General features: G+C 72.2%; 53 protein-coding genes and 1 pseudogene (1 of these 54 only partly in view). 25 read left to right on the top strand and 29 right to left on the bottom strand.

Annotated elements, in window-relative coordinates; genetic code table 11:
• Positions 1–666 (top strand): annotated as a pseudogene (locus NRP21_RS24160) (MmgE/PrpD family protein); the annotation flags it as partial.
• Positions 667–733: 67 nt separating this feature from the next.
• On the opposite strand, the gene NRP21_RS24165 reads toward NRP21_RS24160, so the two are convergent.
• The 4 genes from NRP21_RS24165 to NRP21_RS24180 form a co-directional block, all read right to left on the bottom strand.
• On the bottom strand, positions 734–1,840 hold the full coding sequence (locus tag NRP21_RS24165) for an Ldh family oxidoreductase (RefSeq protein WP_257718804.1): 1,107 nt from the start codon (positions 1,838–1,840) through the stop codon (positions 734–736).
• 107 nt (positions 1,841–1,947) lie between these two features.
• A complete protein-coding gene (locus NRP21_RS24170) occupies positions 1,948–2,370 on the bottom strand; it encodes a cupin domain-containing protein (protein WP_257718805.1) in 423 nt (140 codons plus the stop codon).
• A gap of 61 nt (positions 2,371–2,431) precedes the next feature.
• Positions 2,432–3,412, bottom strand: a complete 981-nt coding sequence (locus tag NRP21_RS24175) for a Bug family tripartite tricarboxylate transporter substrate binding protein (RefSeq protein ID WP_257718806.1) — start codon at positions 3,410–3,412, stop codon at positions 2,432–2,434.
• A 63-nt stretch (positions 3,413–3,475) separates the two neighbouring features.
• Entirely contained in the window at positions 3,476–4,450 is a 975-nt protein-coding gene (locus NRP21_RS24180) for a Bug family tripartite tricarboxylate transporter substrate binding protein (protein WP_257718807.1), read from the bottom strand.
• A gap of 94 nt (positions 4,451–4,544) precedes the next feature.
• Between NRP21_RS24180 and NRP21_RS24185 the strand changes: the two genes are divergently transcribed.
• From NRP21_RS24185 to NRP21_RS24195, 3 genes are all read left to right on the top strand, one after another.
• On the top strand, positions 4,545–5,336 hold the full coding sequence (locus NRP21_RS24185) for a GntR family transcriptional regulator (protein WP_257718808.1): 792 nt from the start codon (positions 4,545–4,547) through the stop codon (positions 5,334–5,336).
• 67 nt (positions 5,337–5,403) lie between these two features.
• A complete protein-coding gene (locus NRP21_RS24190) occupies positions 5,404–6,399 on the top strand; it encodes an amidohydrolase family protein (RefSeq protein ID WP_257718809.1) in 996 nt (331 codons plus the stop codon).
• A 3-nt stretch (positions 6,400–6,402) separates the two neighbouring features.
• Complete coding sequence (locus NRP21_RS24195; RefSeq protein WP_257718810.1) at positions 6,403–7,479, top strand: Ldh family oxidoreductase; 1,077 nt, start codon at positions 6,403–6,405, stop codon at positions 7,477–7,479.
• Between the two features lie 43 nt (positions 7,480–7,522).
• On the opposite strand, the gene NRP21_RS24200 is transcribed toward NRP21_RS24195, so the two are convergent.
• Complete coding sequence (locus NRP21_RS24200; RefSeq protein WP_257718811.1) at positions 7,523–8,497, bottom strand: Bug family tripartite tricarboxylate transporter substrate binding protein; 975 nt, start codon at positions 8,495–8,497, stop codon at positions 7,523–7,525.
• 46 nt (positions 8,498–8,543) lie between these two features.
• Positions 8,544–9,758: an FAD-dependent monooxygenase gene (locus NRP21_RS24205; RefSeq protein ID WP_257718812.1), complete on the bottom strand. Its 1,215-nt coding sequence runs from the start codon at positions 9,756–9,758 to the stop codon at positions 8,544–8,546.
• Between the two features lie 212 nt (positions 9,759–9,970).
• Between NRP21_RS24205 and NRP21_RS24210 the strand changes: the two genes are divergently transcribed.
• From NRP21_RS24210 to NRP21_RS24220, 3 genes are all read left to right on the top strand, one after another.
• On the top strand, positions 9,971–10,879 hold the full coding sequence (locus NRP21_RS24210) for a LysR family transcriptional regulator (RefSeq protein WP_257718813.1): 909 nt from the start codon (positions 9,971–9,973) through the stop codon (positions 10,877–10,879).
• Between the two features lie 170 nt (positions 10,880–11,049).
• Entirely contained in the window at positions 11,050–12,273 is a 1,224-nt protein-coding gene (locus tag NRP21_RS24215) for a PQQ-dependent sugar dehydrogenase (protein WP_257718814.1), read from the top strand.
• Positions 12,274–12,278: 5 nt separating this feature from the next.
• A complete protein-coding gene (locus tag NRP21_RS24220) occupies positions 12,279–12,866 on the top strand; it encodes a c-type cytochrome (RefSeq protein ID WP_257718815.1) in 588 nt (195 codons plus the stop codon).
• A 1-nt stretch (position 12,867) separates the two neighbouring features.
• Here NRP21_RS24220 and pqqE read toward each other — a convergent pair whose 3' ends face one another.
• The 8 genes from pqqE to NRP21_RS24260 form a co-directional block, all read right to left on the bottom strand.
• Positions 12,868–13,968 carry a pyrroloquinoline quinone biosynthesis protein PqqE gene (gene pqqE / locus NRP21_RS24225; RefSeq protein WP_257718816.1) on the bottom strand — a complete coding sequence of 367 codons (1,101 nt, stop codon included), beginning with the start codon at positions 13,966–13,968 and terminating at the stop codon, positions 12,868–12,870.
• Positions 13,965–14,240 (bottom strand): pyrroloquinoline quinone biosynthesis peptide chaperone PqqD, encoded by a 276-nt coding sequence (gene pqqD / locus NRP21_RS24230; RefSeq protein ID WP_257718817.1) that lies wholly within the window; start codon positions 14,238–14,240, stop codon positions 13,965–13,967. Before pqqD ends, pqqE begins: the two co-directional genes overlap by 4 nt.
• A complete protein-coding gene (gene pqqC / locus NRP21_RS24235; protein WP_257718866.1) occupies positions 14,237–14,986 on the bottom strand; it encodes a pyrroloquinoline-quinone synthase PqqC in 750 nt (249 codons plus the stop codon). The genes pqqD and pqqC overlap by 4 nt, the downstream gene beginning before the upstream one ends.
• Before the next feature lie 5 nt (positions 14,987–14,991).
• Positions 14,992–15,924 carry a pyrroloquinoline quinone biosynthesis protein PqqB gene (pqqB, locus tag NRP21_RS24240; RefSeq protein ID WP_257718818.1) on the bottom strand — a complete coding sequence of 311 codons (933 nt, stop codon included), beginning with the start codon at positions 15,922–15,924 and terminating at the stop codon, positions 14,992–14,994.
• Positions 15,925–15,962: 38 nt separating this feature from the next.
• On the bottom strand, positions 15,963–16,124 hold the full coding sequence (gene pqqA / locus NRP21_RS24245; protein ID WP_257718819.1) for a pyrroloquinoline quinone precursor peptide PqqA: 162 nt from the start codon (positions 16,122–16,124) through the stop codon (positions 15,963–15,965).
• 17 nt (positions 16,125–16,141) lie between these two features.
• Positions 16,142–17,383: an MFS transporter gene (locus tag NRP21_RS24250; protein WP_257718820.1), complete on the bottom strand. Its 1,242-nt coding sequence runs from the start codon at positions 17,381–17,383 to the stop codon at positions 16,142–16,144.
• A 22-nt stretch (positions 17,384–17,405) separates the two neighbouring features.
• On the bottom strand, positions 17,406–18,377 hold the full coding sequence (locus tag NRP21_RS24255) for a Bug family tripartite tricarboxylate transporter substrate binding protein (protein ID WP_257718821.1): 972 nt from the start codon (positions 18,375–18,377) through the stop codon (positions 17,406–17,408).
• Positions 18,378–18,467: 90 nt separating this feature from the next.
• Entirely contained in the window at positions 18,468–19,235 is a 768-nt protein-coding gene (locus NRP21_RS24260; RefSeq protein WP_257718822.1) for an SDR family NAD(P)-dependent oxidoreductase, read from the bottom strand.
• Positions 19,236–19,376: 141 nt separating this feature from the next.
• On the opposite strand from NRP21_RS24260, the gene NRP21_RS24265 reads away from it, so the two are divergent.
• Positions 19,377–20,369 (top strand): alpha/beta hydrolase, encoded by a 993-nt coding sequence (locus NRP21_RS24265; protein ID WP_257718823.1) that lies wholly within the window; start codon positions 19,377–19,379, stop codon positions 20,367–20,369.
• On the opposite strand, the gene NRP21_RS24270 is transcribed toward NRP21_RS24265, so the two are convergent.
• Positions 20,366–21,154, bottom strand: a complete 789-nt coding sequence (locus NRP21_RS24270; RefSeq protein WP_257718824.1) for an IclR family transcriptional regulator — start codon at positions 21,152–21,154, stop codon at positions 20,366–20,368. The genes NRP21_RS24265 and NRP21_RS24270 overlap by 4 nt on opposite strands.
• A gap of 83 nt (positions 21,155–21,237) precedes the next feature.
• Here NRP21_RS24270 and NRP21_RS24275 point away from each other — a divergent pair, with 83 nt between their 5' ends.
• From NRP21_RS24275 to NRP21_RS24290, 4 genes are all read left to right on the top strand, one after another.
• Positions 21,238–21,777, top strand: coding sequence for a cupin domain-containing protein (locus NRP21_RS24275; protein ID WP_257718825.1), 540 nt, complete (start codon positions 21,238–21,240; stop codon positions 21,775–21,777).
• 37 nt (positions 21,778–21,814) lie between these two features.
• Positions 21,815–22,363: a cupin domain-containing protein gene (locus tag NRP21_RS24280; RefSeq protein ID WP_257718826.1), complete on the top strand. Its 549-nt coding sequence runs from the start codon at positions 21,815–21,817 to the stop codon at positions 22,361–22,363.
• Positions 22,364–22,450: 87 nt separating this feature from the next.
• Positions 22,451–23,446, top strand: a complete 996-nt coding sequence (locus NRP21_RS24285; RefSeq protein WP_257718827.1) for a Bug family tripartite tricarboxylate transporter substrate binding protein — start codon at positions 22,451–22,453, stop codon at positions 23,444–23,446.
• A 151-nt stretch (positions 23,447–23,597) separates the two neighbouring features.
• Positions 23,598–24,203 carry a 2-hydroxychromene-2-carboxylate isomerase gene (locus tag NRP21_RS24290; RefSeq protein ID WP_257718828.1) on the top strand — a complete coding sequence of 202 codons (606 nt, stop codon included), beginning with the start codon at positions 23,598–23,600 and terminating at the stop codon, positions 24,201–24,203.
• Between the two features lie 121 nt (positions 24,204–24,324).
• Here NRP21_RS24290 and NRP21_RS24295 read toward each other — a convergent pair whose 3' ends face one another.
• The 3 genes from NRP21_RS24295 to NRP21_RS24305 all read right to left on the bottom strand — a co-directional run bounded on the left by NRP21_RS24295 (position 24,325) and on the right by NRP21_RS24305 (position 26,876).
• On the bottom strand, positions 24,325–25,152 hold the full coding sequence (locus NRP21_RS24295) for a DUF2243 domain-containing protein (RefSeq protein WP_257718829.1): 828 nt from the start codon (positions 25,150–25,152) through the stop codon (positions 24,325–24,327).
• A 189-nt stretch (positions 25,153–25,341) separates the two neighbouring features.
• Positions 25,342–25,557, bottom strand: a complete 216-nt coding sequence (locus tag NRP21_RS24300; protein WP_257718830.1) for a hypothetical protein — start codon at positions 25,555–25,557, stop codon at positions 25,342–25,344.
• Between the two features lie 158 nt (positions 25,558–25,715).
• A complete protein-coding gene (locus NRP21_RS24305) occupies positions 25,716–26,876 on the bottom strand; it encodes a glycosyltransferase (protein WP_257718831.1) in 1,161 nt (386 codons plus the stop codon).
• A 350-nt stretch (positions 26,877–27,226) separates the two neighbouring features.
• Here NRP21_RS24305 and NRP21_RS24310 point away from each other — a divergent pair, with 350 nt between their 5' ends.
• The 4 genes from NRP21_RS24310 to NRP21_RS24325 are packed head-to-tail and all read left to right on the top strand — an operon-like array spanning position 27,227 to position 31,755.
• Complete coding sequence (locus NRP21_RS24310; RefSeq protein ID WP_257718832.1) at positions 27,227–29,512, top strand: TonB-dependent siderophore receptor; 2,286 nt, start codon at positions 27,227–27,229, stop codon at positions 29,510–29,512.
• 1 nt (position 29,513) lies between these two features.
• Positions 29,514–29,858, top strand: coding sequence for a DUF3649 domain-containing protein (locus tag NRP21_RS24315; RefSeq protein ID WP_257718833.1), 345 nt, complete (start codon positions 29,514–29,516; stop codon positions 29,856–29,858).
• Positions 29,855–31,435, top strand: a complete 1,581-nt coding sequence (locus tag NRP21_RS24320; RefSeq protein WP_257718834.1) for a PepSY-associated TM helix domain-containing protein — start codon at positions 29,855–29,857, stop codon at positions 31,433–31,435. Before NRP21_RS24315 ends, NRP21_RS24320 begins: the two co-directional genes overlap by 4 nt.
• Positions 31,432–31,755, top strand: a complete 324-nt coding sequence (locus tag NRP21_RS24325; protein ID WP_257718835.1) for a DUF3325 domain-containing protein — start codon at positions 31,432–31,434, stop codon at positions 31,753–31,755. The genes NRP21_RS24320 and NRP21_RS24325 overlap by 4 nt, the downstream gene beginning before the upstream one ends.
• Position 31,756: 1 nt before the next feature.
• On the opposite strand, the gene NRP21_RS24330 is transcribed toward NRP21_RS24325, so the two are convergent.
• Both NRP21_RS24330 and NRP21_RS24335 read right to left on the bottom strand, forming a co-directional pair.
• Positions 31,757–32,908 carry an AAA family ATPase gene (locus NRP21_RS24330; RefSeq protein ID WP_257718836.1) on the bottom strand — a complete coding sequence of 384 codons (1,152 nt, stop codon included), beginning with the start codon at positions 32,906–32,908 and terminating at the stop codon, positions 31,757–31,759.
• A 66-nt stretch (positions 32,909–32,974) separates the two neighbouring features.
• A complete protein-coding gene (locus NRP21_RS24335; RefSeq protein WP_257718837.1) occupies positions 32,975–33,229 on the bottom strand; it encodes a hypothetical protein in 255 nt (84 codons plus the stop codon).
• 431 nt (positions 33,230–33,660) lie between these two features.
• Between NRP21_RS24335 and NRP21_RS24340 the strand changes: the two genes are divergently transcribed.
• Positions 33,661–33,930: a hypothetical protein gene (locus NRP21_RS24340; protein ID WP_257718838.1), complete on the top strand. Its 270-nt coding sequence runs from the start codon at positions 33,661–33,663 to the stop codon at positions 33,928–33,930.
• Between the two features lie 157 nt (positions 33,931–34,087).
• Here NRP21_RS24340 and NRP21_RS24345 read toward each other — a convergent pair whose 3' ends face one another.
• The 3 genes from NRP21_RS24345 to NRP21_RS24355 all read right to left on the bottom strand — a co-directional run bounded on the left by NRP21_RS24345 (position 34,088) and on the right by NRP21_RS24355 (position 37,811).
• Positions 34,088–34,225, bottom strand: coding sequence for a hypothetical protein (locus NRP21_RS24345; RefSeq protein WP_257718839.1), 138 nt, complete (start codon positions 34,223–34,225; stop codon positions 34,088–34,090).
• Between the two features lie 185 nt (positions 34,226–34,410).
• Positions 34,411–35,115 carry a response regulator gene (locus NRP21_RS24350; protein WP_257718840.1) on the bottom strand — a complete coding sequence of 235 codons (705 nt, stop codon included), beginning with the start codon at positions 35,113–35,115 and terminating at the stop codon, positions 34,411–34,413.
• Positions 35,112–37,811: a sensor histidine kinase gene (locus NRP21_RS24355; protein ID WP_257718841.1), complete on the bottom strand. Its 2,700-nt coding sequence runs from the start codon at positions 37,809–37,811 to the stop codon at positions 35,112–35,114. Before NRP21_RS24355 ends, NRP21_RS24350 begins: the two co-directional genes overlap by 4 nt.
• Positions 37,812–38,449: 638 nt before the next feature.
• Between NRP21_RS24355 and kdpF the strand changes: the two genes are divergently transcribed.
• From kdpF to kdpC, 4 genes are read left to right on the top strand one after another with little or no spacing between them, the layout of a single operon-like run.
• Complete coding sequence (kdpF, locus tag NRP21_RS28110; protein ID WP_408639660.1) at positions 38,450–38,536, top strand: K(+)-transporting ATPase subunit F; 87 nt, start codon at positions 38,450–38,452, stop codon at positions 38,534–38,536.
• A gap of 16 nt (positions 38,537–38,552) precedes the next feature.
• Positions 38,553–40,250, top strand: a complete 1,698-nt coding sequence (gene kdpA, locus NRP21_RS24360) for a potassium-transporting ATPase subunit KdpA (protein ID WP_257718842.1) — start codon at positions 38,553–38,555, stop codon at positions 40,248–40,250.
• An 11-nt stretch (positions 40,251–40,261) separates the two neighbouring features.
• On the top strand, positions 40,262–42,322 hold the full coding sequence (gene kdpB / locus NRP21_RS24365) for a potassium-transporting ATPase subunit KdpB (RefSeq protein WP_408639659.1): 2,061 nt from the start codon (positions 40,262–40,264) through the stop codon (positions 42,320–42,322).
• A 3-nt stretch (positions 42,323–42,325) separates the two neighbouring features.
• Positions 42,326–42,910 carry a potassium-transporting ATPase subunit KdpC gene (gene kdpC / locus NRP21_RS24370; RefSeq protein ID WP_257718843.1) on the top strand — a complete coding sequence of 195 codons (585 nt, stop codon included), beginning with the start codon at positions 42,326–42,328 and terminating at the stop codon, positions 42,908–42,910.
• Positions 42,911–42,991: 81 nt separating this feature from the next.
• On the opposite strand, the gene NRP21_RS27960 is transcribed toward kdpC, so the two are convergent.
• The 6 genes from NRP21_RS27960 to NRP21_RS24410 all read right to left on the bottom strand — a co-directional run bounded on the left by NRP21_RS27960 (position 42,992) and on the right by NRP21_RS24410 (position 53,255).
• On the bottom strand, positions 42,992–45,664 hold the full coding sequence (locus tag NRP21_RS27960; RefSeq protein ID WP_308219932.1) for a sialate O-acetylesterase: 2,673 nt from the start codon (positions 45,662–45,664) through the stop codon (positions 42,992–42,994).
• A gap of 637 nt (positions 45,665–46,301) precedes the next feature.
• Positions 46,302–46,832, bottom strand: a complete 531-nt coding sequence (locus NRP21_RS24390; RefSeq protein ID WP_257718844.1) for a gamma carbonic anhydrase family protein — start codon at positions 46,830–46,832, stop codon at positions 46,302–46,304.
• A gap of 99 nt (positions 46,833–46,931) precedes the next feature.
• Positions 46,932–47,915, bottom strand: coding sequence for a Bug family tripartite tricarboxylate transporter substrate binding protein (locus NRP21_RS24395; RefSeq protein ID WP_257718845.1), 984 nt, complete (start codon positions 47,913–47,915; stop codon positions 46,932–46,934).
• Between the two features lie 66 nt (positions 47,916–47,981).
• The gene (locus NRP21_RS24400) at positions 47,982–50,180 is read right to left on the bottom strand and encodes a hydroxymethylglutaryl-CoA lyase (RefSeq protein WP_257718846.1); all 2,199 of its coding nucleotides are present in this window, start codon (positions 50,178–50,180) and stop codon (positions 47,982–47,984) included.
• Between the two features lie 62 nt (positions 50,181–50,242).
• The gene (locus tag NRP21_RS24405; protein ID WP_257718847.1) at positions 50,243–51,169 is read right to left on the bottom strand and encodes a LysR family transcriptional regulator; all 927 of its coding nucleotides are present in this window, start codon (positions 51,167–51,169) and stop codon (positions 50,243–50,245) included.
• Positions 51,170–51,254: 85 nt separating this feature from the next.
• Complete coding sequence (locus NRP21_RS24410) at positions 51,255–53,255, bottom strand: transketolase family protein (RefSeq protein ID WP_308219933.1); 2,001 nt, start codon at positions 53,253–53,255, stop codon at positions 51,255–51,257.
• Between the two features lie 113 nt (positions 53,256–53,368).
• Here NRP21_RS24410 and NRP21_RS24415 point away from each other — a divergent pair, with 113 nt between their 5' ends.
• The 4 genes from NRP21_RS24415 to NRP21_RS24430 all read left to right on the top strand — a co-directional run.
• Complete coding sequence (locus NRP21_RS24415; RefSeq protein WP_257718848.1) at positions 53,369–54,346, top strand: LysR family transcriptional regulator; 978 nt, start codon at positions 53,369–53,371, stop codon at positions 54,344–54,346.
• 90 nt (positions 54,347–54,436) lie between these two features.
• Positions 54,437–55,186, top strand: coding sequence for an SDR family NAD(P)-dependent oxidoreductase (locus NRP21_RS24420; protein WP_257718849.1), 750 nt, complete (start codon positions 54,437–54,439; stop codon positions 55,184–55,186).
• Between the two features lie 61 nt (positions 55,187–55,247).
• Entirely contained in the window at positions 55,248–56,099 is an 852-nt protein-coding gene (locus NRP21_RS24425; protein WP_257718850.1) for a transketolase, read from the top strand.
• On the top strand, positions 56,096–56,535 hold the 5' end (the start) of the coding sequence (locus tag NRP21_RS24430; protein WP_257718851.1) for a transketolase family protein. 616 nt of this gene lie beyond the right edge of the window; only the first 440 of its 1,056 coding nucleotides appear in the window; it begins with the start codon at positions 56,096–56,098; the stop codon falls past the right edge of the window. Before NRP21_RS24425 ends, NRP21_RS24430 begins: the two co-directional genes overlap by 4 nt.

Raw genomic sequence — 56,535 nt, forward strand, 5'->3', positions numbered from 1 at the left:
GCCGGCTTCGCCGCCGCCACCAGCGAGGACACGGGCAAGTGGGGCCCTGCGCTGGAGGGGCTGGGCGAGCGCCACGCCATCGCCGCGATGACCTTTAAGAACTACGGCTGCTGCGGCCACATCTTCCCCGGGCTGGACGGGATCGCGGCCCTGCGCGACGCCCGAGGCTTCGGTGCGGCGGACGTGGCCGCCATCCATGTCGGCGGCTACGGCCCGACGAAGACGGTGTGCGACCGCCCGGAGGCCCGCACGGAGCAGGACTGCCGCTTCTCCATGCAGTACTGCGCCGCCGCCCTGCTCCACCTCGGCGGCGTGCGTCTGGCCGCCTTCGAGCCGGAGAGCCTGGCGGATCCCGCCATCCGCGCGACCATGGCGAAGGTCACCGTCTCCCTTGCGCCCGACCTGGCGGATGCTTACCCCGCCCGGCGCGCCGCGCGCGTCTCCGTCACGCTGCGCGACGGCACGGTGCTGGAGCACCTCCAGCCCACGCGGAAGGGCGACCCGGACATGCCGCTGAGCGACGCCGAGCTCTCGGCCAAGTTCCACGAGCTGGCAGGGCCCGCCATCGGCGCCGAGGCGGCCGCGCGGCTGGAAGGGGCCCTGCTGCACGGCGACGCGCTGCCCGGCCCCGTGCCGCTTCTGGCGCCGGCACGGGAGGCGGCCTAGGGCCTGCGCCGCCCACCCGCCTTCGGGCCGGAGAGGGTGCGGCGGCAGGTCCTCCTGCGGGGCGGCATCAGTCCAGGAGGAGGAAGGGCGCGCCGCAGCTCTGGCAGACGCCGCGCAGCTTTTCGATCAGCGCGTCCGGCAGCGGGATTCCGTCGCGCCGGCGCTCCGCCCGCGTCGCCGCTTCCGGGTCGCCGGGCACCAGGACCGGGCGCTCCGGATCGGCCGGCTGCGCGGCGTGGAGCACGTCGATGGCATCGTCCAGATCCGCCTCGAACCCGCCGTCGTCGCGGAAGGCGTCGGGGTCCATGGCCAGGAAGAAGTGGCCGAGATTGTCGGGCTGCTCCGGCCGCTGCGTCCGGTTGCGGATCGGCGAGAAGGAGGCGCCGGACAGCGTGCCGCCGAGGATGTGGACCATCATCGCCAGGCCGTAGCCCTTGTAGCTCGCCATAGCCTCCACCCCGCCCAGCGGCGTCAGGCCGCCGGTGTCGCGGTGGTAGAGGATGTCGAAGCCCTCCGCCGCGTCCACAACGGGCTCCCCCTTCTCGTCCAGGACCCAGCCCGGCGGCAGCGGCTTTCCCTGCAGGTCGTGGACCTTCACCTTGTTCGAAGCGACGGTTGAGGTCGCCATGTCCAGCAGGAAGGGATTGTTGCGCCCGGCTGGGGCAGCGAAGGCCAGCGGGTTGGTGCCGAGGAGCGGCACGGCCGCGCGTGTCGGCACCACGGCGATGTTGCGCGTGGCGCTCGTCACCAGGCCGATCATGCCCTGCCGCACCGCAAGCCCCGCGTAGTAGCCGGCAGCGCCGAAATGGTGCGAGTTGTTCACGCACACGGCCGCCAGCCCGGACAGCCGCGCCTTCTTGAGCGCGAGCTCCATGCCCATGACGGCGGCCGGGTGCCCCATCCCGGCATCCGCGTCCACCAACGCCGTCACCGGGGTTTCGCGCACCACCCGCGGCCGTGCCGCCACGTTCAGCTTGCCGAGCTTGCGCGCGCGCTCGTACTCCATGAGCATCGAGATGCCGTGGGAATCCACGCCGGAGAGATCGGTGGCCAGCATCGCGTCTGCGGTGACGCGGATCGCCTCCTTCGGCATGGTCCAGGCGGTCAGGACCGCGACGATCTGGGCGTGCACCCGCTCGGCGGGGATCCGCCGCGCGCTCCCGGCATCCGTCATGGTTCGTCCCTTCCCCTCGTCCGGCGGCGATCTTGGGCGGGCGCGACCATCCGTTCAATGTGGCGGCCGGTGCGCCCCGGCTGCCCGGGGCGTGGACCTGGCCTGCTTCAGGCGGCAGGCTTGGTATGCTCGGCGAGGACGGGGCGCGTGTCGCCAGTCTCGATGAGGGTGCGGGTGGCGTCGATCCGGGCATAGGTCCAGAGGATCTTCATGCCCTCGGTCCCGGACGCGTTGATGAAGCGGTGCGGCACGCCCTCGGGGATCCAGGAGATGTCGCCGGCCTTGACCTCGTGCTGCACGCCGTCGATCTCTGCGATGGCGTTACCCTCCAGCAGCAGAACGCTCTCCTCGCAGTTGTGGGAGTGCAGCGGGATGGAGGCGCCGGGCGCGAAGATCGTCATGCCGTTGAGGAAGCTCTTGGCGCCGATATGCGGCGTGACGAGCGGGATGGTCTTGGCCCCGCCGCCGCGCTCATAGGCGGGCATCTCGTCCGGGTACATCACCACGCCCTTGGTGCTGTCGCTCGTCATTCTCCGGTCCTTCTCTCAGTCCAGGGATCTGGCCGCTGCGCGGCCGCATTCTGCCGGCGTGTCAGTTGAGCTGGATGTTGAACTCGCGGGTCAGCGCGCTCCAGCGTGCCACGTCCTCCGCCAGATAGGCGGCGAAGGCGGCCGGGCTGTCGCTCGGCGTCGCGCGCACGGCTTGGCGCTCCAGCGCGGCCAGCACCTCCGGGTCGCGCAGGATGGACACGACGTGGCGGTGCAGCGCGGCAATGAGGGCATCCGGTGTACCGGCCGGCGCGAAGAGCCCGTTCCACAGGGTGGTGACGAGGTCCGGGAAGCCGGCCTCCACCGTGGTCGGCGTGTCCGGATAGGCTGCAAGACGCTGGCGCGCGACGATGGCCAGGGGCCGCATGCGGCCGGCCTCGATATGCGGCGCCGCCGCCGACACGTTGAACTCGGTGATCTGCGCGTCTCCGCGCAGCAGGACCGGCACGATCTCCCCCGCGCCGCGGAGCGGCAGGTGGACGAGGTTGATGCCCGCGCGCCTGGCGAAGGTCTCGAGGTCGATGTGCTGGTAAGACCCCACCCCGGCGGAGGCGTAGACGAGCGGCTTCGGGCTGGCCTTGGCCCGCGCGACGAAGTCCGCGAGGGAGGTGGCCGGGAAGTCCGCGGGAGCGAGGAAGAACTGCGGCGCCTCGATGAGGTTGGTGATGGGGACCAGCCCGCGGGAGGGCACGAGGCCTCGCTCCGGCCCGGCCATGGCCGAGTTGATCGCGTGGGTGGAGACGTTGTTGACGATCAGCGTGTGCCCGTCCGGTCGCTCCCGCATGACGTAATCGTTGGCGATCCAGCCATTGGCGCCCGGCCGGTTCTCCACGACCACGTTGCCGCCGATGAGCTTCGAGAGGGGATCGGCGATCACCCGCGCGATCAGGTCGGTGGTGCCGCCGGGGACGAGCGGGACGATCAGCCGCACCGGGCGCGACGGCCAAGCCTGGGCACGGGCCGCGCGCGGCAGCCCTGCCAGTGCGGCGCTGCCGAGCAGGAGACGGCGAGTGGTGTTGGGCATGTGTGGTTCCTCCCGACGGTCCCCGGCTTTCCGGCCGTTGCCCGGCCGTGATGGGGCGACGCGCTATTCCATGCGGATGCCGGCGGTGCGGACGATCTCGCCCATTCTCGCGTAGTCCTGGGCCAGCGCCGCGCCGAAGGCCTCCGGCGTGTTGCCGACCACCTCGTATCCCAGCCCCTCCAGCCGGCTCCGCACCGCGGGCACGGCCAGCGTGTCGCGCAGCGCCGCGTTCAGCCGCGCGACGACCGCGGGCGGCGTGCCGGCGGGCGCGAGAAAGGCGCCCCAGGTGAAGAAGCTGAAGCCGGGCAGGGTCTCCGCGACGGTTGGCGTATCAGGGAAGGAATCGATCCGCGCGGGACCGGCGGTGGCGAGCATGCGGAGCTGGCCGTCGCGCACATAGGCGTTGGGCGTGGGCAGCCCGAAGAAGCCGTAGGGCACCTCCCCCGCCGTGACGGCGAGAAGGGCGGGCGTCGCGCCGCGGTAGGAGATGTGGTTCATCCGCACGCCCGCCGCCCGCAGCAGCATCTCCATGGCGATGTGCTGCGGGCTGCCGGCGCCGCCGGAGGCAAAGTCGATCCCGCCCGGCCGGGCGCGGGCCTCGGCGATCATGCCCGCCACGTCCCGCGCGGGCGCGGAGGGGTGCGCGACCAGACCCCAGCGGATCCGCACGATCTGGCCGATCGGCACGAGGTCCTTCAGTGGGTCGTAGCCGGCCGCGGGGTGAATGTTGGGCAGCGCGGTGACGACGGCGTCGTTGACGGCGAGCAGCGTGTAGCCGTCCGGCGCGGCCCGGGCGCCGGCACGCATGCCGGCGAGGCCGGAGGCGCCGGTCTGGTTCTCGATCACCAGGCGCTGGCCCAGCAGGTCGCCCATGCCCTCCGCCACGATGCGGACCACCACATCCACGGCGCTGCCAGCGGCAAGCGGCTCGATCACGCGGATCGGGCGATCGGGATAGGCGGGCTGGGCCGCCGCGCCGCCCGCGGAGAACGCCGCCATCGCGGCGGCCAGAACCCACCGGCGCATCCTGCCCGCCATCCCGTTTCCTCCGGCCGCGTGATCCGCGCCCCTTTGCGTTATAACGATACATGACCTATTCATGGCTGCGCTTGTCAAGCGCGGATGCGGGTGGATGAAGGGAGCGAAGGGGTTGGCGGGCGACGGCCCGCCCGTGCTGAGGCCCTTGCGCGGCGGCCCGGCCGTTCCGCGCTGGCTGCAGCTGAAGCACGCGCTGCGCGACCTGATTACCTTCGATCTCGGCCCCGGGGACCGCATTCCGACCGAGGCGGAACTGGGGGAGCATTATGGGCTGTCCCGGATCACGGTGCGGCAGGCCGTCACCTCCCTTGTCGATGAGGGGCTGCTGCACCGCCAGCAGGGCCGCGGCACCTTCGTCCGGCTGGCCCGGCGCGAGGCGCCGCTGCAGAAGCCCGGGCACTTCCTGGCCAGCGCCTTCGACGAGGCGTCGCCCGGCCGGATGCGGATCCACGCCGCCGAGACGGTTCCTGCGCCGAGCTGGGTGGCGTCCCGCCTGGGGATCGCGGCCGATGCGCCGGCGCACAAGGTCCGCCGGCTGCTCGAGCGCGACGGCGGGCCGGTGGCGATCCGCACCAGCTTCGTGCCGGCGGCGCTGGCGCCGGATCTGCTGAGTGCCGACCTCTCGCCGCCGCTGCACCTCGTGCTGGAGGAGGTCTTCGGCCTCGTCGCGCTGGAGGCGCAGGAGCGGATCGAGGTGATCCGGGCCGATTCCTTCCGCGCGCGCCTCCTGGCGATCGCCGAGCACGAGCCGCTGGTGATGACCGAGCGCGTGGCCGCGGACGCCGTCGGCCAGGCGATCGAGTGCGCGCGGACCTATTACCGCGCCGACAGCTTCTCCTTCACGCGCACCCTGCGCCGGGGAGAGGTGCGCCCTGTCCGGCCTTGACCGGACCGGAAGAATTCATCCTATAACGTCATAGGACGGCGGCGACAGACCGCGACGGGGGATCGCCATGGCAGTGATCGACGCTCACACGCATATCCTCACGGAGGGCATGATCGCGGCCATCGCCGGCGCCGTTCCCGGCCTGGCGCCGCGGCTGACGCGGCTGGACGACGAGGCCGGGATCCTCGAGATCCTGGATATCCGGCAGAACCCCTTCCCCCGCGCGGCCTGGGACCTGGAGCGGCGCTTCGCTGACATGAGGGGGCAGCGCGTGGACATGCACGTGATCTGCAACATCCCCCACACCTTCCTCTACGAGGCGGAGGCGGGCGCGGCGGACACGGTGTCCGAGATCCAGAACGAGTCCATCGGCGCGCTCTGCCGCGAGCACCCCGGCCGCTTCATCGGCCTCGCCACCGCCCCGATGCAGGATCCCGCGCGCGCGGCCGCCACGCTGGAGCGGGCCGTGACGGTGCACGGGCTGCGCGGGCTGCATCTCGGCTCCAACATCGCCGGGCGGAACCTGGACGATCCCGCGCTGGACGCGGTGTGGGAGGTGGCGGACCGCCACGCGCTGCTCGTGCTCGTGCACCCGCACAAGGTCGTCGCGGCCGAGCGGATGCGGAGCTACTACCTCACCAACCTCATCGGGAATCCGCTGGAGACGACGATCGCCGCGGCCTCGCTTGTCTTCGGCGGGGTGATCGAGCGGCACCCGCGCATCCGCTTCCTCCTCTCCCATGCCGGTGGCTTCGTGCCCTTCCAGGCCGGCCGCTTCCGCCACGGCTGGCGCGTGCGGCCGGAGCCGAAGGCGCGGCTGAAGGGCGACCCGACCGAGAGCCTGGACCGGCTGCTCTACGACAGCATCACCCACGCACCCGGCGCCCTGCGCTTCCTGCTGGAGGAGGTCGGCCCGGAGCGTATCGTCTTCGGCACCGACTACCCCTTCGACATGGGCACGACGCGGGGCGTGGAGGAGGTGGAGGAGGCGATCGCCGACCCGGCGGCGCGGGACGCCATCCTCTCCGGCAATGCCCGGCGCCTCCTCGGGCTGGAGGGCTGATCCGTGGCGGAGGAGGAGGCCGGGGCGCCCCGGCACGGCGCGGCGGCGCTGACCGGCTTCGCGGCCGACGTGCTGGCCGCGCAGGGCATGCGGGCGGAGGAGGCGCGGCGGGTTGCCGAGCTGATGGTGGAGGCGGACCTGACCGGCGCCGATTCCCACGGCATCTTCCGCCTGCCGCAATACGTGCGCCGGATGCGCGCGGGCGGCATGAACCCTCGGCCGGAGATCACCGTGCGGCGCCTGGCGCCGGCGGTGGCGATGGTGGAGGGCGACAACGGCCCCGGCCACCTCGTCATGTCGAAGGCCGGCGAGACGGCGATCGGGATCGCGCGGGAGAGCGGCATCGCCTGGGTCGGCGCCCGCCGGTCCAACCACGCGGGATCCGGCGCGGTGCACGCCTGCCTGCCGCTCGCGGCGGGGATGGTCGGCATCTATACGGTGGTGGCCAGCGCGAACCACATGGCGCCCTGGGGCGGCACGGAATCCCTGCTGGGCACGAACCCGCTGGCGATCGCCATCCCCATGGGGGAGAGCGATCCCGTCGTGCTGGACATGGCGACAACGGTCGTCTCCTACGGCACGGTGAAGGGCCATGCGCTGCGTGGCAAGCCGATGCCGGAGGGCTGGATGATCGATGCCCGCACCGGCGAGCCGCTGACCGACCCGAAGCGCAGCCACGAGGGCATCCTGCTCCCCGTCGGCGGCTACAAGGGCAGCGGGCTGGCGCTGGTGCTCGGCCTGCTGGCGGGCCCGCTGAACCGCGCCGCCTTCGGGCGCGACGTGGTGGACTTCAACGCCGACGACCGCACGGTGACGGAGACGGGCCACGTGCTCATCGCGCTCGACGTCTCGCGCTTTCTGGACCCGGCTGCGTTCCAGGCGGAGGTGCGGCGCCACCTGGAGGACCTGCGGAACTCCGCGCGCCTGCCCGGGGTGGACCGCATCCGCACCCCCGGCGAGCTGCGGGGCGAGCGGCGGCGGGAGCGCGCCGCGCGGGGTGTCGCCCTGCCCACGGCCCTGGTGGCGCAGCTCGATCGGCTGGCCGCCGCGGCTGGCGTTGCGTCGCTGGCGGAGCGCTGACCGCGCCCTGATCCTGCGCGCCGCGTCCTGCCGGCGGCCGCGCTCAGAGCCGGAGCCCGGTCCGCCGCACGGCCTCGCCCCAGAGGCGTGATTCGGCCGCGATGAAGGCGGCGGCCTCCTGCGGCGAGTTCGCGACGGGCTGCACCGCCTGATCGAGAAGCCGCTGCCGCACCTCGGGCTGGCGAATCACCGAGACCGCGTCCCGGTTCACCTTCTCGACGATGGCGTCCGGCGTGCCGGGCGGCGCCATGATCGCGTACCAGGCGATGGCGGAGAAGCCGGGCAGGGCGGTCTCCGCCACCGTCGGCACGTCCGGGATCTGCGGCGCGCGCTCGGCCTGGCACACCGCCAGAATCCGCGTGGCGCCGGACTGGTGGAAGGAGAGGGAGGAGGACAGGTTGTCGAAGAACAGGTCCACATGCCCCGCCACGAGGTCGTTCAGCGCGGGCGCGGTGCCGTTGTAGGGCACGTGGTTGAACTGCACGCCCGCCGCCGCCTCGAACATCGCGGCGGTGAGGTGGGAGGTGCTGCCCATGCCCTGGTTAGCAGCGTTGATGCCGCCCGGCTTCTCCTTCGCCCGCTCGATCAGCGCCTTCAGGCTCCGTACTTCAAGCTTGTTCGACACCTCGACGATGTTGGGGGAGGTGCCCATGACGATGACCGGGCGGAGCCGCGCCGGGTCGAAGTTCAGCCGCGCGTAGAGGTGCTGGTTGATGGCGAGGGAGGGCGGCGGCGCGGCCAGCAGCGTGTAGCCGTCCGGCTCCGCGTTCGCGACATGCGCCGTGCCGATGTTGCCCGCGGCGCCCGGCCGGTTGTCGATGATGACGGGCTGCTGCCAGATGGAGCGCAGCCCCTCCACCACGATGCGCGGGACGGAATCGGCGGTGCCGCCGGCTGGAAAGGGAACGACCACCCGCACCGCCTGGCCCGGCCAATTCGCCTGAGCGCGGCCACTCCGCGGGAGCACTGCCGAAAGCCCCGCGGCCACGAGGCCCGCGCCGAGTGCACGCCGTTCCATCGCCTCTCTCCCTTCTCCCGCACTTCCCGCGGGCGCCTCTCCGGCTTCAGCCCGATACGGGCTCCAGTTCCGCCGGAACCTCCCTGCCGTCCCGGAAGGCGGCCGCGGCCGCCGCCACGGCGGCGTCATAGAGGCGGCGGCGGCACCGGCCCGCCGCGGCGAGCGCCCGGGCCCGCTGCTCCAGGCTGCCCGTGCGGGAATCGTAGCGCAGCCCGTTCCGCCGCGCCTCGGCCTGGATGACGTCGGTGCGCGCGCGGCGCAGCGCCTCGTAGCCCCGGAGGATCTCCGGCACCTCCGCCGCGTCCCGCCCCTCCAGCAGCACGGCCAGGGCCACGCCGTCCTCGACCGCCTGGTTCGCGCCCTGGCCGAGATGGGGGAGCATGGGATGGGCGGCGTCGCCGAGGAGGGCGAGGCGGCCATTCGTCCAGCTCTCCAGCGGGCGGCGGTCGTAGAGACCCCACCAGAAGCAGCTCTCCACCTTCGACAGCAACTCGGTCACCGGCGCGTCCCAGCCGGCGAAGGAGGCGGCCAGCTCGTCCCGGTCGCCGACGGCGGACCAGGACTCCACGGTCTGGCTGCTGGTGGGGACGAAGCCGACATAGTTGAGGAGCTGCCCGCCGCGGACGGGGAAGACCATGAAGTGCTTCCCATCGCCCATCCAGACCTGGTGCGCCTCGTCCAGCCAGCCCGGCAGCCTCTCTCGCGCGATCAGGCCGCGATAGGCGCGGGAGCCCGAGTATTCCGGCGGCATGGGGCCGACCACGTGCTTCTGCAGGGCCGAGTGGATGCCGTCCGCCGCGATGACGACATCCGTCTCCGCGGTGCTCCCGTTCGCGAATTCCAGCCGGGCGGTGCGCCCATCCTGCTGCAGGCCCGTGCAGCGGTGCCCGGTATGCACCACGCCGGCCGGGAGCGCGGCGGCCAGCGCCTCCAGCAGGTCGGCCCGGTGCATGCCGTAGAAGCCGTTCCAGCCGCTGGAGTCCGCCATGACGATCGGGCCGACGACGCTGCCATCCATGCGGTAGTAGCGGGAGGCGGGGCCGACCCTGGCGCCCACCGCCGCCAGCGCCGGGCCCAGCCCCATGCGCTCCAGCTGGCGCAGGCTGTTCGGGTAGATGAAGACGCCAGCCCCGACCTCGCCCAGCACGGGCGCCTGCTCATAGACCGAGACCTGGAGGCCGCGGCGCAGCAGGGCGAGGGCGGCGGAGAGCCCCCCGATGCCGCCCCCCACGATCGCGGCGCGCAATGGTTGTGCCGGCATGGCGTGTGTCCTTCGTGCTGCCGTGTTCAGGGCCGCAGGGCCTTCGGCGGAACTGGCAGGGCGGCCCGGCACCGCCGAATGCGGCGCACCATGCCCAGGCCTGTCCGGCCCCCATTGCCTTCGCCAAGAATGAGGAGGCGGAATTCATTCGACAACACGGGGTTACACTCTTAGTTCATGGCGAACGACTATAGATCCCCGGGGTGGGGCCGGTGAGCATCAACCTTCGTCAGCTCCGCGCCTTCATCGCCGTGGCGGAAGCCGGCAACTTCACCCGTGCCGCAGGGGCGCTGCACACCGCGCAGCCCATGGTGTCCTCCCTGGTCCGGGAACTGGAAGAGGAGCTCGGCTTCCGCCTCTTCGACCGCACGACCCGCCGCGTGGAACTGACCGAGGCCGCGGCGGAATTCCTTGAGGATGCCCGGCGCCTGACCGGGGAGCTGGACAGGGCCGTGCTGCGGGCGCGCGGCATCGGCGCGCGGCGGCGCGGCCATCTCAGCATCGGCGCACCGCCGCTGCTCGCCGCCGCGCTGCTGCCCGGCGTGATCCGCGATTTCGCGAGAGCGGCGCCCGGCGTCACGGTGACGCTGCTGGACCGCCCCATCGCCACGATCAGCGCGCTGGTACGGGACGGCGAGGTGCAGCTCGGCATGGGGACCTTCCGGCGGGAGGAAGGGCTGGCGCGGGTGCCGCTGGTCGCCGACCAGCTGTCCCTCCTTTGCAGGGCGGACCACCCGCTCGCCCTGCGGGCGGAGCCGGGCTGGGCCGATCTGGCCGGCCTGCCGCTGATCGCGCTGCGCCCGGGCAACGGCATCCGGGACCAGGTGGAGCGCGGCTACGAGGCCGCGGGGCTGCGCGCGGAGCCGGCCTTCGAGCTGGACCAGATCGGCACCGTCGTGGCCATGGTGGAGGCAGGCCTCGGCATCACGGTGCTGCCGCCCTATGCGCTGGGCCCTCTCTCCACCGGGTCGCTCGTCGTGCGCCCGCTGGGCCGCCCCTCCATCATGCGGGAGATCGAGATCGTCCATAGGGAGGGACGCTCGCTCCCGCCGGCCGCGGCGGGGTTCGTGCGGCTCCTGCGGGCCGGTGCGGCGCGCCTGCAATCGCGCCCGGCGGGCTAGATCCGCCCGCCCATCCTGGCGAGCCGCTGCCGGTGCGCGTGAGCGGGGCCGGAATGGCGGGGCGCGGCGGCAGCCGCCGGCCAGGGAACCATCCGCGGCATTGTCTTACGTTACCGTCATCATCTAGCCTCGCCGGGGATGGCGCAGAAAGCGCCACCGAGGAGGAACTCATGACGTCCCATCCCGCGTGGCGACCGGCCCTAGCCGGCGTGCTCTCCCTTGCGATCGCCGTCCCGGCCCTGGCCCAGCAGCCCGCTGCACCGGCAGCGCCGCCGTCCTGGGCGCAGGGGCGCACGGCGGAGCAGGCCAACAGCCCCCTGGCCCCCCACGCGCCGCGGCTGACGGCGACGCCCGCCGACCGCATCCCGCTGGACTCCATCCGCCTGCCCGAGGGCTTCAAGGCGGAGGTCTGGGCCTCCGGCATGCCGGGCGCGCGGATGATGACGCGCGGCGAGGACGGGACGATCTATGTCGGCACCCGCGCCATCGGGCGCGTCTATGCCGTGAAGGACGAGGGCGGCAACCGCACCTCGCGGGTCCTCGCGCAGCGGCTGGACAACCCGAACGGCGTGGCGGTGAAGGATGGCGCGCTCTACGTCATCGCGATCAACAGGGTGCTGCGCTACGACAACATCGCGGGGAACCCGAACGCCGAGCCGGTGGAGCTGACCCAGGCCTTCAACCTGCCGACCGAGGCGCATCACGGCTGGAAGTTCGCGGCCTTCGGCCCGGACGGCAAGCTGTACATGAACATCGGCGTGCCCTGTAACACCTGCACCTTCGACGAGAACCGGCACGCGCTGATCGTGCGCTACAACCCCGATGGCTCGGGGCGCGAGATCATGGGGCATGGCATCCGCAACTCGGTGGGCTTCGACTGGCGGCCGGGGACGAACGTGCTCTACGCCAGCAACAACGGGCGCGACTGGGCGGGCAACGACGCGCCGGACGACACGCTGCACCGCCTCTCCCGCCCCGGCGAGCACCACGGCTTCCCCTACTGCTCCGGCAATGCCTGGCAGGATCCCGGGCAGACCGGGCGCAAGTGCTCGGAGTTCCCGGCCCCCGTCGCGATGCTCGGGCCGCACACGGCGGCGCTGGGGATGCGCTTCTACACCGGCACCATGTTCCCCGAGGCCTACCGCGGCCGGGCCTTCATCGCGCGGCACGGCTCCTGGAACCGCGACGCGAAGAGCGGCTTCGACGTGGTGACGGTGGCGCTGAACGAGGACGGCTCGCAGGGGAAGATGGAGCCCTTCCTGACGGGGCTGCTCGATTCCGGCGACAACAGCTTCAAGGGCCGGCCGACCGACGTGCTGGTGATGCCCGACGGGGCGCTGCTCGTCTCGGACGAGCAGAACGGCGCGATCTACCGCATCTCCTATCAGCGGTGACGGGCTTGCGGGTTTTGTTCCTGGGGCTGGCGCTGTTGGCGCCGGCCCTTCCTGCCGCCGCGCAAGGTAGCGCGGCGGAACGGGGCGAGAAGCTGGCAGCGGAGCGCAGCTGCGGCGCCTGCCACGGCGAGCGCGGGGTTTCCGCGACGCCCTCCATTCCCTCCCTGGCCGGGCAGCAGCAGGAGTTTATCGCGCTGCAACTCGTGCTGTTCCGAGAGGGGTTGCGCGACATCCCCGCCATGAAGGAGCCGTCCGACGGGCTGACGGACGAGGGGGTGGAGGATCTGGGCGCTTATTTCGCCTCGCTGCCCCACGCGCCGCCGCCGGACCGGGCGCGGCGGAACGTGCCCGCCTACAACAACGGCGCTGCGCTGGCGAACCGCCTGCGCTGCGGCGTCTGCCACCTGCCGAACCTCGCCGGGCAGAATCAGGTGCCGCACATTGCGGGACAGCGGGAGGAATACCTGTCCGGGACGCTGAAGGCGTATCGCGACAGCACGCGGCACGGCACGGACACGCAGATGAACGCCGTGGTGCAGGGGCTGACGGACGCGCAGATCGACCAGATCGCGCACTACATCTCGCAGCGGTAGCTCAGCCCGGCACGGTGGCGCGGGCCATTTCCCGGTAGGTGAAGTCGCCCTCCGCGACGGCAGCTTCCTGCACCGCCAGATCCAGCAGGTGGTGGTGCGGGGAGAGGGCGCAGGCGGGATCGGTCGCCGCCGCCTCGCCGGTCAGCGCGAAGGCCTGGCAGCGGCAGCCGCCCCAGTCGCGCTCGCGGTGCTCGCAGCCTTGGCAGGGTGCGGGCATCCAGCCGGTGCCGCGGAAGCGGTTGAAGGCTTCCGAATGCGCCCAGATGTCGGCGAGGGAGTGGTCGCGCACGCTCGGGAAATCGAAGCCGGGCAGGCTCTCGGCGGCGTGGCAGGGCAGGGCGCGGCCGGCGGGGGAGACGGCGATGAAGGACCGGCCCCAGCCACCCATGCAGGCCTTGGGCCGGTGCGCGTGGTAGTCCGGCACGACGTAGTCGATGACGAGGCGGCCCTGGAGGCGGGCGCGCGCCTCGGTGACGGTGCGCGTGGCGGCGTCGAGCTGGGCGCGGCTGGGGAGGAGGGCGTCGCGGTTCCGCAGGGCCCAGCCGTAGTACTGGACGTGCGCGACCTCCAGCCGCCCGGCGCCGAGGGACAGGGCGAGGTCAATCAGCGCGGGAAGCCGGTCCAGGTTCTGGCGGTGGACGACCGCGTTGAGGGTCAGGGGCAGGCCGGCGGCGTGGACGGCCTCGGCGAAGGTGAGCTTTCGGGCATGGCCGCCGCGCAATCCGCCGATGCGGTCGGCGGAAGCCTCCTCGGCATCCTGGACGGAGAGCTGGACGTGATCGAGCCCGGCATCGGCCAGGGCTTGCAGCTTCCCGGCGTCGAGCAGCACGCCCGACGTGATGAGGTTGGAGTAGAGGCCGGCACGGGCGGCGTGAGCGACGATCTCCGGCAGGTCGCGCCGCGCGGCGGGCTCCCCGCCGGAGAGGTGGAGTTGCAGCACGCCGAGGGCTGCGGCCTCGCGGAAGACGCGGCCCCAGGTCTCGGCGTCCAGCTCCGCCGAGGCGCGAGAGAGCTCGACGGGGTTTGAGCAGTAGGGGCAGCGCAGCGGGCAGCGGTGGGTGAGTTCCGCCAGCAGGCCCAAGGGGGGCGGGGGCGCGGTCATGGCGTGACCACGCCCTTTCCGTGCAGGTCGCTCAGCAGGGCGAGCACGTCGGCGGCGATGGCCTCGCGCGGGGCGTCGTAGCGGGCGGCGAGGTCGTCCACGATCGCGTCCACGCTGCGCGCGCCGTCGATGAGGCGGAGGATCTCCAGCGCGATCTCGTCGGGGACGAAGAGGCGCTCGGGGCCCACCACCACCCAGCGGTTGCGCGCCGCGTCCTCGCGCAGCCGCATGCCGCGGGCGAAGCGGGGGACCGTGGCGGGTGCGACCGTCACGGCACGCCCGGGACAAAGGCGCCCGGCGGGGGAAGGCCCGGGGCGACATAGGCGTGGTGCAGCGCGTCCAGCTGCGCCCAGAGGAGGTCGCACTTGAAGCGCAGCGCAGCCAGCACCTGTTCCTGCTGCGTGCGGCTGCGCGCCTCGCGCGTCACGTAGTCCAGGGCGAAGGCGACGTCCTGGGGCGCCTGGGTCAGCCGCGGGGTGAAGTAGGCGAGCGTCGCCTCGTCCACGAAGTCGTAGGCGCGGAGCATGCCGCTGACGCGCTCCGAGATGATGGCGGGGGAGAACATCTCGGTCAGCGAGGAGGCCACCGCCTCCAGTAGGCTGCGCTCCCGCACGAAGTGGACATAGGCGTCCACGGCGAAGCGGGTGGCGGGCAGCAGGCCGCGCAGAGAGGTGACATAGGCGTCGTCCAGCCCGAGGCCGCGGGTGAGGACGAGCCAGCGCTCCACCCCGCCGGGCTTGCTGCCGTCGCCGTCATGGTCCTCCAGTCGGCGGCGCCACTCCCGGCGCAGCGCCGTGGTGGGCAGGCGGGCGAGGAGGGAGGCGTCCTTCGCGGGGATGCTGGCTTGGTAGTAGTAGCGGTTCAGCGCCCAGGCCTGGACCTGGCCCTTGGAGAGTTTCCCGCCGTGCAGCAGCCGGTGGAAGGGGTGCAGGTTGTGGTAGCGCTCCGCGCCGATGGCGCGCAGCCGCTCCTCCAGCTCGTCGGGCGGGAGCAGGTCGTCCTCGTTCTCGTCCAGCAGCGCACTCACGCGGTGATCTCCATGCCGTCCTCGGCGACCTCCCAGCCGGCGGCGGCGACCATGGCGCGCTCCGGGCTGTCCTCCAGCAGGACGGGGTTGGTGTTGTTCAGGTGGACGAGGATGCGGCGCCGCACGCCAAGGTCCTCGAAGGCGGCGAGGGTGCCATCCTCGCCGGAGATGGACATGTGGCCCATGCGGGCGCCCGTCTTGGGGCCGGCGCCCGCGCGGATCATCTCGTCGTCGCGCCACAGCGTTCCGTCGAAGAGCACGACCTCCGCGCCGCGGAGGCGGGCGTGGAGGTCATCGGTCATCGCCGCGCAGCCCGGGATGAAATGGACGGCCCGCCTCCCCTCCGCGCGCAGGGCAAGGCCGATCGTGGTGCCCGGCTCGCCCGGCTCGGCCTCGTCCCGGGTTTCCTGGAACAGGGGAACCTTGCTGGGAACGGGATAGGCCTCGACGGAAAGGCCGAGCGGCTCTCCCCCGGCATCGCGAAGGTCTAGCGGTGCCTCCAGCGGAAGGTCGCGGCGGGGCACGATGGCGGGGTTCAGGGCGCCGAAGATCGGGTTCGCGGCGAGCACGGCATGGGTGGGTGCCGTTGCGTAGAGGGCGAAGGGATGACGCTCGCGGAGGGAGAGGAGGCCGGCGATCGTGTCCACCTCGGCCCCTGTCAGCACGGCGGCGGCGATGGGGGAGTGCCGGACGGCACTTCCAACAGGGCGCGGGTGCAGGGCGGGGGTGGCGGCGATCTGCGCCGTCAGCTCCGGCGCGGCGTTGACGAGCACCCAGCGCTCGCCATCCGCGCTGGCGGCCAGGGCGCACTGGGTGCGGGGGCGGGCGGCCGGATCACCGGCGCGCGCGCGGCGGCAGCCCGGGCCGGCAGAGTTCCACTGCGGGAAACCACCGCCGGCCGCGGCGCCGAGCACGATGAGCTTCAGCATCCGGGTCCTGTTCCCCCGGCCGGGCCGGGGGCGGCGGGTCAGACCTCCGCGCAGGCGTAGGAGTTGATTTCCATCGCGACGGAGATCTCGACGATCTTGGGGGTCTTCCAGGCCATATCCGTTCCTCCTTTGGGTTGCCGTTTGGCAACCCCGATATTCCGAACGATCGCGTTGCCCGCGTCAATCAATCTTTCCGCCACGGCCCGGCCGCTCCGGATCACCCGGCGCGGGCGGCCGGCTCCTCCGTATCGCTGTCTCGGCGCAGCTCTGCCTGAAGGGCAAGGGCGGCCGGCACCGCGGCGGCGCAGAGCAGGGCCATGGGCCAGAAGCCCTGCCCGCCCCAGCGCGCGTAGAGCAGGCCCGAGGCCCAGGTCAGCACGGCGCTGACAAGGCCGGTTCCGAGCGACGCGTAGACCGTCTGGGCGCTGGCCGCGAGGTGGCCCGGCACGAGGCGGGCGATGACTGCCATGGCCGCTAGGTGCTGCGCGGCAAAGGTCAACCCGTGCAGCGGCTGCACCAGCAGCATGGCCGGCAGCCAGCTCGTCACCGCCATGACCGACCAGCGCAGCGCGCCCGCCCCCGCCGCCAGCGCGGTGAGGAGGGCCGGACCGAGGCGCGCGAGCAGGAAGGGGCCGAGCAGGAAGAACACCGCCACCTCGGCCGCGACGGAGATGGACCAGAGCATGCCGATCGTGCCGGCCGACAATCCCGCTGCCTGCCAGTGAAGCGTCGCGAAGCCCGTGTAGAGCGCGTGGCTGCCCGTGATCAGGCCCGCGGCGAGGAGGAGCCAGTGGATGCCGGAGATGCGGAGAAGCGCGCGGATGCGGCCGGCCGAGGTCATCGCCGGTCCTGCCGGATGTCCCGCCGCCTCGGCCAGCACCGCTCCCCCGCCCGCCGAAGGCAGGAGGGCCACGGCGGCGGCGGCCAGCGCGAAGAGCGCGGCGTTGAGCGGGAGCACGACGTTCGGGGTGCCCGCCCCGGCGGCCGCCAGGCCGGCCAGGGTGCTGCCCACGACGAAGGCCGCGGCGCCCGCGCCCCGGACCCAGCCGTAGCTGAAGCCCCTGCCCCCTGGCGCAGCGGCGGCGGGGACCGCCAGGGCGTCGGGCAGGGGGCCGATCGGGCCCGTTGCGGCGGCATGGGCGGCGCTGACCAGGAGAAGGCCGGTGAAACCGCCCGCCGCCCCGTAGCCGAGGGAAAGCCCGGCCGCCGCGAGGAGCAGCACCATCAGGATCAGGCGCGGTGCGCCGAGACGATCGGCGACCAGCCCGGCGGCCGGGACGGCTATCAACCGCACCACCATGGCCACGGCGAGCAGAGTCCCGATCTCCTCCGCGCTCCCGCCCTGGCGGGCCAGGACGGCGGGAAGAAACGGGCTGAGCACGCCCCAGCCGGCATAGAGGGCGATGTACAGGAACAGGTAGTCGACCAGGGGGCGCGCGAGCCGCCATGCCCTCAGCAAAGGACGGGTTCCCCGCCGCGGGTCAATCCGCGCTGATGCGGGCGGTCCTGACCACCTGCGTCCACTTGGCGATTTCGGCGCGCAGATAGTCCGCCATCTCCTCCGGCCCCGCGGGAAGAGGCTCAAGGCCCAGCTCCGCGAAGCGGGACGTGATCTGGGGCAGGGCCTCGCGGGTCGCCGCGTCCAGCCGCTCGATGATCGGCCGGGGCGTGGCGGAGGGGACGAAGAGGGCCGTCCAGACGCCCATCTCAAAGCCGGGCACGGTCTCGGCCACGGCGGGGATCGCCGGCAGCTCCGCCAGGCGCCGCGCCGAGGTGACGCCCAGGGGCACGAGCCGGCCCTCCCGCGCGTGCGGCAGGGAGGAGGGGAGCGTGTCGAACATCAGGTCCACCTGCCCTGCCAGCACCGCCGAGGCCGCGGGCGCCGTGCTCCGGAACGGCACGTGCAGCAGGTCCACGCCGGCGAGCGACTTGAACAGCTCTCCCGCGAGGTGGCTGGAGGTGCCGTTGCCGCCGGAGCCGTAGGTCAGCACGCCCGGCTCTGCCCGTGCCCGCGCGATCAGCCCGGCTACGTCCCGGATGCCCTTGGAGGGATGGGCGACGAGCAGGTTCGGGCTGGTGGCGACGCCCGAGACGGGCGCGAAGTCGGCCACGGGATCGTAGGTCAGGCTGCGGTAGAGGCCGACATTCATCGCGTGGGTGCTGATCGTTCCCATCAGCACCGTGTAGCCGTCCGGGGCGCTGCGGGCCGCGGCCTCCGTACCGATGATGCCCGCGGCGCCCGCCCGGTTATCGACGGTGACGGGCTGGCCGAGGCTGGCGGAAAGGCGCTCCGCCAGGATCCGGGCCGCGATGTCCGTGAAGCCGCCGGGGGCGAAGGCCACGATCATCCGGATCGGGCGCGCCGGCCAGGCCTGCGCCCGCGCCGAGCGCGGAAGGGTGCCGGGCAGGGCCGCGCCGGCGATCGCCGCAAGGGCGTGGCGTCTCGTCGTCATGGCCGCATTCCTCCTCGCGCCGCCTCCGCGGCTTCCCGGGGAGGACGGCACGAACCGCCGGGCGGAGCAAGGGGGCGGGGTTCCGGCCGGTCAGGCCGCGGTCAGCCCGCCGTCGAGGACGAGGACCTGGCCCGTGATCGAGGCGGCGCCGGGGCTGGCCAGGTAACATACGGCCGCCGCCACCTCCTCCTCTGTCGGGAAGCGGCCGGAGGGGATGCGCGCCAGCATTGCCTCGCGCCGCCGCGGATCGGCGAGGATCTGCTGGCGGGAGGGCGTCATCACCGTCGCGGGGGCGACGGCGTTCACGCGGATGCCCTGCGCAGCCCACTCAATCGCCAGCATGCGCGTCATCTGGATGATGCCGCCCTTGGAGATGCCGTAGACCGACCGCTCCGCCAGCCCCACCAGCCCGTGGGTGGAGGCGATGTTGACGACGCTGCCGGGGCGCGCCTCCGCGATGCAGGCGCGGGCCAAGAAAGCGGAGAGGAAGAACCCGCCCTTGAGGTTCACGTCCAGCACCTCGTCCCACTCGTCCCAGCTCACCTCCACTGCGGGCCGGTGCAGGGCGCGGGCGGCGTTGTTGACGAGAAGGCCGAGCGGCCCGACCTCGCCGGAGGCGCGCGCGAAGGCCTCGCGGATGCTCGCCTCGGACCGCAGCTCCAGGGAGACGGGCACGACACGCCGCCCGGCGAGATCGGGATGGGAGAGCAGCTCCGTCAGCCATCCCGCCTCGATATCCGTCACCGCCAGGTCGAAGCCCTCGCGCGCCAGGGCCAGGGCGATGGCGCGGCCCAGGCCGGTTGAGGCGCCGGTCACCATGGCCGTCCGCGTGGCCGCGCCGTCCTTCACGTCACCCATCCTCTTGCGTCCTCCCCCGGCGCGGGCCGGCGCATTGACTCGGCGCCGTGCCGCTTTCAGCCTCGGCGCATGACCGCCCGCGGCGGCGAGCCTGGCACCGCGCCGGGCGCGCCGGAAGGAGGGCGGCAAGGGGAGGACGGCATGTCCACGGACGTCCAGACACGGCCCGTCTCCGGGCCAGACATCGCCGTGTCGGAGCACATGGTGCCCTCGGGCGATCCCGACATTCTCCTCTACCTCCGGAACAAGCGCCGCGCGGATGCCGGCCCGGCCCGGCCGGATCGCACCCTGCTCTTCGTCCACGGCGCGAGCTATCCCTCGCACACGAGCTTCGACCTCGCCCTCGACGGGCGCTCCTGGATGGATGTCATGGCCGCGCGCGGCTTCGATGTCTGGTGCCTGGACATCCGGGGCTATGGCCGCTCCACCCGGCCGGCGCAGATGGACCGGCCCGCCGAGGAGGGTGCGCCGATCGCGCCCGGCGAGGTCGCGCTGCGGGACGTGGCGGCGGCCATGGGCTTCATCCGCGCCGCGCGCGGGGTGGAGCGGGTGGTCGCCATGGGATGGTCCTGGGGCACCGCGCTGATGGCGCGCTTCGCGGCGGAGAACCCGGAACGGGTGGAGAAGCTCGTCCTCTACGCGCCGCTATGGATCCGGGAGACGCCGAGTCTCGTTCAGGCCGGGCCGGGGCCGCTCGGTGCCTATCGCACGATCACGCGGGAGAGCGCGCGCGAGCGCTGGCTCTCCGGCATCCCGGAGGAGCGGCGCGCGGACCAGGTGCCGGCAGCGTGGCTGCAGGCCTGGGCGGACGCGACCTGGGGCACGGACGCGGTGGGGGCGGCGCAGGACCCGCCCGTGCTGCGCGCCCCGAACGGGTCCGTCCAGGACGGGCAGGAATACTGGAGCGCGCGGCGCCCCTTCTACGACCCGGCGGCGATCCGCGCGCCGACCCTCCTCGTCCTCGGCGAGTGGGACCGGGACACGCCGCCCTACATGGCGCAGACCCTCTTCCCGCTTCTCACCGCCGCCCCGCGCAAGCGGCTGGCGATCCTGGGGGAGGGGACCCACAGCATGATGATGGAGCGGACGCGGGACGAGCTGCACCGGGTGGTGCAGGACTTCCTGGAAACCTAGGGGCGGCCGAGGAGGCGGGAGATCTGCGCCGCCGCGCCGAGGACGAGCCCGGCGTAGCGCGCCCGGTCCTCCTCCCGGTAGCGGAAGGCGGGGATCGTGAGGGAGATGTTGCCGCGCACCTCGCCCGCGCCGTCGAAGAAGGGTGCTGAGACGCCCACGCCGCCGGGGGTGCGCTGGTTGTGCGTCACGCCGTATCCGTCGCGGCGTATGCTTTCCAGTGATGCCAGCAGTTCCTGGACGTCCAGGGGACGGCCGTCGAGCGGCGAGGGGTCGGCGCGCCGCACCACTTCCTCGATCTCCGCGGGCGTGAGATGCGCGAGCAGGCTGCGCGCGGAGGCGCCCCAGCTGAGCGGCTGCAGCAGATCCAGCTCGATCACGTAGCGCAGCGGGGCGTCGGGCTCGGCCTTGGCGGCGTAGAACATCATCAGCCGGTCGCGGTCGAGCGCCGTCAGCATCGAGACCTCACCGCAGGCGGCGGTCAGCCCGTCCAGCACGGGGCGGGCAAGGCGCCGAAGCGGCATCCCCGCGGCCAGCCGGCCGGCGAGGCGGTACAGCTCCGTGCCCGGCCGGTAGGTGCCGCCGCCCTCCGCGGCGACGAAGCCCGCGCCCCTGCAGAGGTTCAGCAGCCGGTGCGTGGTGCTGCGCGGAAGGTCCAGCCGCTGCGCCAGGCGCTGGAGCGGCCACTCCTCCGTCTCGGCGAAGCAGGAGAGGAGCTGGAGCACGCGCACCACCGTGCCCGTCTCCGCCGGGCGGCCGGGCGCAGGATCATCGTTGACGCCGGGCAATTTGCGCTCCTAGTCTTTTCGCACAACAAGATGCCTTTCCGATAAACGGAAAGACTGCGGGAAACAAGCCAGGAGACGCCACCGTGTCAGGATCCTTCCCGCCCGAGCTGATGGCCGCGAACATCGCCCGCTTCGCGAGCCTGCGGGGCAGCGCGAACGCCTATGTCGATACGAGCATGCCGAATTGCCGGCGGACGAAGTTCAACATCGTCGGCCTTGGCGTGACGGAGAACGAGGTCGATCCGTCGCTGCGCCCCAACATCGCGCTGCCCGCCGCCTCCTTCAATGTCGGCATGCTGGAGTGCGAGAACGGCCAGGGTACGGCGCCCCACTCGCACGAGACGGAAGAGTTCTTCATGCCGCTGATCGGCAACTGGCGCGTCTTCTGGCTGGACGGCGAGACGGAGCACAGCGCCGAGCTGGCTCCCTTCGATTCCGTCATGTTCCCCGTCGGGTGCTTCCGCTGGTTCCGTTACGTGGGCGAAGGCAAGGGCCGCCTCCTCACCATCATCGGCGGCCCGGCCGGCAAGGTGGACTACCTGCCGGGCTACGAGGAGGAGACCGCCGCGCGCACGGGGCAGCGCCGCAACGCGGACGGCACCCTGGCCTCGGCCGAATCCTGAGCACGGGACAAAGAAGATCCTGAAGGGAGTGAGCGAAATGGACGTCCAGAATCTCTCCGTCTCCGACATGGAGAAGTACGTCGCGCGCTTCGGCGCGCTGCGCGGATCCGAGGAAGCCTTCGTCGACAGCAGCCTGCCCGGCGCGCGGCGCTTCAAGATCAACCTGATCGGCATGGGCGTGGTGGAGCGCGAGGACCTGCCCGATCTGGCCGCAAACATCCCGTTGCCCGCGAAGGGCTTCAACCTCGGCATGATCCAGGCCGAGCACGGCAACGGTGCCTCGCTCCACGCGCACCAGACGGAGGAGGTGTTCATGCCGCTCATCGGCCCCTGGGCCGTCGTGTGGCGGACCGATGAGGGGGTCAAGGAACTCGTTCTTCAGCCCTTCGACACGATCCATGTCCCGGTCGGCGTGTACCGGGGATTCCGCTACGTCGGGGAGGGCAAGGGCACGCTGCTGACGATCATCGGCGGGCCGGATGCGGGCAAGGTGGCCTGGGACGAGGAGGTGCTGAAGAAGGCCGCGGAGGGCGGCGTGACGCGCGATGCCACAGGGCGTGTGCAGGTCTCCGCGGCCGCGGAGTAGCGCCGCCCTGCGCGGCGGCGGGGAAGGGTAATAGCCCGCCGCCGCGTGAGCCTCGGGCATGACAAGAACAGGATCGGGAGGAAGGTGGTGACAAGAGTGACCCGGCGCGCCTGCGCCGCACTGGGCCTGGGCCTTGCCACGGGTCTTGCGACGGGGCTGACGGCCGCTGCCCAGCCGGCCGCCACGCAGGCCTACCCCAACCGCCCGATCCGGCTGGTCATCCCCTCCGGCCCCGGCGGGACCACCGATATCGGCGGCCGCATCATCGGCCAGCGTCTCAGCCAGATCCTCGGCAAGCCGGTGGTGGTGGAGAACAGGGCCGGTGGCGGCGGGCGCATCGGCGCGGAGGCGGTCGCGCGCGCGCCGAACGACGGGTACACGCTGCTCTTCGCCAACTCCATCGTGCTCGGCACGCTCGTCACCACGGCGCGCGACCTCTCCTACGATCCCGTCCGGGATTTCGCGCCTGTCGCACCGGTGTCCTGGTACCAGGTCATAATGGTCTGCAATCCCGGGCTGCCCTATCACAGCGTCTCCGAGCTGATCGCCTACGCGAAGGCGCATCCGGGCGCGATCCGCTATTCCAGCTCCGGCCCCGGCGCGGGGAATCACTTCGCGGGCGAGCTGTTCAACAGCATGGCCGGCGTGCAGACGACGCATGTTCCCTATCGCGGCAGCGCGATGGGGCTGAACGACATCATCAGCGGCGTGGTGGAGTGCAGCTACGACGGCACGGCCTGGCAGCAGGTCGCGACCGGGCAGCTGCGCGCGCTCGCCGTCACCAGCCTGGAGCGCGATCCGAGGCTGCCGAACGTGCCGACCCTCGATGAGCTGGGGCTGCGCGGCTACGAGATCGTGTTCTGGCAGGGCGTCGTCGCCCCGGCGGGTACGCCAGAATCCGTGCTGGAGGTGCTGGGCCAGGCGGTGAACGAGGCGGTGCAACACCCCGAGACGAAGCAGCGCATGTACGACGCGGGATTCAACACCCGCGGCGGCACGCCGCAGGATCTCTCCAAGCTGATTCTTCGCGACATCGCGCGGTACCGCCAGATCGCGCAGGAGGCGAAGCTGACCTTCGAGTAGGGAGGGCTGCGCCGCATCCTCTGGCGGTGCCGGCGCGCGGCGCCGCCTGCACCGGGCCGATGGGCGCCTTGCCGCGGGCAGGGTAGAGATGGGCCGGGCCTGCCATCCGCCGCAACCCGCGGCGGGACTGCGGGCGCGGGAGACAGCAGCCATGGCCCTGCACGTCGACTACTTCGCTTCGCTGAACTCGCCCTGGACACATCTGGGCGCCGCGCGGCTGGAGGCGATGGTGGAGCGCCACGGGGCAAGCCTGCGCATCTACCCCGTGGATTTCGGCACCATCTTCCCCGCCTCGGGAGGGCTGCCGCTGCCCAAGCGCTCGCCGCAGCGCCAGGCCTATCGCCTGCAGGAGCTGGAGCGGTGGCGGGAGCATCTCGGCATCCCCATCCATCTCCGCCCGAGTGCCCATCCGATCGACGAGAGCCTCGCCGCCCGCTGCGTCATCGCGGTGCGCGAGACGATCGAGGACCGGCCCGCCATCGCCCTGGCGCACCGGGTGCTCAGGGCTCTGTGGGAGGAGGATCGGAATACCGGGGATCGGGCGGTGCTGGCCTCGCTGATCGGCGAGGCGGGGCTGGACGCCACGGCCATCATGGCACTGGGCTCCGAGGAGCGGTGGGCGGAGCGGCGCGCCGGGGACACGCAGGCCGCAATCGACCGGGGCGTGTTCGGCGCGCCGAGCTACGTCGTCGGGAACGATATCTTCTGGGGGCAGGACCGGCTGGAGTTCCTCGAGCGCCGGCTGGCGCGTGGATGAGGTCGGGAAGGCCGGATCTCCTCGGGCGCGTGCCGGCCTGACCGGCCCGGCGGGTCAGGACATCTGCCGCCAGTCGGTGCCGCATCGGCGTGGCCCCTCCGACGGAGCCCGAGGCCCCGGATCAGGCCGGCTTCTGAGTCCAGGCGAGGCATCCGCCGCCCAGGCTGGACCACCCGACCATGACGGCACCGCTGCGGTAGAGGCTCATGACGGAGCCACCTTGGCTCAGGTCCACCGCCAGCAGCTCGCCGGACGGATCGCTCCAGGCCACGCGGCCACCGGCTGCGACGGCCGCCGCGAAGCTCGCCTCAGCGCCCTGGCCCGCGCTGTAGAGCACCATCACCACGGGCGCCCCTGCCGGGGGCAGCGCGGCGAGCGGGCCGGAGGCCAGGACGAGGGCGGCGAGGACGCTGGCCAGGACGGTGCCCCCGCGCGATGCGCCGGAGGGCGGGTCGGGCCGGCGCATCAGCCACAGCGCGATGCCGAGCGGCGGCAGCCCCGTGACGAGGAGCCAGCCGATATCCCAGGTCAGAGGATCCGGCACGTCGACGCGAACGCGGTGAATGCCCACGATCCAGTGAAAGATGACCACGTCCACCGCTTGCCAGAGCGCGAAGCCGAGGAACACGCTGCCCAGCATCCGCGGGCCCGCCAGTGGCAATCCCCCTCTCGTGCGCCAGAGGCCGACGAGCCCGAGCGCGGCGAGGAGGTAGACCGCCACGTGGAACAGCCCGTCCGCCAGGATCTGATTGCGTATGTCTCGCAGAGCCTCTCCGGGAACCAGGGAGAGGAAGTGGTGCCACTGCAGGACCTGGTGCAGCAGGATGCCATCGAAGAAGCCGCCGAGGCAGAAGCCGAGAAGACCGGCCGAAAGGAACAGGCCTGAGGACGGCCTCAGCCCGGGCGCACCACGCATCGTATGATCCGGCTGGCTGGAGGCGACACTCATCCTGCTCTCCGACGGCTTTGAAGCACCTTTTGCGGCAAGGAGAGGGATTACCCGCTAACCTGCGCTACCCGGGCCGTCATCGCCGGCCTGTTTCCCGAAGGCGTGACAGGAGACCCGGCCGACACCCGCGGGCCTCACAGTCCCTGGCCTTGCTGCGTGGAGCATGCGGCAAGGCGCTGGTTCGGGGCGTCAATCATCGCTGGGCCGGTACAGCGCCTTGCGGAGCTCCTCGTCCAGCACGGCGCGCGTTCGCATCATGGCGGCGAGGAGCCGGTGCGCCTCGGGGAGGAGGTTCTTCTGCCCCGCCCTCTCGAGAGCCCCGATCAGCTCCTGCTGCTTCACGATCCGGAGGCGCTGATCCTCTGCGTGCCTCAGCGCCTCCTCGCGGCGGTTCTGCCCTGGCATCGCCTCCGGCCCCGTTTCCCGGAAGGAAACCTATCCGCGCGAATGCCGGGGTGCATTCTCACAGGAGGGGTTCGGCACCGCCCAACTGGGGCCAGATGGCGCGCCTCGCGCCCGATCTGGCCGGAGAGGATGCCGGCGGCCGCACGGATCTCCGCCGATCACGCGCGCATGCCGCCTGCGAGCGCGGGGGCTTGGCTGGCGGCGCGGATGAGGGCGGCCATGCTGGTCCAGGTCTTGTCCCAGGAGATGAGGGAGAGGTGCTGGTCGACGCGGTCGAGCCAGGCCTCGCGCGGGCGCGCCATGGCCTGCTCCAGGGCGGTGACTGCTGCTTCCGCGGTGCTGGCGATCTCGACCAGCCCTGCCTCACCCCAGGGCCTCACGACGTCGGTGATGGGGGTGGAGACCACGGGCACGCCGGCGGCGAGGTACTCCGGCGTCTTCGTCGGGCTGATGAAGCGCGTGGCCTCGTTGATCGCGAATGGCATGAGGCCCGCATCCCAGTGGGCGAGATGGGCGGGCAGGTCCGCGTAGGACCGCCGCCCGAGCCAGTGGATGTTCGCGCGCCGCGGCAGGTCAGCGGGGTCGATCTTCACGACGGGGCCGATCATGACGAAGGACCATTCGGGCCGGCGCTCCGCGCAGGCGGCCAGCAGGTCGAGGTCGAGCCGCTCGTCCACCACCCCGAACCAGCCGATCCGGGGGTGGGGAAGGGCCCGGAGCTCGGGCGGCTCCGGAATGTCGCCGGCGCGGGCCCGCGCGAAGTGGTGCCGGTCGATGGAGGAGGGGAAGCAGTGAACGTCGGGCCGGATGGCGCGCTTGGCCTCGTAGAGGGACTGCCCGCCGGTAAAAACAAGATCGGCGCGGCGCATGAGGCGCCGCTCCTCGATCAGCATCTGCGGCGACGCGCCCCGGAAGGCCGAGAGTTCGTCCATGCAGTCATACACGGTCAGGCGCGGCGACAGGTGGCCCGCGACGGCCTGAGCCAGCGGGGTGTAGTACCAGAGCACGTCCGGCTGGCCGGCCTCGGCGATCAGGGCGTCGAGAAAAGGGCGCTGCATGCGCTCGACGCTGCCGGGAACGCCGTCCCAGTAGGGCAGGAGGGGCGTGACGACCTCGATTCCCTCGGCCACCTCGCGGCGCTCCAGCCGCGGCAGGTCGGGGCCGGGCGGCTCGAAGCGCGGCTCCTCGAAGTAGATCACCCGCCACTCCCTCGCAGCGCGAGAGAGGAGGTGCTGAGGGCGCTGCAGCACCAAGTCCCAGGGCAGGTGCGACATGCAGAGGAGAAGGGGGCGGGCCGGTGCTGCGTCGAGTCGGTTCATGAGTTTGTAACTAGGCGAGATGCCCTCGCGTCACCCGATCCTATGATCATCCAGCAATGAACGCTGCGTGATGAGGAACCGCCGCATCACCGGAGCACCGCGCCCGGGCGGCGCTCCGGTGGCGGGCATCTGGCGAGCATCTGGCGGGGGCCGGCCGGGAAATCCCCGGAGGCGGGACCCCAGATTTACGGATCAGGCATATCTTTCCGCATGAAATCAAAGCGGGTTTGCAGTGTAGTTGCGGGAATGCCGCAGTGGGCATCCCAGACACACAGGCGGGCTTGCGGCACCTGAATGCCCTGTAATATGAGAGTGACTCTCAGTATCAGTTTAGTGCGGGTTCGTTTCAGATGAACGTTTGTGTTACCGGCACCAGCGCAAAGCGCCGGCGCTACCTCATGGTGGGCGTCGTCGCCTCCGTCCTTCCCTCGACGATCCTGGCCCAGGAGGCGCAGGCCCCCGGCGCCGGCGAGGCCGCGCCGGCCGGGGCCGTGCAGATCCCGGAGGTCCGGATCCAGAGCGGCATCGAGCGCGGGACCAGCCCGGTGGACGGCTTCGTCGCCGGGGTGAGCGCCACGGGAACCAAGACCGACACGCCGCTGATCGAGACGCCGCAATCCATCTCCGTCGTGACCGCGGACGAGATCGAGGCGCGCGACGCGCGGACGGTGACGCAGGCGCTTCGCTACACGGCGGGCACCGTGACGGATATCCGCGGCTCCACGGCGGTGCGCCTGGATGCGCTGTACTTCCGCGGCTACACCCCCGCCTCCTACCTCGACGGGCTGCGCGTGGCGGGCGGGCGCGATGCCAATCCCAGCACGGATGCCTACCGCATCGAGCGGCTTGAGGTGCTGCGCGGCCCCGCCTCCGTGCTCTACGGCTCCTCGCCGCCGGGCGGCCTGTTCAACATCGTCACCAAGCGCCCCACGGATGAGCGCATCCGCGAGGTGCTGCTGGAGGCGGGGACGCGCGACCGCTACCGCGCGGCCTTCGACCTCAGCGGGCGGCTGGACGCGGACGGCAAGTGGCTCGGCCGCGTCGTCGGCAGCTATTCCGAGGGTGACGGCGAGTTGGACCGCACGCGGGAGCGCCGGTACTTCATCTCGCCTACGCTGACCTGGCGGCCCGACACGGACACGACCGTCACGGTGTTCGGCCACTACCAGCACGATCCGGAGGGCGGCTCCTACGGCAGCGTCCCGGCCTATGGCTCCGTGCTGCCCAACCCGAACGGGCGCATCCGCCAGCGCTTCTATGACGGCGACCCGGATTTCGAGAAGTCGAACCGCGAGCACTACTACATCGGCTACCAGGCCGAGCACCGCGCGACCGAGTGGCTGACCCTCCGCCAGAACGCCCGCTACCTGCACACGCAGGGCCAGTACCGCAGCATCTACAATGCGGGCGTCACGCCGGACTACCGGCAGATGGTGCGCTCGGCCTTCGGGACGGATGTCGACATCGACGTCTTCACCATCGACAACCAGGCGCAGGGCCGGTTCCGCACGGGGCCGTTCGAGCACCTGACGCTGGCGGGGCTGGACTACTTCCGGGTGCTGACGGACACCTACCAGGCCTCCGCCCTCTCCACCACGGCGCTGGGGCAGCGGCTGCCGCGGCTGGACCTGTTCAACCCGAACTACGACAACCAGGGCTCCTTCTTCCCGCCCTTCAGCAGCTACTCCAGCCAGCGCCAGAACCAGATGGGCGTCTACCTGCAGGACCAGATCAAGTACGACCGGCTGACCCTGCTGCTCGGCGGGCGGCTGGACTGGTCCGACACGACGACGGAGAACAAGAACCTCACGACGCAGACTCTCGCTTCCCGCACGCGGTCCACGGCCAGCGCCGCCACTGGGCGGGCGGGCGCGGTGTACCGCTTCGACAACGGGATCGCGCCCTATGCCAGCTACAGCGAGAGCTTTGAGCCGCAGGCGGGCACGGACCGGCTGGGTAGCCCCTTCCGGCCGACGACGGGCCGCCAGTACGAGGTGGGCATCCGCTACCAGCCGACGGGCACCAACCTGCTGCTGAGCGCCGCGGCCTTCGACCTGCTGCGCGAGAACGTGCTGACGACGGACCCGGTGAACCCCGGCTTCAGCGTGCAGCAGGGCGAGACGCGTTCCCGCGGCCTGGAGTTCGAGGCCAAGGCGACGCTGATGGCCGGGCTGAGCTTCACGGCCAACTACTCCTACACGGACGTCGAGTTCTCGAAGACGCGCAACACCACGGTGATCGACCTGGGCTTCTTCCCGACGCGGACCGGCGGCACGGTGGCGCTGCAGGGCAAGACGCCTTGGGGCGTGCCGACGCACCTGGCGTCCGGCTGGGTGGACTACACCTTCCAGGAGGGCAACCGGCTGGCGGGCCTGGGCGTGGGCGGCGGCGTGCGCTACATCGGCTCCTCCTGGGGCGACGACGCGAACACCTTCAAGGTGCCCGACGCGACGCTGCTGGACCTCTCCGTCCGCTACGACCTGGGCCAGTTGACGCGGACCTTCCAGGGCGCGACGGCCTCGGTGAACATCAGCAACCTGGCGGATACGCGCTATGTCAGCAGCTGCTTCTCCTACTCCTCCTGCTGGTACGGCACGGGGCGGGTGGTGCTGGGCAACATCCGCTACCGGTTCTGACATGATGCGGGCCGGCCTTCCCGTCCCGTCCGCAGCCTCCCTCCGCGCCCGGCTCCCACCGGGCGCGGAACTGCGCCGGGCCGGCGGGATCGTGCTGCGGATCCTGGCGGGGGTGGGCGGCGGCTACGCCGTGGCCGCCCTGTCCACCACCGTGCTCTCCCTCGGCCTTCCCATGCAGCGGGCCGAGGCGGTGCTGACCGCCACCATGGCGAGCTTCGCCGTCTATGCCGGGGCGGTGGTCTGGGCCTTCGCGGCCCGCAATGCCTGGCGGGCCTGCGCCGGCATCGCCGGCACGGCGGCGCTGCTGGTGGCCGTTCTCTACCTCCTGCAAGGTCACCTCCCGTGAAGGAAGGCTTCCGCCAGTCCATGGCCTGGCTGCACAGCTGGGCCGGGCTGCTCGTCGGCTGGATTCTCTTCGCCGTCTTCCTCACCGGCACCGCCGCCTATCTCCGGCCGGAGATCTCCTACTGGATGCGGCCGGAACTCGCCCTGTCCCGCCCCGGACCGGCGGATGCCGAGGTGGCGGTGAAGGCCATGCAGGGCATGGCGCCGAATTCCCCCACCTGGTTCATCACGCTGCCGAGCGAGCGCGAGACGACCACCCGCGTGTTCTGGCGCGAGGGCGGCGGGCGCGGCCGCGGGCGCGGCTTCCGGGAGGCGGTGCTGGACCCCGCCACCGGCCACCCGGTGGAGGCGCGCGAGACGATGGGCGGGGAGTTCTTCTACCGCTTCCACTTCCAGCTGCATTACATGAGCGTGCTCTGGGGCCGCTGGATCGTCAGCATCTGCGCGATGTTCATGCTCGTCGCGATCGTCAGCGGCATCATCACGCACCGGCGCATCTTCGCGGACTTCTTCACCTTCCGGCCGGGCAAGGGCCAGCGCTCCTGGCTGGACGGGCACAATGTCTGTGCGGTGCTCGCGCTGCCCTACCACCTGATGATCACCTACACCGGGCTGGTGCTGTTCATGCTGATGGTCATGCCCTGGGGCATCGACCGCGCCTATCCCGGCGGGCGCCAGGCCTTCAACGCGGAGGCCTTCGGCAGCGCCCCGCCGCGCCCGCGCGCCAACACCCCCGCGCCGCTGGCGCCCGTGCTGCCGCTGGTGGAGGAGGCGCAGCGGCGCTGGGAGGGCGGGCGCGTCGGCCGCATCGTGGTGGCGAACCCCGGCGACGCGAACGCCACGATCCAACTCGTCCGCGCGGATTCCGAGCGCATCTCCTACAACCCGCAGAGCCTCACCTTCGACGGCCCGACCGGCGCGCTGATCCAGGACAGCGGCGAGGGCCGCCCCGCCGCCGAGGTGCGGGGTTGGATGTACGGCCTGCATATCGGCCGGTTCGCCGGGCCGTTCCTGCGCGGGCTGTTCCTCCTCTCCGGCCTGGCGGGCACGGTGATGGTCGCCACGGGCTGCGTCCTCTGGGCCGTGAAGATGCGGCAGCAGGCGGCCAAGAAGGGCCGGGTGGGATTCGGCACGCGGCTTGTGGAGCACCTGAACATCGCCGCCATCGCCGGCCTGCCGCTGGCCATGGCGGCCTTCCTCTGGGCCAACCGCCTGCTGCCCGTGGGGATGGAGGAGCGCGCGGCATGGGAGGTACACGTCTTCTTCATCATCTGGGGCCTCTGCTTCGTCCACCCGCTGTTCCGCCGGGGGCGGCAGGCCTGGGTGGAGCAGTTCGCCGCCGGGGCTGCCGCCTTCGCGTTGCTGCCGGCGCTCAATGCTCTGGTGACGCAGCGCCACCTCCTCGCAACCCTGGCCGAGGGCGACATCGTGCGGGCCGGGTTCGACCTGGGGCTGCTGGCCTGCGCCGCGCTGCTGGGCGTGCTGGCCTGGAAGGTGGCGCGGCACCAGCCGGCAACCGCGCGCGCGCGCAGGCCCGCCCCGAAGGCGGCTCTCATGCCGGCGGAGGCCGCGGAGTGATCGCCTTCGCCGCCGCGCTGTCCTACGCCGGCTTCACCGCCCTCTGCCTAGCCATGGCGCGCCACCACGAGCAGGTGTTCCGCAGCCGCGCCGTGCCGGCCGGGCGGCGGCGCGTCCTCACCGCGCTGGGCTGGGGGCTCCTGGCCCTGTCGGTCGTGCCCGTCGTGATGGAGCTGGGGTGGGGGCTGGGCCTCGTCCTGTGGCTTGGCCTGCTCACCGCCACGGCCATGCCGCTGGCCATGCTGCTGAACTACGCGCCGCGCGTCGCGCTGGCGCTGGCCGTCACGCCGGTCTTGACCGGCATCGGCCTGCTCCTCTGAACTAGCGCTTCGGCCAGATCCAGCGCGGCGGGTCGAGGTCGGGCGCGGAGGTTTCGCCGAGTTCCTTGTGCAGCCGCACCGCCGTGACCTCGCCCTCGCCGTGCAGGGCGTCGATCAGCACCTCGTTGTGGCTGACCACCACGACCTGGCATCGGCGCGAGGCCTCCGCGAGGAGCCGGGCGAGGGGCGGCATTAGCGAGGGATGCAGGCTGGCCTCCGGCTCGTTCAGCACCATCAGCTCCGGCAAACGCGGCGAGAGCAGCGCGGCGGCGAGCAGGAGGTAGCGCAGCGTGCCGTCGGAGAGTTCCGCCGGGCCCAGGGGGCGCAGCAGCCCGTGCTGGTGCAGGAGGAGGCCGCCGCGCTCGCCCGGCCCCGCCTCCAGCCGCGCGCTGGGGAAGGCGTGCTCCACGGCCGCTTCCAGCGCCGCCGCGTCGCCGATCGCGGCGATGGTGGCGATGGCGGCCGCGAGGTCGGCGCCGTCGCCGCCGAGCACGGGAGTGTAGGTCATTACCTGCGGGCGCCGCGCCGGTGCGTCCGGGTCGGTGCGCAGCGCGTCGTAGAAGCGCCAGTTCCGCAGGCGCTCGCGCGCCGCGAGAAGCTCCGCGCCGTCCGTCGGGTCGGCGCAGTGGGTGACCATGGAGTCGAAGGGTGAGAGGTCCAGGGCCGCGTCCCGCCAGGCGCCGTCCCGCGCGCGGCGCAGCCGCACATGCGGGCCGCGGCGCTCGGCGAAGATGTTGGCGCGTCCGGGCAGATCGCCGGTCCACATCGCCTCCAGCTTGATCGCAGGATCCAGTGGGAAAGGGTGGGGTGGCACCGGCAGGCCGAGGTCGATGGCGTAGCCGTACTCGTCACCGGAGAAGCCGAGGCGGAGGCTGACCGGGCCCTTGCGCGCCGTGCCCTGGACGGGGTGAATCCCCGCGCGCACGCTCCGGCCGAACGCCTCGGGGCCGGCCCAGAGCGCGGAGGAGAGCCCGCCTTCCCCGGCCAGCGCCGCGACGAGGCGGCCCTGCGCCGCCTCGGCCAGGAGACGGAGCGAGCGGTAGAGGCTCGTCTTGCCGCTGCCATTGGCGCCCGTGACGACCGTCAGCGATCCCAGCGGCACGACAAGATCGCGAAGCGAGCGGTAGCCCGAGACGGCGAGCGTGGTGATCAATCCGGGCTTCCCTTCCGGCGGCGGTCCCTGCGCCTTCCCGGCAGGCTCGCCCGGGCGCTCAGCGCCTCATGCCCCGGGCCGGCCCTCGTGATCCAGCGGAAGGAGGCCGTTCCGGACCATGCTGATCATCATCTGGAGCACGGAAGGGGCGATCCGCTCGGCATCCCCGGCCAGGAGGGCCATGTCGGGGCGCCAGGCGCACCGCACCCGGCCATCCTCGTCGCGGATCACCATCTCCCAACGATCGTCCAGGCGATGGGCCTCCGCCGTCATCACCCGGTCGAGGTGGGCGAAAAGGTCGGTGTGGGCTGCCCTGTTCATGCGCAGGCCGTCTCGCCGTTCTGTCCTGGAAACCAGGAGCCACCGCCGGCCACAGGACATGTCCTGGTCGGGCGATGGCTCCCATCCGGCTCCCCCTGAGCCGGGTCGCGGGCTTCTAGAGGGAAGCCGTGCGGGGGAGCGATGCTATTTCAGTGGGCGCAACATGCGCGGATGCATGGCTCGAACCGCGTGCCAGCCTGTCCCGTGAAGGGCCAGGGCGGCGTGCCCTAACGGGGGGCACCCCTGCCTGGCCGCGGCGTCTCATACCCCGCCGGCGGCCGTTTCCCGGTGATGGACATGGCGTGTTCCGCCGGCCCCTGCCGGGATGCCGCAAGGTGACAGGAAGATGGCGCAGAGCGTCAAACGCGCGCCCGGATCGTCCGCCTAAATCCGTCGTACCGGGGCCGGATGCTCCTGGTGCGAGGCACAAGATGAAGAACGCAGTGTTCGGGGCGCTGTTGGTCATGGCGGGGGCTCTGGCGGTGGCGCCCACCGCGAAGGCCCAGAGTTACGGGTATGGCTACGGCTATGCCCCACCGCCGCCGGCCTGGGAGCATGAGGGCTGGCACGAGCACAGGGCTCGCCGCGAGTACCGCCGTGAGTTCTGGCGCCAGCAGCGCGAGTTGGCCGAGCGCCGGGCCTATGAGGCCGGCCAGCGCGACGCCTACCGGCATCAGCAGCCGGCCTGGGCCTATCGCTGAAGGGCCGGGGGCGGCGCGGGCCGCCTGCTGGCAGGGCGGGTGGGCCATGGATTGCTTGGCCCGCCTGTGCCTGCAGGTACGCGCTTCCCGTCTCGGTCGCCTCCCGCTCCCGGGGCCCGGAAGCGCGGCGGGCGTGACCGGCGCTGCCAGTCCGCCGCTAACCCGGAGCCCGCATCATCCGCATGATCGCCCGGCGCGCGAGGTCGCGCCGGGCTCTTTCCATGCCCGCCTCGATCGCCTCCGCATTGGTCCGGGCCGCGTCCTCGTAGGACACTCCCTCGGGCGTGCGGTCCACCGTCTCCCACTCGGGACTGGCGCAGGAAGCCAGCAGAAGAGCTGTGAGTGTGGCTGTAAGGGCAGCGTGGAGGCGCATGGCGGGGTTGTAGGCGAATCGCCCGGCTCTCCACCACAACAGGTTCGCCGGGCGGTGACGCGGGGATGGCTAGGCGGCTGGCCGCCCCGTGATCCGGCGCCCCCGCATCACTCCTCCGAGCCCAGCCGGTACCCCACGCCCGGCTCCGTCCGGATCAGGGATGCCGCCTCACCCAGTTTCTGGCGGAGATGCCCGATATAGACGCGCAGGTACTGCGCATCCTCCGCGTGCCCGGGGCCCCAGACGGCGGAGAGGAGCTGGCGCTGCGTCACCACCCGGCCCGTACCGGCCCGCGCCAGGGCGGCGAGCACGGCCCATTCGCGCGGCGTCAGGCGCAGGAGGGCCCCGTGGAGGCGGGCCATGCGCCCGGCCAGGTCCACCTCCAGCGGCCCCACTCGGATCACGGCATCCGCCGGCACCGCCCCGCGCGCGGCGGCGCGGCGGAGCGAGGCGCGGAGCCGCGCCAGCAGCTCCCCCAGCGCGAAGGGCTTCTCCACGTAGTCGTCCGCCCCCGCGTCCAGCGCCGCGACCTTGCCCTCCTCCCGGTCCCGGGCGGAGAGGACGATGATCGGCGCCTCCGTGAAGCCGCGCAGGCGGGGGATCACGAGCTGCCCGTCCATGTCCGGTAGGCCGAGGTCGAGCAGCACCGCGGCGGGGCTGTGGGAAGCGGCGATCCGCAGCCCTTCCGCCGCGTTCTCTGCCCGCAGCGGTTCGTAGCCCGAGGCGGCGAGGGCGGGGCCGAGGAAGCGGTGGATCTGCGGCTCGTCGTCCACCACCAGCACGCGGGGTGGGAGGAGTTCCGCGCCGGTCATGCCGGGAACCGCAGGGACATGCGCGTCCCCTTGCCCTCATGCACCGGGCTTTCCGCCGCGATCTCGCCCCCCATGGCCCGCGTCAGGCCGCGGGCGATGGCAAGGCCCAGCCCCGTGCCGGCGGCGATGCGGTCCGTGCGGCTGGCGCGGAAGAAGGGGTCGAAGATCCGCACCAGGTCCTGGCGGGGGATGCCGGGCCCGTCATCCTCCACCTGCACCAGCACGTTCGCGCCTTCCCGGCGCGCGGTGACGACGACATGGCCGTGCGGGCCCGAGAACTTCATCGCATTGTCCAGGAGGTTGGAGAGGATCCCGTCGAACAGGACGGGGTCGAGCGAGGGGGTCGGGAGCCGGTCGCCGAGCCGGCGCTCCACGGGCCGCCCGGCCGCTTGCCCGGCGCGCTCCGCGGCGGCCTCGATCGCGGCGGGCAGGTCCAGCGGCTCCCGCCGCAGGGGCACCGCGCCGCTCTCCACCCGCACCATGTCCAGCACGTTGGTGGCGAAGCGCGCCAGCCGCGCCGTCTCCTCCTCCGCGGCCAGGATCAGGTCGGCGCGCGCCTCGGGCGGTAGGGCCTCGCCCATGGTGCGCAGCGTCTCCAGCGATCCGCGGATGCCCGTCAGCGGCGTGCGCAGGTCGTGGCCGAGCGAGGTGAGCAGTGTCGTCCGCAGCGCGTCCGCCTCCGCGCGCGCCGTGCCGCGCGCGCGCTCCTCCATCAGCTCGGCCCGCTCCAGCGCGATGGCGGCCTGGTCCAGCAGCGCGTCCAGCGTGCGGGCGCGCTCCGCGTCCAGCGGCTCGGTCCGGTCGGCGAAGCGCAGCCCGACCAGCCCCGCCGCGCCCGCGCCGCTGGAGAGGGGCTGGAACTGCCAGGGCACGGCGGGCAGCGTGTCCGTCCCCCAACCCGCCGGGGAACGCCGGGCGGAGGCCCAGCGCGCGGCGGCCATGGAGGCGTCGTCCGGCTGGGCGTGGGGGGGCGCTGCGGCGCGCAGGACAAGGTCGGCCTCCTCCGGCGCGCGGGGCGCATCCAGCCCCAGCCCTGGCAGATCACCCGCCGTCAGCGGCATCAGCACGCAGCAGGGGCAGCCCGCCACCCGCTCCGCCTCCCCCGCGATGAGGGTGAGGAGGTCGCCGCGGCTCATCGGGGCGCCCAGGCGCCGGCTGAACTCCACCAGCCGCCGCAGCCCGAATACCCGCGCCCGGGCCGCCCGGACGGAATGGCCCAGCCGCCCCGCCGTGCCGGCCAGGAGCAGGGCGACGAGGCTGAAGACGACCGCCCCCACCACCTCCTGCGGCCCGGCGATGGTGAGGGTGTAGCGGGGAGGGATGAAGAGGAGGTTCCAGGAGAGGAAGGAGAGCACGGCCGCCGCCACGCCGTGCGCGGGCCCGAAGGCGACGGCGGAGGCCACCGTGGCCGCCAGGTACACCATGCCCAGCGCGCCTTCCGCCACGATCCCGTCCAGCCCGAAGCCGATTCCGGTGGCGGCCAGCACCAGCAGCGGCACGGAGGCCCAGCCAAGCCACGAGGGAACGGCGCGGGCCGGAGGAGGGGAGGGGCGCCGCCCCGTGCCGACGGGATCGGGCACGAGGTGCAGGGCGAAATCCGTGGCCCGCCGCAGCAGGGTGGCGGAGAGGGTGCGGCCGGTCAGCCGCCGCCACAGCGAGGGCCGCCCGCGGCCGAGCACGAGGTGCGTCACGTTCCGCTCCGCCGCCGCGGCCAGGATGGCGCGGGGCACGTCGGTGTCCACCACCGTCTCCGTCTCTGCCCCCAGCGTCTCGGCGAAGCGCAGCGCGGGGGTGGGATCGCCTCCGCCCATGCCGGGCCGCTCCACGTGCAGCGCCACCAGCGGCGCGCGCAGCGTGGCGGCGATGCGCTGGGCGTGGCGCACCACGTTCTCCGCGGAGGCATCTGCGCCGACCAGCACCATCACGCGGTCCCCCGTGGGCCAGGGGCCGGCAATGGCGTTGGCGCGCATGTAGCCGGTGACGTCGGCATCCACCCGCTCCGCCGTGCGGCGCAGCGCCATCTCGCGGAGCGCGGCAAGGTTGCCCTCGCGGAAGAAGCCGCGCAGGGCGCGCTCCGCTTGGTCCGCGCGATAGACCTTGCCCTGGCGCAGCCGCTCCAGCAGCTCCGCGGGCGGGATGTCGATCAGCTCCACGGCGTCGGCGCCCGCCAGCACGCCGTCCGGCACCGTCTCGGCCACGCGCACGCCGGTGATGCGGGCGACGGCGTCCGAGAGGCTCTCCAGGTGCTGCACGTTCATCGCCGTCCAGACCTCGATCCCGGCGGCGCGCAGCTCCTCCACGTCCTGCCACCGCTTGGGGTGGCGGCTGCCCGGCGCGTTGCTGTGCGGCAACTCGTCCAGCACGAGGATCGCGGGGCGGCGGGCGAGGGCGCCGTCCAGGTCGAACTCCTCCAGCACCTGGCCGCGGTAGTCCAGCCGGGCGCGGGGCAGCACCTCCAGCCCCGCCAGCTGCGCGGCCGTCTCCGCGCGGCCATGCGTCTCCGCGAGGCCGACCACGACATCCGTGCCGCCCAGCGCGCGGCGGCGGGCTTCGGTCAGCATCTCGTAGGTCTTGCCCACGCCCGGGGCGGCGCCGAGGAAGACCTTCAGCCGCCCGCGCCCCTCCCGCCGCGCCTCGGCGAGGAGGGCGTCAGGATCGGGGCGGGGCGGCTCGGCGGGGCGTGAGGAGGACGGCATAACCCGGGTCAGGCGGTGGATGGGGGCCGGGGAGGCGCCCCCGTGCTGTCATCCTTTCGCATGGCCGCCGAGACAGCCCAAGGCGAGAGCGACGGCGGCGATCCCAACCGCCCCGGCCAGCCAGAGCACCGCGAAGGCCGGGTTGGACGTGGCCGGGCCCCGCAGGCCCATGACGAGCGAGCCGAACAGGCCCTAGAGGAGCAGTGCCAGGAAAGCGCAGAACCCGGTGCGGCAGGGCGGGATTTGCCGGATACGGGAAAGGCTCCGGCCCTGACCGGGGGAGGCGCGGTGCATCTCCTGCAGCGGCGCTATGGCGGCCGACATGCTCCCACCTTCCGATGCGTGGACCGGGCGGTAATCTGGCGGGGCCGGCGTAAAGGCGCGATGATCGGAAGGGACACCCGGCATAAAGGCCGCGTAAAGGCGGGCGCGTCGCCGGCAGGCTTTATGCCCTTTTTACGAGCCCGCCTGCCTTCCCGAATGGTGTTTTTACGGCCGCAGGGCTGAATCCCTGTGCGGTCGCCGGCCCATGCCGGCAGGGAACCGCCATGCTCGACATCCTTCTTCTCGCGCTCGGCCTCGGCAGCTTCGCGCTGCTCGCGGCCTATGCTGCCGCCTGCGAACGGGTCTGACGCGCCGTGCTCGACCTCATCCTGGGCGGCGCCGTCTGCGCCGGCCTCCTGGCCTATCTCCTGTGGGCGCTGCTGCGCCCCGAGAGCCTGTGATCCGGACATCCGATCCATGACACTCCTCGGCTGGGCGCAGATCGCGCTCGTCCTCGCGCTCACCGTCGCGGCCGCCGTGCCGCTGGGGCGCTACATCGCCGCCGTCGCCGGTGGCCACGTCACCTGGCTCCGGCCGGTGGAAGCCCTGTTCTACCGCGCGGGGGGAATCGATCCGGAGCGCGGGCAGGACTGGAAGAGCTATGCCCTCGCCATGCTCGCGGTGAACGCGGCGGGCTTCGTGCTGCTCTTCGCCATCCTGCGGCTGCAGGGCGTGCTGCCGCTGAACCCGCAGGGCGTTTCCGGCATGTCCTCCTGGCTCGCCTTCAACACGGCTGTCAGCTTCGTCACCAACACGAACTGGCAGGCCTATTCGGGCGAGGTCGCGGCCTCCTACCTGTCCCAGATGGCCGGGCTTGCGGTGCAGAACTTCCTCTCTGCGGCCACCGGCATCGCGCTGGCGCTCGCCGTCTCCCGCGCCTTCGCGCGTGGCGGGGTGCGGGAGCTCGGGAATTTCTGGGCGGACCTCACGCGCGTCACGCTCTACGTGCTGCTGCCGCTGGCGGTGGTGCTGGGCTTCGCCTTCGTCGCGCTCGGCATGCCACAGACCTTCGCGGACTACGCCACGGCCACCACGCTGGAGGGCGCGGAGCAGACGGTCCCGCTCGGCCCCGTCGCCTTCCAGGTCGCCATCAAGCATCTCGGCACGAATGGCGGCGGCTTCTTCGGCGTGAACTCGCTGCACCCTTTCGAGGGGCCGGACGCGATCGCGACCGCCCTGCAGATCTGGGCCCAGGCCGTGATCCCCTTCGCGCTCTGCCTCACCTTCGGGCGCATCGTCGGCGATATCCGCCAGGGCCGCGCGCTGTTGGCCGTGATGGTCGGCTTCGTCGTGGTGGCCACCGCCGCCATCTACGCGGCCGAGGCCGCGGGCAACCCGCTGATGACGGCGATGGGCGTCGATCCCGCCATGGGCAACATGGAGGGCAAGGACCTCCGCTTCGGCCTGCCGCTCGTCGCGCTCTTCACCGCCACCACCACGGGCGCCTCCTGCGGCGCGGTGAACGCGATGCTGGACAGCTTCACGCCGCTGGGCGGGATGGTGCCGCTGTTCCTGATCCAGCTCGGCGAGGTGCTGCCGGGCGGCGTGGGATCGGGTCTCTACGGCATGCTCGTCTTCGCGCTGCTGGCGGTGTTCGTCGCCGGGCTGATGGTGGGGCGCACGCCGGAATACCTGGGCAAGAAGGTGCAGGCGCGGGAGATCAAGCTGGCGATGCTGGCGGTGCTGATCCTGCCGACCGCAATCCTCGGCTTCACGGCCGTATCCCTGGTGCTGCCGGCCGCGGTCTCCTCCATCCAGGATGCCGGGCCGCACGGCCTCTCCGAGATGCTCTACGCCTACACCTCGGCGGCGGGGAACAACGGCTCGGCCTTCGGCGGCCTCACCGCCGACACGCCCTGGCTGAACACGACCCTCGGCATCGCCATGCTGCTCGGCCGCTTCGCCTTCGTCGTGCCGGTCCTGGCCATCGCGGGCTCGCTGGCCGCCAAGGCCAAGGCGTCGGAAGGCGCGGGCACCTTTCCCACCCACGGCCCACTCTTTGCCGGGCTGCTGGCGGGCGTGATCCTCATCCTCGGCGGGCTGCAGTTCCTGCCCTCCCTCACCCTCGGGCCGATCGCGGAGCACTTCACGATGCTCGCCGGCAAGTCCTTCTGAGGCGAACCCAGATGCTCGACACCACCACCGGCATGGGCGCCACCACGCGCGCCCGTCCCCCGATGCTCGACCCGGCGCTGCTGCCGCGCGCGATCGGGGACGCCTTTCGCAAGCTGAACCCCGCGACGCTGATCCGGAACCCCGTGATCTTCGTCACCGAGGTCGTCTCCATCCTCGTCACCGTCCTGGCGGGGAGCGCCGCCGGGCGCGGCGAGCCCTGGGGCTTCCAGGCCGGGATCGCGGTCTGGCTCTGGTTCACCGTCCTCTTCGCCACCTTCGCGGAAGCCGTGGCGGAGGGCCGCGGGCGGGCGCGGGCGGAGAGCCTGCGCAAGGCCCGCACCGACACGCAGGCCAAGCTGCTGATCCGCGCGGACGACCGCTCTCTCTGGCAGCCGCGCGGCGCGACGGAGCTGCATGTGGGCGACCTCGTGCTCGTCGAGGCCGGCGACCTCATTCCCTCGGACGGCGAGGTGGTGCAGGGCATCGCCAGCGTGAACGAGGCGGCGGTGACGGGCGAGAGCGCCCCGGTGATCCGCGAGAGCGGCGGCGACCGCAGCGCCGTCACCGGCGGCACGCTCGTCGTCTCCGACTGGATCGTGGTGCGGATCACCGCCGCGCCCGGCTCCACCTTCCTCGATCGCATGATCTCCCTCGTCGAGGGCGCCGCCCGCCAGAAGACGCCGAACGAGATCGCGCTGGACATCCTGCTGGCGGGGATGACGATCATCTTCCTGATCGCGGTGGCCAGCGTCGTCGGGCTGGCGAGTTGGAACGGCCAGCCGCCCTCCGTGCCCGTGCTGGCGGCGTTACTCGTCACGCTGATCCCCACCACGATCGGCGGCCTGCTCTCGGCCATCGGCATCGCCGGCATGGACCGGCTGGTGCGCTTCAACGTGATGGCGACCAGCGGCCGCGCGGTGGAGGCGGCGGGCGACGTGGACGTGCTGCTGCTGGACAAGACCGGCACCATCACCCTCGGCAACCGCCAGGCCGCCGCCTTCGTCCCGGTGGCGGGCGTGGCGGAGCGCGACCTGGCGGAGGCCGCCGTGCTCTCCTCACTCGCGGACGAGACGCCGGAGGGGCGCTCCATCCTCGCTTTCGCGCGGGAGCGGCACGGCATCGCGCCGCCGGCCCTGCCGGCGCACGCCGCCGTGGTGCCCTTCACAGCGCAGACCCGCACCTCCGGCCTGGATATGGACGGGGCGCAGTACCGGAAGGGTGCGGCCGATTCCCTGATCCGCGCCACGGGGCAGGAAGCGCCGGCCGCGCTGCGTGAGGCGGTGGACCGCATCGCCCGCGTGGGCGGCACGCCGCTGGTTGTGGCGAAGGACAACCGCATCCTCGGCGCCATCGAGCTGAAGGACATCGTCAAGCCCGGCATCCGCGAGCGCTTCGCGGCCCTTCGGAAGATGGGCATCCGCACGGTGATGGTGACGGGCGACAACCGCCTGACCGCTGCCGCCATCGCGACAGAGGCGGGGGTGGACGATTTCATCGCGGAGGCGACACCTCAGGACAAGCTGCAGTACATCCGCGACGCCCAGGGAGAGGGACGGCTCGTCGCCATGGCCGGCGACGGCACGAACGACGCGCCGGCCCTGGCCCAGGCCGATGTGGGCGTGGCCATGCAGACCGGCACCCAGGCCGCGCGCGAGGCCGGGAACATGGTGGACCTGGACAGCGACCCCACGAAGCTCATCGAGGTGGTGGAGATCGGCAAACAGCTCCTCATCACCCGCGGCGCGCTGACCACCTTCTCCATCGCCAACGACGTGGCGAAGTACTTCGCCATCCTGCCGGCCATCTTCGTGCTGCAATACCCGGAGCTGCAGGCGCTGAACGTGATGCGCCTGGCGAGCCCGGAGAGCGCCATCCTCTCGGCCGTGATCTTCAACGCGCTGATCATCGTGGCCCTGGTGCCGCTCGCGCTGCGGGGGGTGCGCTACACGCCGGTGGGCGCGGCCGCGCTGCTGCGGCGGAACCTGCTGATCTACGGGCTGGGCGGCATCGTCGCGCCCTTCGCCGGGATCAAGATCATCGACCTCGTCCTCCAGATCCTCGGGATCGCCTGAACCATGTCCATCCTTCGTCCCGCCGCGACGGTCGTCCTCGGCTTTACTCTCCTCCTCGGCCTTGCCGCGCCCGCGGTGATGACCACGGTGGCCGGCGCGGTGATGCCACGCCAGGCCGGCGGCTCCCTCATCGAGCGCGACGGGCGCGTGATCGGCTCCGCTCTCATCGGCCAGAACTTCACGGGGGAGCGCTACTTCCACCCGCGCCCCTCCGCCACCAGCGCGCCGGACCCTCAGGACAGCAGCAAGACGGTGGACGCCCCCTACAACGCCGCCGCCTCGGCCGCATCCCAGCGCGGGCCGACGAGCCAGGCCCTGCTGGACGCGGTGAAGGAGCGGGTGGCGGAGGCCGGGTCGGCGCCCGTGCCGGCGGACGCCGTCACCGCCTCCGGCTCGGGGCTCGATCCCGACATCAGCCCGGAGAATGCCGCCCGCCAGGTGGCGCGGGTGGCGCGGGTGCGGGGTCTCCCGGAGGAGCGGGTGCGCGCGCTGGTGGACGCCAGCACCGCAGGGCCGTGGCTGGGAATCCTAGGTGCGCCCCGCGTGAACGTGCTGCGGCTCAACCTGGCCCTGGACAGCGCGGGCTGATCCGGCCCGCGCGAGATGCCGGCAAGGGCGGCCCCGGAACGGACGGGGCCGTGCTGCCCGGCAGGCGGCCGAGGCGGCCTGTCAGAGCCAGATCGATGTCGGGTCGAGCGTGCCCACACCGCTCAGCACCAGCTCGAAATCCGCGACGCCATCGCCGTTGACGTCGCCCTGCAGGGTTCCGGCGCTGAACCTCAGTTCGCCAGCCGAGCGGGAGAAGCGCGACGCACCGATCCAGGCGAAAGTCTGGTCGTCGGCACTGCCGACATCTGAGTCGATCGCCGTGAGATCGATCCTGTCGCCCTCGGCGGCGCGGAAGTCGAGCAGGGTGTCACGCCCTCTCCCGGCCGGGCTGTCGTCGATGCTCTCGTAGCGGAAGGTGTCGGCGCCCGATCCGCCGGTCAGGCGGTCGCTGCCGGCGCCGCCGAGGAGAACGTCATCCCCGTTGCCCCCGGCGAGGGCGTCGGCCCTGGCGGACCCGGTGATGGAGACCGCGGTGGCATTCGTGCCGTTGGTGATCCGCCAGCCGGCGCTGCCACCCGCGGCGCTCAGGTCGATGCTGAAGCCCTTCAGGTTGACGTTCGCGACGCCGTCGGCCCAGCTTTCCGCGGTCGCGACCCAGCTCGCCGCCAGGTTCGCATTGGCGACGGCACCGGCCGACACCGTGAGCGTCTCCGCGCCACCCAGCCCGAGATCGGCGATGCTGTCGGTGCCGGCATCGACATGAAAGGTGTCGATCCCCTCGCGGCCGCTCAGGCTGTCGTTGCCCTGCCCGCCCGTGAGGGTGTCGTTGCCCTCGCCGCCCGAGAGCCGGTCATTGCCTTCGCCCCCGAGGAGAAGGTCGTGGCCATTGCCGCCGGTCAGGGTGTCGGCCCTGGCAGATCCCGTGATGGAGACCGCGGTGGCGTTCGTGCCGTTGGTAACCTGCCAACCGGCGCTGCCGCCCGCGGCGCTCAGGTCGATGCTGAAGCCCTTCAGGTTGACGTTCGCGACGCCGTCGTTCCAGGTTCCAGCGCCCGCAACCCAGCTCGCCGCCATATTCGCGCTCGCGCGGGCACCGGCCGACACCACGAGGGTCTCGGCGCCGCCCAGCCCGAGATCGGCGATGCTGTCGGTGCCGGCATCGACATGGAAGGTGTCGATCCCTCCGCGGCCGCTCAGGCTATCGTTGCCCTGCCCGCCCGTGAGGGTGTCGTTGCCCTCGCCGCCTGAGAGCCGGTCATTGCCTTCGCCCCCGAGGAGAAGGTCGTGGCCATTGCCGCCGGTCAGGGTGTCGGCCCTGGCGGATCCCGTGATGGAGACCGCGGTGGCGTTCGTGCCGTTGGTGACCTGCCAACCGGCGCCCCCGCCCGCGGCGCTCAGGTCGATGCTGTACCCTCTCAGGGCTATGCTGGCGACGCCGTCATTGGTGCTGGCGTCTGTCGCCGTCCATTTCGCCGCGAGCATCGCCTCGGCCCTCGCGCCGGCCGAGACGACCAGCACCTCGGCACCACCCAGGCCCAGGTCAGCGACAGTGCTTCTTCCCGCCTCGACGAAGAAGCTGTCCTGGCCTTCGCCGCCGTTCAGGATGTCCCTGCCGGCACCGCTCGCCAGGCGGTCCGCGCCGTAGCCGCCCCAGAGCACGTCGTTTCCGCTGCCCCCGGACAGCTGGTCGTCTCCATCGCCGCCCGAGAGAGCGTCGTTCCCGTCGCCACCCGACAGGCTGTCGTTCCCCTCCCCGCCGAGAAGCAGGTCCGCCCCGCCCTGCCCGGACAGGCTGTCGTTCCCTGCCTCGCCGAGCAGGATGTTGTGCGCGGCATCGCCGAGCAGCGTATCCGCTCCGGCCCCCCCGTGGGTTTCCACGAAGGTGGGCGAGGTGGAGGCCTCGTCGCCGGCGTCAGGCTTCGGCGCCGGCGGGTTGGCGGCGGAGCGTATCAGCTCCGCGATGCTGGCCGCCATCCGCTCGGCCGCGAGGGCCGAGGAGGCGCCGTCCATATGGATTCCGTCCACCGTGGAGAGATCGAGCGTCTTCGCGCCGATCACCACGGACGGATCGCTGCCGATGATGTCCGACTGGGCGGCCCGGACCCCGGCATAGCTGCCATTGGGACCCAGGCCGATCTCCTGGATGACGATCCTGTCGGGCGAGAAGGCGGCCCTGACCCAGTCGAAGAACCTTCCCAGCTCATTGCCATAGGTGTCGTGGTTCGCGGCCGTGGCCGTGCGGGCGTCGTTCTCGCCCTGCGCCCAGATCACGTATTCCGCGCGGTTGCCGATGGACGCCAACTGGGCCTTCGCGTTGGCGAAGAGCGAGCCCGGCTCGTCTGTCAGCCAGTAGCCGTTGCCCCTGTTGTTCTCCGGCAGGAGGGAGGTCGCTCCGACGGCCGCGTTGATGATCGCGACCGGAGCGCCGGTCGCCTCGGCCAGCGCGTTGCCGAAGGCGATCGCCCCGGCCCCTGCCGGCGGCGCCCAGGCCCCCGACGCATCCAGCATGTAGGTCGAGCCGAGCGGCTCCTGCGTGGTCGCGTAGCTGAACCAGCGGGACATGTTGGACTGGCCGAGCGCGGCGACGACGATCCCGATGGCGACGTCGGTGCTGGTGATGGTGCCGCCATTGTTGACCTCGAGGACGTAGCCGTCCCCCTCCGGCACGTTCTCGATCAGACCCCCCGACGTCCAGTCCGCGACCACCGTGCCGGCCTTGAGGAGCCGGGCCGAGTCTCCGGCGAAGGAGACGTCAGCCGTACCGGTACTGGGGTCGCGCTGAAAAAAGTACATGATACGCCTTTTTTGAGACTGGATCGGTTCTGGCCTCTAACACGTAAATTTCTTGTGAGCAAGAAGTATCGATACCGCAACGGTTCGGCCTGTTCCAGCCCTGTCTGAAGGGGCTCTGGCCGCGGCTTTCGCGTGCAGAATGGGCGACCTCCATGCTGGACGGGACGGGAACCTGCCTGCCGAGGAGGCAGCACCGGACCTCGCCTGGGCTGGCGCGAGCCGGAGGGATGGATCGCGACCCTCTGGACGCCGCTATTCCGGAGATTGCGGCCCTGATGGCGCCTTGCCAGCCGCTGCCGCGGGCCACCCCGGGTACGGGTGGGCAGCCCCATTCGCCCGGCAGGGCATGAGGGCGGGAACACCTGCGTCACGGGCTGGGTGGTGATGATCGGCGGCCAGTTGCACCACCGCACGTGCATGGCCCAAGCGTGCCCGCACGGCGCCGACCTATCGGATTCGGCCCCGGGCGGGGCTGCTGGTCACCGGACCGGCAGGCAGGGCGGCCGCGCTAGATCTGGCTCGGCCAGGCCGCATGGCAGGAGGGACGGCTCCTCTCGGCCGTACTTGGCATGGCCACCGTCCGGGGATGCTGCACCGCCGGGTCAGCGAACGGGCGGCCGGCGCGCCGCCCCGGTGGTCAGCCGATCTGCTGAAGCCCGGCCGCGAAGCGGCGCCAGTTGGCGACGTAGCGCGCCGCCGAGTCGAGGAGGGTGTCCGCCACCGCCGGGTCGAGCGTGCGGACGACCCGGGCGGGCGAGCCGACGATGAGGGAGAAGGCCGGAAATTCCTTGCCCTCGGTGACGAGGGCGTTGGCGCCCACGATGCAGTGGCGGCCGATCCGCGCCTTGTTCAGGACGGTCGCCCCCATGCCGATGAGGGAGCAGTCGCCCACCGTGCAGCCGTGCAGGATGGCGTGGTGGCCCACGGTGACGTCGGCGCCGATGGTCAGCGGCGCCCCCGGATCGGAGTGCAGCATCGCGCCCTCCTGGATATTGGTGCGCGCGCCGATCGTGATGCGCGTGTTGTCCCCGCGCGCCACGGCCCCGAACCAGAAGCTGACATCATCTCCGAGGGCGACATCGCCGATGACCTGGGCGTCCGGCGCGATCCAGAACCGGTCCGCGGCCGGCAGGGTCGGTGAGAGCTCGTTCAGGGCATAGAGCGGCATGCGTGTTCTTCCTCGGCGGCCGGTGGCGTGGGCGGTGGCAGCCGCCCCTCCTGCCCGGCCCGGCTTCCCGGGCCCGCGGCGGGTCGGCCCTGCCGCCGCCTACTCGATCACGATCTTCCCCCGCTCGGCGACCCCCTTCCACTTCGCCTGCTCCGCCTTCAGGAAGGCTGAGAAGGCCTGGGGTCCTTCGGCCAGGGGCGTGGTCGCCTGCTCCTCGAAGCGGGCGCGAACGGTCGGGTCGCGCATCGCCTCCCCGAACGCCTCGTAGAGGGCCTCGATCACGGCGGGCGGCGTGCCGGCGGGCGCGACGATTCCGCCGGAACCGTAGGTAGTGCTGTCCCGCAGCCCCGTCGCCTCCGCCAGGGTCGGCACATCGGGAAGCTGCGGCCGGCGGGCGGTGTCGGTCACGGCCAGCGCCCGCAGACCCCCGTCCCGCACCAGCGGGATGGCGGAGGCCGTGCTCTCCATGGCGAAGCCGAGAGAACCCGCCATCAGGTCCGTCAGCATCGGGCCGGCGCCGCGGTAGGGAACATGGGTTGCGCTGGCGCCGATGCCCTGGAGGAACAGCTCGCTCCCCATGTGCTGGGTGGAGCCGGGGCCGCTGGAGCCGAAGTTCATTCCGCCCGCCTTCAGCTTGCGGATCAGTTCCGCCACGTCCCGCGGGCCGTCCTTCGGCACCAGCAGCACGAGAGGCGCCTGGAAGACGCGAATCACAGGCGCAAAGTCGCGCTCGGCGTCGTAGGGCATGTTCCGCATGATGGCGGGGTTGATGGCCAGGCTGGCAAGGCTGCCGAAGCCGAGGGTGTAGCCGTCCGGCGCGGCGCGGGCGACAGCTTGCATGCCGATCGTGCCGCCGGCGCCCGGGCGGTTCTCCGTCACCACGCGGTTGGCCCGGAAGCGCCCTTCCGAGGCCTTGTCCGCCAGCAGGCGGCAGAAGATGTCGTTCGCCTGGCCCGGCGGGAAGGGCACGATGATCCGCACGCTCTTCGACGGATAGGCCTGGGCGAAGGCGCGCGGCGCGGCGGCGAGGCCGGCACCCGCAAGGATCAGCTTGGCCGCGTTGCGGCGGGACAGGATCGTCACTCTCGGTTCCTCCGTGTCGTTCTTCGTTGGTCTTCTCTCGTGGCCCGGCGTCGAGGCCGGGCCGCGTCACTCGGCGGCCAGGGCGGGCGTCTCCCCGGGCTGCAGGGCGCCCTCGGCCAGCAGGGCGGCGATCTCGGCCTCCCCCAGCCCGGCCTCGCGCGCGATCTCGATCCCGTGCTCTCCGGTCCGTGGCGGCTGGCGGCGCAGCGCGGTGCGGCCGCCGCCCATCAGCACGGGCAGGCCGGGGATGCCCGCCACCGGCATGGCGGGCGCGCCGCCCGGGGCGCCGGCCGCGCTCTCCATCGCCACCGGCATCAGCCCGCCGGAGGCGTTGAGGTGCGGGTCGTCGAACAGGTCGGCGGGGCGGGCGATCGGGGCGAAGGGCAGGCCCAGCGCTTCGCAGCGCGCCATGAGCTCGGCCTGTGGCATGGCGCGGAACACCTCCGCCACGCGCGCCCCGATCCGGGGCCGCGCGGCGGCCAGCTGCCCCATGGTGGCCAGGGACGGATCGGCCAGCATGTCCTCCAGCCCAAAGGCGCGGCAGAAGGCCTGCCATTGGGTGGTGGTGACCACCCCGACGAAGACTTGGCGCCCCTCGTCGGCGCTGTCGAAGACGTCGTAGAGCGGCCAGGGCTTGGGCATGGACTTGTCGCCGAAGGGCGGGGGGTTGCGGCCGGTGATGGCGGCGCTGGCCATGTGCTGGGCCACCAGCAGCATGTTGGTCTCGAACAGGCCGGACTGGACGAGGCCGCCGCGCCCCGTCGCCTCCCGCTCCCGCAGCGCGGCGAGGATGGCCACGGCCCCGAAGACGCCGCCCATGATGTCGTTGATGGAGGTGCCGGCCCGCAGCGGCTGGCCGGGCGGGCCGGTCATGTAGGCCAGGCCGCCCATCATCTGCACCACCTCGTCCAGCGCGGCGCGGTTCTCGTAGGGGCCGGGCAGGAAGCCCTTGCAGGAGAGGTAGATCAGGCGCGGGTTCGCCGCCGAGAGCGCCCCATAGCCCAGGCCGAGCTTGTCCATGGCGCCCGGGCGGAAGTTCTCCAGCACCACGTCGGCATCCGCCACCAGCTTCTGCACCAGGGCAAGGCCAGCGGGCTTCTCCAGGTCCACGCAGAGGCTGCGCTTGTTACGGTTGAAGGTCGGGAAGAAGCCGATGGCGGGACCGGTCAGGCGGCGCGTGTTGTCGCCGCCCGGCGCGGGCTCCACCTTGACCACGTCGGCGCCGAGATCGGCCAGCACCATGCCGCAGCTCGGCCCCATGACCATGTGGCTGAACTCGACCACGCGCAGGCCCTCCAGCGGCAGCTTGCGCGGCGCGGCGGGGGCCACTGGCACCGGCTTCGCGACCTTGGCGGGGCTGTAGGTCCGCGGCACGCCGGCAGCCGCCACGCGGCCGTGCAGGGGCTCGTCGGGCAGGCCTTCGCGCAGCGCCTCGCGCGCCGCGATCAGGGCGTGCAGGTCGATGCCGGTGTCGAAGCCCTCGGATTCCAGCATGTGCACCAGGTCTTCGGTGCAGACATTGCCGACCGAGCCGGGTGCGTAGGGACAGCCGCCGAGGCCGCCGAGGGCGGCGTCGAAGCCACGCACCCCCTCCTCCAGCGCGGCCAGGGCGTTCGCCAGCGCGGTGCCGAGCGTGTCGTGCAGGTGCAGGTTGCCGAAGCGCTCCGCTCCCACCTCCGCCCGCACGGCGCGCACAAGGCGGCGCACATGCGAGGGCGTGGCGTAGCCGAGCGTATCCGCGAGCGCGATCACATCCGCCCCCGCGCGGGCCAGCTCGGCGGCAAGCGCCACGACCTCGCTTTCCGGCACCTCACCCTGGAGGGAGCAACCGAAGGCGGTGGCGATGCCGGCCTCGATCCGTGGCGCATCGGGGCCGAGGCCGCGCGCCCATTCCACCACCCGCGCCACCTCGGCCACCTGCTCGGCCCGGGCCCGGCGGACGTTGGAGCGACTGTGCGCCTCGCTGGCGGAGACGGGAATGATGACCGATTGCGCTCCGGCGGCAGCGGCGTTCTGAGCGCCCCGCAGATTTGGGGCCAGGGCGACGACGCGCAGGGCGGGGTGGGCGGCGCGCACGGCCCGCACCACCTCCGCGGCATCGGCCATCTGCGGCAGGGCGGTGGGCGGCACGAAGCTCGCCACCTCCATCTCCCGCACCCCGGCGGCAACCATGGCGCCGATCCAGCGCAGCTTGGCGGCCGTCGGCATGGCCGACTTCGCCATCTGCAGCCCGTCGCGCGGGCCAACCTCCCTCACCGTGACCATCGCCGTTCTCCGGGCCGCTTTTCTCCGCGCATTTTGCGTTCGCGGACCGGGCGGGAGAATCGCTATTCCGCGCGGGGAGCGTCCGCGGGCGGAGAACGCCCCGACAGGAGATGAGCGGCTAGGAGGCGTGCGGGCGGGGAGAGAAGGCCGGCCGGGCGGGCCACCAGGCGCAGGCGGCGAACGGCCCAGGGCTCAGCCAGCGGCACGCCGTGCAGGCCCAGCGCGGCCTCGTAGGGGCGGGCGACCCCGTCCGGCATCACCGTCACCCCGTGCCCGGCCGCGACCATCCGCCGGACGGCATCCGTTCCCGCTACCCGAAAGCGGTAGGGCAGGGGGCGGCCGCGCCGCTGCGCCTGCTCCTCCAGCAGCAGGGCGAGGGCGCCGGCCTCCACCGCCCCGATCACCGGCAGGTCCAGCACGGCGTCGAAGGTGAGCGAGGCGGCGGTGGCCAGCGGGTGGCCGGCCGGCATCACCACGAGCAGCCGGTCCTCGCGCCAGGACTGTCCTTCCAGCCCCGGCGGCAGCGGGCCGGCGACGGTGACGAGGCCGAGATCCGCCCGGTCCTCCAGCAGGTCCTGCAGGATGCGGAGGCTGGTGTCCTCCTGCAGCTCGACGCGGATGCCGGGCCGGGCCCGTGCGAAGCGCTCCAGCGCCTCTGGCAGCGGGTGGCCGGCGATGCAGGAGGCGGTGGCATGGAGCCGCACATGGCCCAGCCCGCCCTCGGCGAGGGCGCGCAGCTCGTCCTCCAGCCGCGCCATCAGCGAGAAGGCGCTGCGGCCGTGCCGCACCACTGCCTGCCCGGCGGCCGTCAGCCGCACGCCGCGCGGCCCGCGCTCCAGGATGGGGGTGCCGCACTCGGCCTCCAGCATCTGGAGCCGCTTGGCGGCGGCCGAGGTGGCGATGCCGCAGCGCACGGCGGCGCGGGTGATGCTGCCCAGATCCGCCGTGGCAAGCAGGATGCGCAGCGTCACCCAGTCAGGCGTCACCATTCCCTATCCTACTCTCCCTGGCATCCAGGGCCCGCGTGGCCGTGAACCGGGGCGCCCTGGTGCCAGGATATCGGCTCGTGGCGCGCTAGGTCACGCCGGATGCCATCCCCAGGCATCGCTCGGCCTCATCGGCGATCGCCCCGGCGGTGATGCCGAAATGCCGCCAGAGGTCGTCCTCGGCGCCCGAGGCGCCGTAGCCCGACATCCCGACGAAGCCGCCCCCATCGCCGAGCCAGCGGTCCCAGCCGAGGCGCACCGCTGCCTCCACGCCCACGCGCACCGTTCCCCGCCCGAGGACGGCGTGCTGGTAGGCCCGTTCCTGCCGTTCGAAGAGCTCCCAGCAGGGCATGGAGACGACGGCCGTCGCCACGCCCCTGGCCTGCAGCGCCTCCCGGGCCCGCAGCGCGAGCGCGACCTCGGATCCCGTCGCGAGGAGCGTGACGCGCGGTGCGCCGCCCTCCGCCTCCTCCAGCACGTAGGCGCCGCGGGCCGAGCGGTTCTCGCCGGCGTCCCGCCGCACCGGTGGCAGGGGCTGGCGCGCGAAGACGAGGGAGGAGGGGCCGCCACGGTTCGCGAGGGCAAGCTCCCAGCACTCCGCCGCTTCCACCGCGTCGGCGGGCCGGAAGGTGAGCATGTTCGGGATGGCGCGGAGCGAGGCCAGGTACTCCACCGGCTGGTGCGTCGGCCCGTTCCGGCCGATTCCAATGGAATCGTGGCTGAAGACGAAGAGGGAGGGCAGGCCCATCATCGCCGCCAGCCGCAGGGTGGGGCGCAGGTAGTCGGAGAAGACGAGGTAGGTCACGCCGACCGGCACCACCCCGCCATGCGCCGCCATGCCGTTCATCATCGCGCCCATCGCGTGCTCGCGGATGCCGTAATGGACGTAGCGCCCGCCCTGATCCGCCGAGGTGAAGGGGCGGAGGGAGCGCTTGTGCGCCGTCGCGCCCTCCAGGTCCGGGGCGCCGGAGATCAACTCGGGGATCACGGCCGCCAGCCGGTCCACGAGGTCGCCGGAGATGCGGATGCCGTACTCGGCCCGCCCCCCGGCCGCCGCCTGCCGGGCGTAGTCCCGCAGCGCGTCCGCCCAGCCCTCCGGCAGGCGCCCTTCCCGCAGCCGGTCGAGCTCTCGGCGCCTGTCGGCGGGCAGGGCGGCGACGCGGGCCTGCCACGCCTCGTAGTCCGGCAGGCTGCGCCGCCCGGCCTCACGCCACGCGGTCTGCACGTCTCCCGGCACCTCGAAGGCCAGATAGGGCCAGCCGAGAGCCGCCCGCGCCGCGCCTGTGTGGTGCGGCAGGAGGCGGGCGGAATGCGCGGCCCGCGTTCCCTCCACCCCCGGCACGCCGCGCCCGATGATGGTGCGGCACGCGATCATCGTCGGCCGCGGATCGGCCTTTCCCCTGATGATGGCGGCCGAGACCGCCGCGGCGTCGTGACCGTCCACCTCCTCGACGTGCCATCCGGAGAGGCGGAAGCGCGCGGGCATGTCATCGCCCTGGGCGAGGCCGATCTCGCCGTCATCCGTCATCCGGTTGTCGTCCCAGAGGAAGGTGAGCTTCCCCAACCGCAGGTGCCCGGCGAGGGAAATGACCTCCTGCCCCACCCCTTCCTGCAGGCAGCCATCGCCAACCATGGCCCAGGTGCGATGGTCCACGATGTCCGGGCCGAGGCGGTGGTGCAGGAAGGCCTCGGCCAGCGCCATGCCGGCCGCGTTCGCGATCCCCTGGCCGAGCGGCCCTGTCGTTACCTCCACCCCGTGCTCCGGCGCCCGTTCCGGATGGCCCTCGCAGGGGGATCCCAGCTCGCGGAAGCGCCGGATCGCGTCGAGGGAGAAGGGCTCGTAGCCGCTGAGGTGCAGCAGCGCGTAGAGCAGCATGGAGCCGTGGCCGTTCGACAGCACGACGCGGTCGCGGTCGAACCACAGCGGGTCCGCAGGATTGTGCCGGAGGTGGTCGCGGTAGAGCGCCGTCGCCGTGTCGGCGGCGCCGAGCGGCGTACCGGGATGCCCCTCGCCGACGCGCTCGCAGGCGTCCATCGTCAGGAAGCGAATGGCGTGCGCCATCCGGACCGCGTCCACGCTGCCGCTCAACGACGCCTCCTCGTTCCACGCATTCTTCGTTGCCTCTGCGTGTGCGTCGTGCCGGGCTCATCGACAAGAGAATAGATTGCACCGACCGGTGAGCCTGGCTCATCCTGACCCTCGTGCGCCCCCACCTTCCCCTCAGTGCGCTTCGCGCCTTCGAGGCCGCGACCCGCACCGGCTCCTTCCGCTCCGCGGCGGACGACCTCGGCCTCACGCCGAGCGCGGTAAGCCATGCGATCCGCGGCCTGGAGCGCGACCTCGGCACGGTGCTCTTCGAGCGGGAGGGGCGCGCGATCCGCCTCACGCCGGAAGGCCAGACGCTGATGCGGCACGTGGAGCGCGGATTCGGGGAGCTGGCGCTCGGCATCGGCTCCGTCGCGGCCCGGCGCCCGCTGCTGCTGAAGCTGCACTCCGCGCCGAGCTTCGCGGCGCAATGGCTCGTGCCACGCCTCGGGCGGCTGCTGCAGGAATGCGAGGGGCTGGAACTGCGGATCGCCGCCGGCACGGACTACACGCGCTTCCTCGCGGACGAGTTCGACGCGGACATCGTCTACGGCGCGCCGCCCCCGGAATACTACGGCAGCGGCGGCCATGGCGGCCTCGTCGTCCTGCCGCTGGGGACGGAGACGATCACGCCGCTCTGCGCCCCCTCAATGGCGCCCTCGATCCGGGAGGCGCGCGACCTCTTCGGCCAGACCCTGATCGAGAGCGACAACAAGCGGGTCCGCTGGCCCGGCTGGTTCGGCGCGAACGGCCTGGTCGCGCCCGCGCCGCGCGGACCGCGCTTCGACCGCAGCTTCATCTCCATCAGCGCGGCCGCCGATGGGCTCGGCGTCGCCCTCGAATCCACGCTGCTGGCGGAGCGGGAGATCGCGGCCGGCCGCCTCGTGCGCCCGCTCGCCGGCATCTGCGAGGACGTGGTCTATACCGGCCACTGGCTCGTCTTCCCCAAGGCCAAGCGCTACGCCCGGTCCCTGGTGCTGTTCCTCGGCTGGCTGGCGAAGGAACTGGGCCTGGACGTCAACGCGGAGGACCTGGAAGCGGGCATGCGCGAGCACGCCGTCGTCGGTGGGGAGCACGGCGCCGGGCAAAGGTGAATCCACTTCACCGGATGGCGCGAATTTCTCGCTTGTTCATGAGCCGAGGAAGAGCCGACACACTCCTGCATAAGACTCAGGAGGAAACAAATGCTCCTTGCGGACAAGACCGCGGTGATCTCCGGCGCGGCCAGCGCGCGCGGCATCGGCCGCGCCACCGCCCGCCTCTTCGCCCAGCACGGCGCCCGCGTCGCGATCCTCGACCTTGACGAGGCGGGCGCGAAGGCCGCCGCGGCGGAGCTGGGCGAGGGGCATGTCGGCCTCGGCTGCGACGTCGCCGATCTCGGGAGCTGCCGCCGGGCGGCGGAGGGCGCCATCGCCGCCTTCGGCAAGGTGGACATCCTCGTCAACAATGCGGGCATCACCCAGCCGCTGAAGATCATGGAGATCGGGCCGGAGAACTGGGAGCGCGTGGTGGACGTGAACATGACGGGCGTCCTCTACCTCTCCCAGGCCTTCATCCCGCATATGCGGGAGCGCAAGCAGGGCTCCATCGCCTGCATGTCCTCCGTTTCCGCGCAGCGCGGCGGCGGCATCTTCGGCGGCCCGCACTACTCCGCCGCGAAGGCGGGCGTGCTGGGCCTGGCAAAGGCGATGGCGCGGGAGCTGGGGCCGGACGGCATCCGCGTGAACAGCGTGACGCCCGGGCTCATCCAGACCGACATCACCGGCGGCAAGCTCACGCCCGAGATGCGGGCGGAGATCCTGAAGGGCATCCCGCTGAACCGGCTGGGAGACGCGGAGGACGTGGCGCGGATCTACCTGTTTCTCGCCTCCGACCTCTCCTCCTACGTCACCGGCGCCGTGATCGACGTGAACGGCGGGATGCTGATCCACTAGGCGCGCCGCCCCGGCCAAGGCGACGGGATCGGCATTCAACAAGCGAGGGAGGACACGCGGCATGAACGCGGTCACGGGGGCGCGCGCCAATGCGCCGGGCCTGGAGGAGCGGGCGCGCAACATCCGGCGCCACGCGCTGCGGATGGGGCAGGTTCAGGGCCAGGGCTACATCGCCCAGGCGCTCGGCGTCGCCGACGTGCTGGCCGTCTCCTACTTCCACGCGCTGCGCTTCCGCCCGGAGGACCCGGAATGGGAGGAGCGCGACCGCTTCCTCCTCTCCATCGGCCACTACGCCATCGCCCTCTACGCCGCGCTGATCGAGGCGGGGATCGTGCCGAAGGACGAGCTGGAGACCTACGGCTCCGACGAATCCCGCCTGCCGATGTCGGGGATGGCAAGCTACACGCCGGGGATGGAGATCAGCGGCGGCTCGCTCGGCCTCGGGCTCGGCATCGCCGTCGGGATCGGTCTCGGCCTGCGCCGCAAGGGCTCCGACCGCTTCGTCTATAACCTCATGTCCGACGGCGAGCTGGACGAGGGACCGACCTGGGAGGCCGCGATGTCCGCCGGCCACTGGAAGCTGGACAACCTGATCTGCATCGTTGACGTGAACCGGATGCAGGCCGACGGCGTCTCGACCGGCGTGCTGAATTTCGAGCCGCTTCCTGCGAAGTGGGAGGCCTTCGGCTGGCACGTCCAGCGCGTGGACGGCAACGACATCCCTGCCCTGATCCGCGCCTTCGACACCGCGCGCGAGCTGCGGGAGCCGAAGCCCCGCGTGATCATCTGCGACACGAAGATGGCGAAGGGCGTGTCCTTCCTGGAAGGGCGGGAGAAGTCGCACTTCCTGCGCGTGGAAGCGCATGAATGGGACCTGGCGGTTGCGGCGCTGGACGAGGGAGCGGCGGCATGATGAAGGTGAAGCGCGGCCCCTGGGGGCGCGGGTCCTGGGGCGAGGCCGCCGCCGTCCTCGATCCATCCAAGCCGAAGCTGACAACTTCGGCGATGATCGCCTCCATCGCCTCCGAAGGGCAGCGCACGAGCGCGGCGCCCTTCGGCGAGGCGCTGGTGAAGGTGGCGCGGGAGCGGCCGGACATCCTCGGCCTCACCGCCGATCTCGGGAAGTATACGGACCTGCATGTCTTCGGCGCGGCCTTCCCCGACCGCTACTACCAGATGGGCATGGCCGAGCAGAACCTGATGCTCGCCGCGGCCGGGCTGGCGCATGAGGGCTTCACGCCCTTCGTGACGACCTACGCCGTCTTCGCCGCCCGCCGCACCTATGACTTCATCTCGCAGGGGATCGTGGAGGAGGGGCTGAACGTGAAGATCTGCTGCGCCCTTCCCGG

Origin of the sequence: Roseomonas populi, assembly GCF_024594815.1 — a bacterium.
Lineage (GTDB): Bacteria > Pseudomonadota > Alphaproteobacteria > Acetobacterales > Acetobacteraceae > Roseomonas > Roseomonas populi.

Coding starts and splice junctions, on each gene's coding strand:
- NRP21_RS24335 (WP_257718837.1), bottom strand. CDS start 33,229: ATGAACAGGGCAGCCCACACCGACCTTTTCGCCCACCTCGACCGGGTG.
- NRP21_RS24295 (WP_257718829.1), bottom strand. CDS start 25,152: ATGAGTGTCGCCTCCAGCCAGCCGGATCATACGATGCGTGGTGCGCCC.
- kdpA (WP_257718842.1), top strand. CDS start 38,553: ATGACACTCCTCGGCTGGGCGCAGATCGCGCTCGTCCTCGCGCTCACC.
- NRP21_RS24175 (WP_257718806.1), bottom strand. CDS start 3,412: ATGCCCAACACCACTCGCCGTCTCCTGCTCGGCAGCGCCGCACTGGCA.
- pqqE (WP_257718816.1), bottom strand. CDS start 13,968: ATGACCGCGCCCCCGCCCCCCTTGGGCCTGCTGGCGGAACTCACCCAC.
- NRP21_RS24255 (WP_257718821.1), bottom strand. CDS start 18,377: ATGACGACGAGACGCCACGCCCTTGCGGCGATCGCCGGCGCGGCCCTG.
- pqqB (WP_257718818.1), bottom strand. CDS start 15,924: ATGCTGAAGCTCATCGTGCTCGGCGCCGCGGCCGGCGGTGGTTTCCCG.
- NRP21_RS24205 (WP_257718812.1), bottom strand. CDS start 9,758: ATGCCGGCACAACCATTGCGCGCCGCGATCGTGGGGGGCGGCATCGGG.
- kdpB (WP_408639659.1), top strand. CDS start 40,262: ATGCTCGACACCACCACCGGCATGGGCGCCACCACGCGCGCCCGTCCC.
- NRP21_RS24265 (WP_257718823.1), top strand. CDS start 19,377: ATGTCCACGGACGTCCAGACACGGCCCGTCTCCGGGCCAGACATCGCC.
- NRP21_RS24355 (WP_257718841.1), bottom strand. CDS start 37,811: ATGCCGTCCTCCTCACGCCCCGCCGAGCCGCCCCGCCCCGATCCTGAC.
- NRP21_RS24310 (WP_257718832.1), top strand. CDS start 27,227: ATGAACGTTTGTGTTACCGGCACCAGCGCAAAGCGCCGGCGCTACCTC.
- kdpC (WP_257718843.1), top strand. CDS start 42,326: ATGTCCATCCTTCGTCCCGCCGCGACGGTCGTCCTCGGCTTTACTCTC.
- NRP21_RS27960 (WP_308219932.1), bottom strand. CDS start 45,664: ATGTACTTTTTTCAGCGCGACCCCAGTACCGGTACGGCTGACGTCTCC.
- NRP21_RS24300 (WP_257718830.1), bottom strand. CDS start 25,557: ATGCCAGGGCAGAACCGCCGCGAGGAGGCGCTGAGGCACGCAGAGGAT.
- NRP21_RS24200 (WP_257718811.1), bottom strand. CDS start 8,497: ATGGAACGGCGTGCACTCGGCGCGGGCCTCGTGGCCGCGGGGCTTTCG.
- NRP21_RS24215 (WP_257718814.1), top strand. CDS start 11,050: ATGACGTCCCATCCCGCGTGGCGACCGGCCCTAGCCGGCGTGCTCTCC.
- NRP21_RS24400 (WP_257718846.1), bottom strand. CDS start 50,180: ATGGTCACGGTGAGGGAGGTTGGCCCGCGCGACGGGCTGCAGATGGCG.
- NRP21_RS24315 (WP_257718833.1), top strand. CDS start 29,514: ATGATGCGGGCCGGCCTTCCCGTCCCGTCCGCAGCCTCCCTCCGCGCC.
- NRP21_RS24305 (WP_257718831.1), bottom strand. CDS start 26,876: ATGAACCGACTCGACGCAGCACCGGCCCGCCCCCTTCTCCTCTGCATG.
- NRP21_RS24185 (WP_257718808.1), top strand. CDS start 4,545: ATGAAGGGAGCGAAGGGGTTGGCGGGCGACGGCCCGCCCGTGCTGAGG.
- NRP21_RS24350 (WP_257718840.1), bottom strand. CDS start 35,115: ATGACCGGCGCGGAACTCCTCCCACCCCGCGTGCTGGTGGTGGACGAC.
- NRP21_RS24280 (WP_257718826.1), top strand. CDS start 21,815: ATGGACGTCCAGAATCTCTCCGTCTCCGACATGGAGAAGTACGTCGCG.
- NRP21_RS24170 (WP_257718805.1), bottom strand. CDS start 2,370: ATGACGAGCGACAGCACCAAGGGCGTGGTGATGTACCCGGACGAGATG.
- NRP21_RS24180 (WP_257718807.1), bottom strand. CDS start 4,450: ATGGCGGGCAGGATGCGCCGGTGGGTTCTGGCCGCCGCGATGGCGGCG.
- NRP21_RS24290 (WP_257718828.1), top strand. CDS start 23,598: ATGGCCCTGCACGTCGACTACTTCGCTTCGCTGAACTCGCCCTGGACA.
- NRP21_RS24190 (WP_257718809.1), top strand. CDS start 5,404: ATGGCAGTGATCGACGCTCACACGCATATCCTCACGGAGGGCATGATC.
- NRP21_RS24425 (WP_257718850.1), top strand. CDS start 55,248: ATGAACGCGGTCACGGGGGCGCGCGCCAATGCGCCGGGCCTGGAGGAG.
- NRP21_RS24260 (WP_257718822.1), bottom strand. CDS start 19,235: ATGGGTGACGTGAAGGACGGCGCGGCCACGCGGACGGCCATGGTGACC.
- NRP21_RS24405 (WP_257718847.1), bottom strand. CDS start 51,169: ATGGTGACGCCTGACTGGGTGACGCTGCGCATCCTGCTTGCCACGGCG.
- NRP21_RS24390 (WP_257718844.1), bottom strand. CDS start 46,832: ATGCCGCTCTATGCCCTGAACGAGCTCTCACCGACCCTGCCGGCCGCG.
- NRP21_RS24165 (WP_257718804.1), bottom strand. CDS start 1,840: ATGACGGATGCCGGGAGCGCGCGGCGGATCCCCGCCGAGCGGGTGCAC.
- NRP21_RS24420 (WP_257718849.1), top strand. CDS start 54,437: ATGCTCCTTGCGGACAAGACCGCGGTGATCTCCGGCGCGGCCAGCGCG.
- NRP21_RS24340 (WP_257718838.1), top strand. CDS start 33,661: ATGAAGAACGCAGTGTTCGGGGCGCTGTTGGTCATGGCGGGGGCTCTG.